Source organism: Spiroplasma endosymbiont of Dactylopius coccus (assembly GCF_977110965.1).
On sequence record NZ_OZ373019.1, the window covers coordinates 692060 to 749730 of the forward strand.

The following is a 57671-nucleotide window of genomic DNA, read 5'->3' on the forward strand; positions in this document are numbered from 1 at the left end:
ATATCAGAAATTAAATCACCAGAGCATCCTAAGGGACAAATGACAACACGAGTTGCTGATTTTAAGTATTATAAAACTACTGGTAATCTAGGTTTTACTCCTTATAAAAGCCCAATATCTGGTCAACCATATAACTTAAGTCATAATTATCACAGTTTTTTTAATTCATTAATTGAATCAGAAGCAAGAAATGAATTAAACTATGTTTGTATTTTATTAAAATATGATAATCATGCTCGAAGCAAGAAAAGACTTCGATATTTTGTTAATTCGTATAAAAAGTTTATTAAATCATTTCTTTTTAAATTTGAAAAATTTGAAATTAGAAAAACACGTGCTTTATTAAGAGCAGAAATATTAAAAGGACAAAAAAAGAAAAAAGTTAGCAAGCCCGCAAAACGAAACGTTATTAAACCTAATAATACTGAAACTGTTATTATTGAAGGTAATTTAAAAACTATTTTTGATCATAAAAATATGACTGTTAAAGTTATTAAAGAAACAGATAATATAGAAAAATCTACTTTAGTATCTAAAAATAAACTTAAAAATAGTAATCAAAAAAATAAAAAATAAATGTTGATAAACCTTCACTTAAAATTGTTAAAGAAGTGTTATAATTATTTATAAAAGAGAGGAAATATTTATTATGCTACTAAGTTTTATTTTATATACAACTTCATTTGAATCCGAGCACTTAGATTCTTTTTTATCAAAGATTTTTGTAAATAAAAAAACTAATTTTGAAGTTGTTGTTGTTGTTGATGGCATTAACAATGAAAATTTGGAGATATTTAGTAAATATTTTAAATTATATCCACAAAATTTAAAAATGATTACTAATTATCAAGTATCAGGTATTGCCATTAGTCGTAATCTTGGCCTTAAATATATTTCCGGACAATATGTAGTTATTTTAAATCCAACTGAAATTCTTAGCGTTAATTTTGTTGAAACAGTTAATAAAATTTTAGATAATAATAAGGATTTAGATTGTATTGAATATTGTGTTCGTTATGAATTTGATATAAATAATGTTTTTCATTCAACAATTAGAACTGAAGTTAATAAAATATATAATTTAAATACAACACAAGGAAAAATAGTCTTTGCTTTAACAACACCAGTTTTAACAACAAAAATCATGAAAGTTAGTATTATTAATGAATATAATTTACAATTTCGTAAAGAAATCCAATTTGATAGTTTATTTTTATACTCATTTTTAGCACATTGTAAAACATATTATGCAATTAATGAAACATTATTAACGTCTAAAAATAACACATTGGAAAATGATAATATTTTTGAACTAATGCACCAATGAATACATATTTTAAACTATTATAATAATTATAAAATTAAAAAAGTTTTATATGAAGAGTTGGAATATGCTTTTGTTAGATACTATCTATATACTCTTTTAAGATTTATTAGTATTTCTAAAAAACCTGCATTAATTGAAAAAACATATAATCGTGTCAAAGAAATTATTGAATTTAAATTTAAAAATTTTAAAAAAAATTCTTATTTTAATACTATTAATCCAAATGATAAATTTACCACTTATGCTCCTGATCTAAGTACTTATTTTAAGAAATATTTTAAAGATAATAATATTAGAGATGATTCAAAATATTGAGAGTAAAAAAATGAATATTAAAAAATTAGATACAACCGAAACATATATAATAGCTAAAACATGAAAACGTATTATTGCACGTATTTTTGACGTGATTTTTGTTAGTTTAATCCCATTAATAATTGGATTAGCAATTCATTATTTAGATAATAAAGGTAATCAAGAATCATGACAATTAATAATTATTTTTATTATTAATATAATTGTTGTCATTATATATTTTGTTATTATCCCATGAAAATGTAAGGGTCAAACTTTGGGAAAATTAATTTTTCAAATAAGATTAGTAAATGAAAAAAATCAAGATTTAAAGTTAAAACATTTTTTTTATCGTGAACTATTTTTAGTTTTTATTCCTCTATTATTAACCACTTCAATAATTCTTTTTATGAAATTGACTTTTAATGAAAACATTGCTACTATTAATAGTAATAATACTTTAAATTCTTGATTAAATATTCTTATTCGTTCTGTAGTTAGTTTTGATTTTGCTTGGTATTGTGGGATTATGATCGTCACTAAAATTGATAAATATCATCAGCTATTCTTTGATCGTTATCATAAAACTTTTGTCATTAACAAGAAACCACTTGCAACTAATAAAAGGAAGATATCAACTAACGTTAATGATCCACATATTCATTTAGTTTATTCTCAACCAGGAAATATTAATGATGACGAATTAGAAAATATAAATAGTCTTTAATAGTATATACTCTTACTAACTTAAGGATAAATAACATGGATAAAACAAAACTTTTAGAAAATCTAAATGAACAACAACTACAAGCAATTATTAATGTTGATGGCCCATGTCGTATTATTGCGGGGGCTGGAGTTGGAAAGACGCGGGTTATAACATATAAGATTGCTTACTTAATTAATGTAATTAAAATTGCTAGTGAAAAAATATTGGCATTAACTTTTACTAATAAAGCAGCACGTGAAATGAAAGAACGAATAATGCAACTTTTAAATGATACTAACATTAATGTTAATATTGTTACTTATCATGCATTATGTGCCAAAATATTAAGAAGAGATATTCATCATTTAAATATTAATAATAATTTTAATATTATTGATCAAGAAGATCAACGAAAAATATTAAAAGATATTTTTCAAAAAGAATTTTCACATAAAGCTGAATTGCAGGAGTTAAGATTATTAAGTTCTAATATTTCTAACTGAAAAAATAATTATCTTTCTCAAGATCAATTATTAGCTGATTATCAAAATCAAGATGAGTGAATTTTACGTATCAAAGTTTTTGAATCGTATAAAAAATATCAATTTATTAATTCATGTTTAGATTTTGATGATTTATTATTATTAGTTGAACGTCTATTTAAAGAATTTCCACATATTTTAACAAAATGAGAAAAGAAATTTGATTTTATTTTAGTTGATGAATTTCAAGACACTAATGATATTCAATATAATATTTTATTATCACTTGCTAAAAATCATAAAAATATTACTGTAGTTGGTGATCCTGATCAAACTATTTATAGTTGAAGAGGAGCAAATATTAATTTAATATTGAATTTTACTAAACAATTTCCTAATACACAAACATTTATTTTAAATCAAAATTATCGTTCAACAACTAAGATTTTAAATACAGCTAATAGTTTAATTAAAAATAATGTTCAACGTATTGAAAAAGAACTGTTTACTAAAAATGATCTTGGTAATGATATTGTTATGTATCATGCTAGTAGTAGTGATCAAGAAGCACATTGAGTTGCAACAACTGTTAAAAAAATTCATTTAAAATATCATTTAGATTTGAATAAAATTGCTATTCTTTATCGTAATAATTATTTATCAAAAGATTTAGAACAAGCTTTGATTAATAATAATATAAATTATAAAATTTTTGGTGGTTATAAATTTTTTGAACGTAAAGAGATTAAAGACATTTTGGCGTATTTAAAAATTATTGTTTGAAATGATAATATATCAATGATTAGAATTTTAAATGCAACACCTAAAATTGGACCAAAAGCTATTGATAACTTATTATTACTTGCTAATGAACAATCACTAACTTTAAATGAATACTTATTTAAATTTCAGTATGGATTACCAAAAAATTATCGTCAACATTTACAACCTTTAATTAATTTAATTAATGAGATGCAAACTAATATCAAAGATGTTACTTCTTTACATAACATGGTTGAAAATTTATTAAATAAAACTAATTATTTAAAAAAACTAGAAGATAATCTTGAAAAAGAAAGAATTGAAAATGTTCAACAATTATTAGAACAATTGCTTGAATATGATAGTAGTAATAATGAATTACAAGGCGAAGAATTATTAACGTCATTTTTACAAGAAGTAAGTTTATATACTGATTTAGATGAAAATAGTACTAATAAAGCCGTTAATTTAATGACAATTCACAGTGCTAAAGGTCTAGAATTTGATGTTGTTTTTATAGTTGGCATTAATGAAGGTATTTTACCTGGAATAGGTAAATTTAGTATAGAAAACTTAGATAAAATTGAAGAAGAACGACGACTTTTTTATGTTTCAATTACTAGGGCAAAAAAATGATTATTTTTATCTAGTGCAAGTGGATATTCATATATCTTGGATCGTATGAAACAACCATCTCGTTTCTTAAAAGATTTAGATCTTAAATATTTAAAAATCATTAATAACGAACACCAAGAAATGGCAGCAACTTATCAAAATCGTAATCATTCTAAATTTAATTACTATAAAGCTGATAATAAAGATAAGGTTGAAATAACTAATAATTGAAATGTTGGAGATATAATTATTCATGAAATTTTTGGAAAAGGTATTATTACTAAATTAATTGGTGATAAAATTCAAGTTGCTTTTCATAAAAATCATGGTGGTATTAGAATTATTAGTTCTAATCATATTGCTATTAAAAAATTTGTATAAATTTATTTTGGGAGCATACCGATGTTGTCAATAATATTCAAATTTGTCTTAAAGTTATAAAGTTAGACGAGAATAATTTTGACTTCAATAGAGGCTTTTTAGAAATCTGTGTATCTTTGTTTTACAAAGTACTAGTTAAGATTAATTCTATCTTCAAATTTTATCATAAAATGAGCAATTGCTGTATTTCAATTTTGAATGGGCATTGTTCATTTTTTTGTTATATTTTCAATTGCTAAATAAAATATTTTCAATTCTTCCATATCATTAGGAAAAACTTTTTTATTTCTGATAACTTTTCGTAATTGACTATTAACAGATTCAATAGCATTTGTGGTATAAATTACTCTTTTAATTTCTGTTGGATAACTAATAAAAACTATCAAATTTTCTCAATTTTTATATCAAGATTTAGCAATTTGAGGATATTGTTTATTTCACTTATTTTCAAATGTTTCTAAAGCCTGCATTGCTTGTTCTTCACTACATGCAGTATAAATTGGTTTTAAATCTGCAACTAGAGATTTTCTATGCTTATATGAGACATATTTCAAACTATTTCTAATTTGATGAACGATGCATAATTGATGTTCTGTTTTAGGATAAACTGATTGTATTGCTTCTGACATTCCTGTTAAATTATCACTACAAGCAATAAGAATATCATTTAAGCCTCGATTTTTCATTTCTGTGAAATTGGCTAATCAAAATTTAGAACCTTCATTTTCACTAATTCATAAGCCTAAAACATCTTTTTTACCTTCTAAATCAACTCCTAAAGCTATATACACAGATTTGTTAATAATGCGTTTATCTTGTCGTATTTTAACTACTATGCAATCAAAATAAACAATCGGATAAATACTATCTAATGGTCGATTTTGCCATGCTTTTACATCATCAATAACATCATCAGTAATTTGACTAATAACACTTTCACTAATATCAGCACCATGATATAACTCTTGTAATTGCATTCTAATATCTGATAATGTCATACCTTTTGCATATAAAGAAAGAACTTGTTGATCAAAACCATCAAATCTTCTTTGTCTTTTTGCAATTATTACAGGATTAAAATTACTATTGCGATCTCGTGGTACATCAATCTCAATTTTACCTTGTTGAGTTATTAATTTTTTTGAACTTATACCATTACGAGCATTGTCACTATTACTATGTTGATTCTTATCATATCCTAAATAATTTTGCATCTCAGAATTCAACATTTTTTCTACTAATCTTTTTGTTAATTCTTTATACAAACCTCCCTCTTTAAAAACTGTTGTTAAATCTTCAGTATTTTCTAATAATAAATCTACTGCTTTTGATATTGGATCATTATTATTAATATTTTGCTTTTTAGCCATCTGTAATTCACTCTTTCTAGGTTTATTATAGAATTAATTAAACATAGTTATTTTTGTAAGTTACACAAATTACTAAACATTACCGTATTATTAGGTAATAAATTATGGAATGGCAACACTTTTTAGGACTATTTTTTGGTAGACACTTGTTCTTGATATTTGATAGGAGTTAAGTAGTTTAAAGTGCTGTGGATTCTTATGTTGTTGTATCAATTGATATAATCAAATAATTCTAATTTTAATTGGATTAATGATGTAAAATTTTTATCATTAATAAATTCAGTTTTGAAAGTTTTAAAAGTTGCTTCAGCAACAGCATTATCATAAGGACAACCTTTTTTGCTTAAAGATCGAGTAATATTGAATGCTAATAAAAGATTATTAATAATTTTATTGTTAAATTCATTACCTCGATCACTATGAAATATTTGGATATCTTTTAAACAGCGATTTGATTGCATAAATGCTTGATATACTAGTAATGAATCTTTTTTAACTCCAACACTATGTCCAATAATTTCGCGGTTAAATAGGTCTATTAATAGGCAAATATAGTTTCATTTACCATTAACTTGAACGTAAGTTAAATCACTAACAATAACTTCATTTTTAACCCTATTATTAAAGTTTCTATTAACAAGATTGGTTATTTGACTATTATTGACTTTATTATGATGATTTTTGAATGATAATTTAGTGTATTTTGATATTAAATTATGCTTATTCATAATTTCTTTAATTTTTCTGCGTGATAAATAAATTTCTTGGTTTTCTAAAATTTTTTTTAATCTTCTAGTACCATAAACTTCTTTATTTTCTTTAAAAGCACTAATAATAGCTTCATCATACATATTATTTTTGATTTTATTTTCTTTTTTCTTTAAGTTAAAATAATATGTTGATTTAGATATTTTCAAAAAACGACACATTGTGCGAATTTTATATTTAACTTTATTTTTAGCAATAATTTCTACTTTCTGCCTATTATTAGTGCTGCTTGCTTTAAAATATCATTTTCCATTCTTAATTGTTTTAATTCTTTTCTTAATTTAATTAATTCATTTTCTTCAACAGAACGATTATCTTTAGTTTTAAAACTACCTGAATTAGTAAATTGCTTAATTCAATTATAAGTAGCTGCTCTTGTAACATTGTACTCTTTAGCAAGACAAGACACTGACTTACCGCTTTGATATAAAGCTACTATTTGTTTTTTAAATTCATCTGAATATGAGTTAATATTGGCCATAATTATACTTCCTTTCTTTTCACTAATTTGTTCACTTGTCTACGTAATTAGTGTCCAATAAAGTGTAACCCATCCAACTTTTTAGGACTATTTTTTGGTAGACACTTGTTCTTGATATTTGATAGGAGTTAAGTAGTTTAAAGTGCTGTGGATTCTTATGTTGTTGTATCAATTGATATAATCAAATAATTCTAATTTTAATTGGATTAATGATGTAAAATTTTTATCATTAATAAATTCTGTTTTGAAAGTTTTAAAAGTTGCTTCAGCAACAGCATTATCATAAGGACAACCTTTTTTGCTTAAAGATCGAGTAATATTGAATGCTAATAAAAGATTATTAATAATTTTATTGTTAAATTCATTACCTCGATCACTATGAAATATTTGGATATCTTTTAAACAGCGATTTGATTGCATAAATGCTTGATATACTAGTAATGCATCTTTTTTAACTCCAACACTATGTCCAATAATTTCGCGGTTAAATAGGTTTATTAATAGGCAAATATAGTTTCATTTACCATTAACTTGAACGTAAGTTAAATCACTAACAATAACTTCGTTTTTAACCCTATTATTAAAGTTTCTATTAACAAGATTGGTTATTTGACTATTATTGACTTTATTATGATGATTTTTGAATGATAATTTAGTGTATTTTGATATTAAATTATGCTTATTCATAATTTCTTTAATTTTTCTGCGTGACAAATAAATTTCTTGGTTTTCTAAAATTTTTTTTAATCTTCTAGTACCATAAACTTCTTTATTTTCTTTAAAAGCACTAATAACAGCTTCATCATACATATTATTTTTGATTTTATTTTCTTTTTTCTTTAAGTTAAAATAATATGTTGATTTAGATATTTTCAAAAAACGACACATTGTGCGAATTTTATATTTAACTTTATTTTTGACAATAATTTTTATTTTCTGCCTATTATTAGTGCTGCTTGCTTTAAAATATCATTTTCCATTCTTAATTGTTTTAATTCTTTTCTTAATTTAATTAATTCATTTTCTTCAACAGAACGATTATCTTTAGTTTTAAAACTACCTGAATTAGTAAATTGCTTAATTCAATTATAAGTAGCTGCTCTTGTAACATTGTACTCTTTAGCAAGACAAGACACTGACTTACCGCTTTGATATAAAGCTACTATTTGTTTTTTAAATTCATCTGAATATGAGTTAATATTGGCCATAATTATACTTCCTTTCTTTTCACTAATTTGTTCACTTGTCTACGTAATTAGTGTCCAATAAAGTGTAACCCATCCAAGCATTAGTTGAAAATATTGGTTGCTTTACTGAAACTAATATTAAACAAATTTTAAAACATATGATTGGTGATAGAACTTATAATATTGATATATATACAAAAATGGTTAATTTTAAATGCTATCAAATAAATACTGCCATCCAGTTATTATAAATTAAAATTAAAGATTTTAAAAAAACCAAAAATAAAATAAAACTTATTAAAGTAATTATTAATAAGAATTTTTGAATTATAAAAGTAAGTATTATTATGTCAATATCGAGTGAAAATTTCCCAAAAATATTTATCAAAAATTAAATTATTTTGGAAAGTTACACTGTTAAATAAACACAAATTCTAAGAACCTGTTTAGGATCTTTTTTAACTTATTTTTGATTAAATTAATATCATAAATGTTATTTTATAGTTGAAAAATAAATTTTTAATCGATAAGTTGTCAAATGATAAAATCTTTTTAACAAAAAAATGACAAAGAAAATAAAATGTTAATTAACTGTCAGGTTAGAAATAATTATTCCCTTTTTTAGTTTAATTATGTTTAAAAGATTCCAAACAGGTTCTAAATAACCCCTAAAAATTTAGTTCCTTGTTTTCATATAGGAACTTTTTTATTTACAAACCAATTTTTAATGAATATAATAAATATGAATTAAAAATAGTTTTAGAAACCTAATTGTTTTATTTTTAAACAATTAGGTTTCTAATTTTGAAAGGATTTTTAATATATGGATAAACAATTACAAGAAAGTCAAAATCAAATTTCTAAGTTAAGTAATGAATTTAGAAGTTTGGAGAAAAAGCTAGATAATGAAAAAAGAAAAGAAAAAGAAATAAATAAAAAAATATCTTGTTTAACAAATCAAGATATTAACAATAAAAATGAATTAAAAATAAGAAATGAAATAAGAAAATATGAAAATGAACATAGAATTATTTCTCAAAAAGTAAATTATTTTGAAATTAAATTTAATTCAATAAAAGAAGAATTAAAAAAAATATCAAATTTAAAAATGGAAATTTATAACAAAAATTTAGAAAAGTTAAAAATAAAAAAGTTTGATGAAGTTGAAATTAATAGCTTTGAAAATAAAAATTATAAGGGTTTTAAAATAAACTCACTAAAATTATAAAAAAGATATTGCAATTGCAATATCTTTATATATTTAAAATTAATTTTAAGGCACCAAATTTGCTCATATTCAAACGATTTAAAAATTTATATGGTTTATAGTATTCAAAAAATAAACAGCCCTTTTTAGGGCTGTTTTAAATCGAATTATTATTAATTATAAGTTATATAAATAACTTCACTTTTGGGAAATTATTACTCGATAACTAATAGGAAATTTTTACTAAATAATGACAAGTAAGTATTATTATTGACTAATATTTTACAAGTGTTAAGATTAACATACAATTGCATATTGAAGTCAAAATTATTATCGTCTAACTTTATAATTTTAAGACAAATTTGAATATTATTGACAACATCGGTATGCTCCCAAAAAATTAATAACTCAACAAGGTAAAATTGAGATTGATGTACCACGAGATCGCAATAGTAATTTTAATCCTGTAATAATTGCAAAAAGACAAAGAAGATTTGATGGTTTTGATCAACAAGTTCTTTCTTTATATGCAAAAGGTATGACATTATCAGATATTAGAATTCAATTACAAGAGTTATATCATGGTGCTGATATTAGTGAAAATGTTATTAGTCAAATTACTGATGATGTTATTGATGATGTAAAAGCATGGCAAAATCGACCATTAGATAGTATTTATCCGATTGTTTATTTTGATTGCATAGTAGTTAAAATACGACAAGATAAACGCATTATTAACAAATCTGTGTATATAGCTTTAGGATTTGATTTAGAAGGTAAAAAAGATGTTTTAGGCTTATGAATTAGTGAAAATGAAGGTTCTAAATTTTGATTAGCCAATTTCACAGAAATGAAAAATCGAGGCTTAAATGATATTCTTATTGCTTGTAGTGATAATTTAACAGGAATGTCAGAAGCAATACAATCAGTTTATCCTAAAACAGAACATCAATTATGCATCGTTCATCAAATTAGAAATAGTTTGAAATATGTCTCATATAAGCATAGAAAATCTCTAGTTGCAGATTTAAAACCAATTTATACTGCATGTAGTGAAGAACAAGCAATGCAGGCTTTAGAAACATTTGAAAATAAGTGAAATAAACAATATCCTCAAATTGCTAAATCTTGATATAAAAATTGAGAAAATTTGATAGTTTTTATTAGTTATCCAACAGAAATTAAAAGAGTAATTTATACCACAAATGCTATTGAATCTGTTAATAGTCAATTACGAAAAGTTATCAGAAATAAAAAAGTTTTTCCTAATGATATGGAAGAATTGAAAATATTTTATTTAGCAATTGAAAATATAACAAAAAAATGAACAATGCCCATTCAAAATTGAAATACAGCAATTGCTCATTTTATGATAAAATTTGAAGATAGAATTAATCTTAACTAGTACTTTGTAAAACAAAGATACACAGATTACATAAAAGCCTCATAGTTTTCAATCAATTTTTTTAATATTTCTTTAGAAACTTGTGGATTTGCTTGTCCTTTAGTTAGTTTCATTAATTGACCCATAAAAAATTTCATTGCTTTTTCTGGATTGACTTTATAAATAGTAATCATGTTTTCATTTGCTTTTAAAATTGTGATTAATATTTTTTCTAAATCATTACTATCACTTACTAAAGTAATACCTAATGTTCTAATAAGATCGGTAGGGCTTTTTTCACTATTAATCATAATTGCATTTAATAACTGTTTACTTTGTTTATCATTAATTTTTTGCTCATAAACTAGACTAACTAATTGTGATAGATTATTAGCAGTAAGTTCGCTGTTTTTAATAGTAGTGTTATTAGTATTACAATAAGCTTGCACAGGACCTACTAAATAATTAAAGGTAGGTAATGCTAAATTATTAATGGCAACTGTTTGTTCAAAAATAGTTAATATTTCTACTTTGTCAATTAATAAATTAATATCTTTTGTTGATAGATTGTATTGTTTTTTTAATCTTTCCATTATTTCTTTAGGCAATTCAGGAAGATTTTTAGCAATCATTTTGATTCATTTTTCGTCTAGTTGAATTGGAAAAATATTTGGTTCAGGAAAATATTTATAATCAATTTTATTTTCTTTGCTACGCATGCTAACGGTTTTATTAGTTTTTTCATCAAATCTTCTAGTTTCAAGATTAATTTTTTGTTTTTTATTTAAAATATTAGTTTGACGATTAATTTCATCATTTATTGCTAAAGTAATATTATGTGTAGAATTTAAGTTTTTAATTTCAACTTTGGTACCTAAAATATCACTACCATGTGGTTTTAACGATATATTAATATCACATCGTAATGAGCCTTCATTCATTTTAGCATCACTAACTTGTAAATGAATTAATAATTGACGTAGAGTATTAATATATGCTACTACTTGTTCACTTGTGTTAAAAATTGGTTTAGTAACAATTTCCAATAAGGGAATTCCCGCTCGATTATAGTCTAATAATGTTTTTTTATTATTATGAATTTGTTTTGCTGTATCTTCTTCAATATGTAAGCGTTCAAAACTAACAATAAATTCTTCATTATTTACAACTATTGGTAATTCACCATTTGTGCCAATTGGATGAAAAAATTGTGTGATTTGATAACCTTTAGGTAAATCGGGATAAAAATAACTTTTTCGATCAAAACGTAAGAGTGGATCAATATTCATTTTTAAAGCAGTACATGTTTGAATTGCCATTATAATAACAGCTTGATTAACTGTTGGTAATGTTCCTGGATATCCGCAATCAATGGCATTAATTTGAGTATTTGGTTTTTGACCAAAAGTATTGGCGGCGTTGGAAAAACATTTAGTTTTAGTTTTTAATTCACAGTGGATTTCAATACCCATTACAACATCATATTTATTATTCATGATCATCACCTAGTAGTTTATTATTAAAATTAATTTTTTTACTTAAAAATGAAGCAATATTCAATATAACTTGATCATTAAAAGGTGCACCATTAATATTAAAACCAATCGGTAAACTATTAACAGTAGTTAACGGAATATTAATGCTTGGTCCACCATTTAAATTAGAAAGTAGTAGTAAGTCTTCTAAATAATCATGTTCATTTTTAATAACTTTTTTCTGTTCTAATACATCTTTAATTTTCGGAGCTGGATTAATATTTGGCATAATAATGAAAGCATCATATTTTTTAAAGATAGTATTTAAATGTTCAACAATTAATCTTCTTACTTTTTTAGCTTTGTTAAATAATTCTTCTTGATGATTTTCAGATAAAGCATATGCACCAATAATGTATCTGCGTTTTACCATATCACCGAAACCAAATGTTCGTGAATTTGTCATAACTTCTTGATAATTTTTACCATTTTTACGAACACCAAAATTAATACCAGTTAGATTTGCGTGGCAACTAGTTGCTTCAGCAAAAGAAATAATCATATAGACTGGTAATAAAGATTGTAATAATTCTTTATTAAATTCAATTTGTTGAACTTTTGCACCACCATCAGTTAAATGCTTTATTGCTTCATCAAAACTAGATTTAACTATATCATTTCATTGATAATCATTATAATTTAAAATAGCAATATTTTTACCTTCTATATTTTGATTTAAGTTTTGAGTATAATCTTTTTCTTTACTTTGAACACTAGTAAAGTCTTGTTCATCAAATAAAGCAATACTATCCAAGACAATGGCAATATCTTCGACATGATTAGTAAATATACCAACTGTGTCTAAACTTGGAGCATAAGGAAAAACACCATTTCTTGAAATTAAACCATATGTTGGTTTAAAACCAACAATACCACAATAAGCGGCAGGTTTACGTATTGAATCACCAGTATCTGTTCCTAAAGCAAATGGTACAATTCCAGCAGCGACTAAAGCTGCACTGCCACTAGAACTACCACCAGTGATATGTTTTAAATTCCAAGGGTTTAAGACATGACCGGTAGCTGCATATAAACCATCTCCACCCATTCCTAGTTCATCAAGAGCAGTTTTAGCTATATTAATGGCTTTATTATTTGTTAATAACATATTAACAGTACTGTCATAATTAGGAATAAAATTAGCAAGAATTTTTGATGAACCTGTTGTTAAGAAATTAATAGTAGCAATATTATCTTTCATTACAAATGGAATTGCTGCTAATAAATTATCATTAATTTCTTGTTCAGTAATTGTTTTTGTTTGTTTAATGGCATTTTGTTCCAGTGAAGTAACAACAGCATTTAATTTTTTGAATTGTTCTAATCGTTTGTATACTAATTTAGTTAATTGATCTGGAGTAAGTATTTTTGTTTTTAATAGTTCATGAAGTTGACGAATTGAAAGTTGGTGGTAATTAATTTTCATGATTAATCACCTGATTAATACTAATGTAATTATTTTCAACTTCTGGAGCAATATTTAAAACAGCTTTAGATGTTAAATGAGTTCCAACATTATCGGAACGTAATAAATTATTAATAATAGGAAATGGGTAATTTAAAGGTTCAATATCATTTGTATTAATATTTGTCACAATTTCCATTTGTTTTTCAATAGCTTTAAATTCTAGTAAAAGATTTTCACATTGTTCTTCGCTTAAATTGAACATAAGTTCGTTAGCAAATTCATGTAGCATTTTTGTTGTCATTTTCTTTTCAATTTTATCCATTTTTTGCTACCTCTTTCAATAAATTTTGTAATTGCTCTTCATTAATAATTTTAACATTAAGTTTGCGTGCTTGTGCTAATTTATTTCCTGGATTTTCTCCAACAATTAAATAAGAAGTATTATTAGTAATAGTATTGGTAATTTTAGCACCATAGTTATTTAATAATTGAATGAATTCGTTACGACTTTTAGTTAAAGTTCCTGTTAAGACAAAAGTTTTACTATTCAATACTTGTGATTGGTTTTTTTGTAAATAATTAAAGTTAAGTTTAAAGTTTTGCAAGTTAGTAATTAGTTGTTGATTAGTAGGATTAAGGAAATAATCAATAACACTAGTAGCAATTGTTGGACCAATTTCATTAGTATTAGCTAGATCATCAAAGGTTGCTTCCATTAAGTTATTTAAAGTTAAATATTTTTTTGCAAGAATAATTGCTGTTTTTTGGCCAACATGACGAATTCCCAAACCGAATAAAAGTCTTTCTAAGGAATTTTGTTTTGATAGAATAATTGAATTAGCAAGATTAGTGAAAGATTTTTCACCAAAACGTGGTAATGATAGTATTTCTTTTCGTAAATTAACTAAATTGTAAATATCACTAATAGTTTTAATTCATTTTAAATCTAAAAAACGTAATAATATTTTTTCATTTAAACCAATAATATCCATAGCATTTCTTGAACAGAAGTGCATTAATGATTTAAGAATTCGTGATGGACAATCACTATTAATGCAAAATTGATCAACTTCTGGCGGAACTTGTTCCAATTTTGTTTTACACACTGGACAATGGATAGCTTTTTTAAAAATAATATTGTTTATTTGACGATTACTAATAATTGGGGCAATTACTTCTGGAATAATATCACCCGCTTTTTTAACACTTACTAAATCATTAATACGTAAATCACGATTAATAATATAATCACCATTATGAAGTGTGGCAAAAGTAACGGTAGTACCAGCAATTATCACTGGTTGTAATCTAGCATTATAGGTTATTTTTCCTGTTCTACCAACAGTTGGAAATATATCTAAAAGCTTAGTAACACTAGTAACAGCAGGAAATTTATAAGCTATTGCTCATTTTGGCACCTTATTAGTTCTTCCTAACATATCATAACTGGTTAGATCATTAATTTTAATGACAATACCATCAATTTCATATGGTAATGTATTTCTTAACTTTTCATATTTCTGAATATAAGTTCATACTTCTTCAATATTTTTACATAACTGTCATTGTTCATTAATTTTGAAACCATATTTTTGTAAGGTAAATAATGCTTGTTCATGGGTTTTAATATTATCATTAGTAGCATTAATATAATAGTAAAGAAAACCATCTAATTTTCTTGAATTAACAATATTAATATCAAGTTGGCGAATAGTACCGGCTGCAGCATTGCGAGGATTAGCAAAGAGTGGTAAGTTTTGTTGTTGTTGTTTTTCATTAATGCGATTAAATTCTTCTTTACTTAAATATATTTCTCCTCTTACTTCTAATTTAGAATTAATTGGTATTGTTTTTGGTATTGTTTTAATTGTCAAAATATTATTGGTAATGTCTTCACCAGCAATACCATCACCTCTGGTAGCAGCAGTTTTTATTTTTCCTTTTTCATAAGTTATAGAAATTGATAGACCATCAATTTTTAGCTCACAAACATATTCAATGTTATTTTCTGATAATGTTTTTTTAATTTGTTGATCAAATTTTAGTAAATCTTCATAGTTAAAGGCATTACCCAAACTTAGCATTGGTTGTTGGTGAAAAATTTTTGTTAAAGAATTAATTGGTTTATTACCAACAGTTTTAGTTGGAGAATCGTTACTATTAAATTGGGGATATTGTTCTTCTAATTTTATTAATCTATGATAGGCGCTATCATAAAGTTCGTCACTAACAGTAGGTTTATCTAAAACATGATATTCATAATTTCATTGTTTAATTTGGTTTCTTAATTGTATTATTTCATTTTTAATATCATTATTTTTGTTACTCATATTACTTTCTCCCCTAATTGGTTTGTTAATAAGACATAATTAATTATAAATGAATTATTACTTTAATTGTAATATTGTTTTATAAAAGTATAATTTAGTAATGTAAATAAAATAAATAAATAATAATATACATTTTTTTAAAAAAATGATTATAATAAAATTAGTATTAAAAAATAATGGCTAATTAAGTATTTAGTTTTTAAACTCCTGTTAAGTTTATTTTGAATTAAAGTTTTTTTATATATAACTAGACACATTTTTTAATATTAACCTTTGATAAGTTTTAAGTATAGTATTAAAACTAAAAATAATTACTTTAATTTTATATGAGTTAGGAGTAAGTTATGAAAGATACATATGCATCTGTTCGTTTAGCACAAAAGCCAGAAAATGCTTTTGCTTGTCATCGTTGTGGTAGGGTTATTTTAATTGCCGAATTTTTAGAAGCAAAAAATATTCAATTGAATTGTAATCGATGTGGTTTTAAAAAACATGTTGAAAAAATCAAAATAGAAAAAAAAGCAGAAATTAAAAAAACTAGAATTGCTGCTATTTCTTCCAAAAATTCTTCTAAAAAATAACTTAGCTTAGATTAATATTAATAATATTATAAAAAAAAGAACTCAACTGAGTTCTTTTTTACTTATTTTTTAGTTTTTTCATTTAAATACTCTTGATAATTGTTATTTACTTGTTCTCAATTGATAACTTTTAATAATGCTTGTAAGTATTTCTCTTGTTCGTTTTTATATTGTAGATAATGTGCATGTTCTCATACATCAATAGCGATCAATGGATACATATTCAAGAATCATGGATTGTCTTGATTAAAAGTTTTGTATAGTCTTAATGTACCATTATTGTCAATTACTAATCATGCTCAACCACTTCCAAAAATATCTATGGCAGTTTTTGTTAAAGCAGCTTCAAATTTTTCATAAGATTCAAAGCGATTAATTATTGCTTTACCAATAGCTGATTTTTCATTAAAACCTTTATTTTTCCCCAATAGTGAAAAGAAAAGATTATGATTAATTACTCCCCCACCAAATTGTCGAATGCTACTTTGTAATTTTTTTACATTACAAGTTTCTTTATCCTCACATATATCTTCTAATTTACAATAATTACTTAATAAACGATTTAGTTCCCCTTTAGTTTCAAGATTATAATCAGAAAAAACTTTCGGATGTTTATCCATCACTAATTTTAAAGAAGTTAAATATTTCTTATGAAGTTCTTCATAATGATGTTTCATTGTTTCTTGTGAAATATAAGGTTCTAAAGCATCATAATTATATGGTAAATCGATAATATTAATCTTGTATTTAGGCATTCTTTTCTATCCTCCTTTTCTTTTTAAACTCTTCACATATAAATATTGCATTACATTATAATAAATTAATGTAAAATTACAGTTTATTATATTACAAGATTTCTCACTATATGTTATACTAAAATTTAATATTAAATACTAATTTTACTAACAAAGGGTGAAAGTTTTCGTGCAGTACTTATACATGTTTAATAAAAAATCTAATCAAATTAATGTTTCTCACAACAATGATATCATACGTAGAATTAATGTAAACCAAACTGATAACATTAATAGTAATAATTTAGAAAAAAATGAACAAAAACAGTCATTTATTGATAAATTTACTTCAAAATCACTTAGTTGTGATGACACCAATAACTTTAATTTCAAAACAGCCAGTTGAACTCTAACAATAATTTATCTTATATCTTTTATTATAATTCCAATTCTTTATAGTTTAATCAAAACTTATGCTGTAAAAGATACTAGTCAAAGTTCATTTCTTAGTCTTTTTATTTTTAGTTTATTGCCAATTTTTGGGTTAGTTGTTTCACTTGGTATTGATTGAGAAACTATGATTAAAAAAGGTGGGTGGGCTGCTTATAGTCATAGTGTATTTGGTTTTATTAGTGTAGTATTTGTTCTTTTATTTTTTATTGCAACAAAAGTTATTAGTGGTAAAGATGATGATGTAACTTCGCTTGCTACTACATTTTTAATTCAACAATTATTTCAATTGTTAGGATCAATTTTAGTATTAATATTTTGTAGATCATTACGTGAGAGAATTATTACTACTTTAAAAGAAGCAAAATTAGATTTAATAACTTGAGTTACCATTTTTGCTGTTATTGGTACTATTTTAAATATTATTTTCAACATAATTCCTAAATTTAGTGAATTTAATATGTTAACAAGTAATAATACTTCAAAAAATCAAGATGTTTTAAACTTATTAATGAATAGTCCATATGGCATTTTTGTTTTAGTTCTTAGTACTATTTTTATTGCTCCAATTAATGAAGAAATATCATATCGTCATGGTACTTTTACCATTGTTCGTTATCGTTGGTTAGCATATGCTGCTTCATTAATTTATTTCCCATCAATGCATGTTATGGATAGTGGTGATTGAAATAATATTATTGGTTATTTAGGATTTAGTATTATATTACCCTTATTATTTATAATGACACGCGGTAATACTACATATACTATTGGTTTACATGCTTTTTCTAATCTAATTGCAACTATTTCTGGTTTTATTAATAAAAATTAAAAGGAGAAATTATGACTACCCTAACAATTACTGCCAATGATGCTGATCAAACTTTAATTAATTATTTAAAAAAAGTATTTAAAACACTACCACTGTCAAAAATTTATCGTTTATTTAGAACAAAAAAAATCAGAGTTAATAATAAAACTACTACTGATTTTAAATATCGCTTACAAGAAAATGATTTAGTAGTCATTTATGAAAGTAATTTAGTTGTTAACTATAAACCAGAAAAAATTACTAAAGAAGCACCAATTGAATTGTTTTATGAAGATGATAATTTTTTAATTGTTAATAAAGATCATAATATTGTTGTCCATCAACCATATGGTTCTTGCTTAGATAACATGGTAAAATATTATTTACAACAAAAATACCCGAAGAAGAAACGTGAGCAAACATTTAATATTAGTCATCAGTATCGTTTAGATAAACTAACTAAGGGTTTAATTATTTATCCGAAAAATAAAATGACACAAAATGCATTTCATAATGCTACCAAAAATGGTCAAATTATTAAAAAATATTTGGCTATTTGTTCTGGCCAATTAACTAAAAATTTAAATATTTCTGGTTATATTACTCATGATGAGTTAACAATGAAAATGAAATTTTCAATTGAACCAAGTGAACAAAGTAAAAGTTGTAGCACCATCTTTACACCAATATTTAATACTAAAGACTTTACTTTAGTTGAGTGTCAATTAGTTACTGGTAGAAAACATCAAATTCGTAGTACTTTACAATTTTTAAATTTACCAATTGTTGGTGACACTAAGTATGGGTCAACAATAGTTACTCCTAATAAAATTGCATTATTTGCTTATTATTTATCATTTAATGATTTAGAAGAACCATTTACTTATTTGAATGATCAAAATTTTATAATAAAAGATTTAAAAACAGATTTAATTAAACAGATTAAAAAAGAAAAATGATAAAATTAATCTATACTAATATATAGAATACATTTTTATTTTTTTGCTATTTTTTTTATTTTTAATAGTGATTAATAATATTGAACTTTTAATTTTGGGTTGTTAACATATTTAAGTAAAAAACAAAATTAGTTTTATTTATATAGATTGGGTGAAGTAATGACAACTAAAAAAGGTATTTTTAATACAATTGTTGGTGTTATCGTGACAATTGTTATCTCTATTTTACAGTTAACTTTTCTTTATGTTACTGGTTTAGCATACGGTGAAAAAATTAATGGTTTAATTCGTGTTATTATTTCTTTTTTGACTTACCTTAGTTTGACAGAAGGAGGACTTGGTTTAATTACCATTTTTTCTTTATATCGTCCTTTACAAAATGATGATTATGAAACCGTCAACGATATTATTAATACGACAAGAAAAAATTATCATCATTCAGGAAGAATATATTTAATTATTCTTGTCAGTGCTGGTTTTATTTTAGGATTAGCTAGTGTTCATTTACCAGAAATTGGTTTAGATATGGAAATTCCTTTTTGACAAGTAGCACTTATTATTATTTCTTTAGGATCACGTGAATTAATCTTTTTTTATTTTAGTGGTGCTTATCAAAATTTAATTCAAGCTGATCAAAAAGGTTATTTAAATCGTTTAATTTTTATTTTTTCAGAGATTATTATGTATATTTTACTAATGACGTTATTAGTTATTAGAAAATCTGATGGTAAACCAATAGATATGTATATTCCTTTTTTTGCTTATTTTGTTTGTGGTGTATTAAAAGCATTTGTTACTTTTATCGTTATTAAAATTGAATATCCATGATTACAACATAAAAAATGAACACAACAAAAAAGGATGCTAAAACAATCATGATGAGTAGCCCTGAATCGTTTACCTGACATGATTATTTCTAACATTGATATTATTTTAATTACTTTATTTTTATCACTGACAACAACATCAATTTACACTATTTATATTATTATTGCCACAACAATGCGCTCAATTGCTTTAATTTTAATTAGTTCTTTTCGCGAATTTTTTGGATATTGAATTGCCAAAAGTGGACGAATTAGATGAACTGTGTATACTAAATTTGAGTTATATGCTTATATGATTGCTGGTTTTTTATTTATTAATCAATTTATTATTACTCAATATTTAGTGTCTGCTTTAAGTATTACAAATATTAATAATTTTGATGGTAATTTTGATTCTTCAAAAAATCTTTTTATTAATTTATTTTTGTCACAACCATGATTTATTTTACTTTTATCTTTAAAAAATACAATTCAAGTGGCAACCGAACCAGGAAAAGTTATTGTAAATGCTACTGTAAAACACAAAGAAACAATTTGAGGTTCATATATTCAATCAATAATAAATCTTGTTTTAGGTGTTATTTTGGGTTGAATACTATCAAATTTAGGTTGAAAACATCAAAGTTATCAATATTTATCATTAAGTTTATATATGATTCTTTTATCAAGTTGTATTGGTTGGGTTTATCGTTTAATTTCAATCTGAGTTTATGTTTGAAAACATTTGACGTATAATAGTGATTTACGTTTTATTATTCAAAATACTTTAGTTTTAATTATTCCAATTTTAGCAGTAACATTATTTGGATGCCTTTATTTCTTTGACAAATATCCACCAACATATAATTTCACAGATTATAGTTTTGTATTACGAGTTATCGGTTATTCATTATTGTATTCATCAATTTTAATTTTTGGTTTAGCAATGACTATTAATTTTCGTCAGTTTTGATCAATTTTTAATTTTAAGAAATTCTTTACTAATTTATTTTCACGTAAACGTAAGCAAAAAGCATTTATGAATCAAGAAGTACAAGAATTTTTTAAAGATAGTAATAAACTCAAAAATAACTTTACTAATAAAACATTTGATTGAACTGCTACTTATCAAAGTACCAATATGAACGTTGATGACTTTATTGAACAAGAGTTGTTACGAAGAAAAAAAGAAGTAGATATTAAAAGTGAAACAAAAGAATCTGAAAATTCTTCTATTCGTGTTGGTATTTATAAAATTAGAGGTTAGTTTATTTAAGGAGTGAATTACATGTTATTAAATAAAGAATGATTTGCAGAAAATATTGTTGAAGAAAAATATTTAGAATTATTAAAGCGTAATTATCCTCAACATCAACTTAAAGATTTATTATTATTAAACATTGATTTACGTTTATTGTATTTAAAACATATTTTAATGATTGAAAATTCTTTAAAAAATGCTTTATTACATCAACTTTTTAATGATAATGTTCAAAATTTAGATAATGCTACTTTTCTTAATCCAGAACACCTAGCTCAAATGAAAACAGCTTTACGTTTGATTCGTGCTGGTTATAATAAATATAATAGAAGTGGTGTTTTAAAATCACGAACAATACGAAGTTTAATAGAAGTTATGTCATTTGAATGAACAATGAAATTATTACAAACTTTAAATGATAAAAGTATCGCTAAGATTGCTCATTATTTTGGTATCAAAGAATTTAATGATAGTAAAATTTTATTAGAACAGTTAGAGTATATTAAAGATGTTCGTAATTATTTATCACATAATTTTAAAGTATTAGCAATTCAATTTAAGTATAAAGAACGGTTCGCTTATTATGAACAAACTTTAAATGCCAATAATGATCATCATTATTTGCACTTATTAATTACTCGTTTTTCTAGTAAAAACCAATTACTAGTGCCATTTAATGTTGATTATGAAAATTTATTTGATAGTTATGATGTTAAAATTCATGATTGTGTTAAGGAAGATAATCAAAGTATAATCCATACTTAGTATAGAAAAATTATTAAATTTTAGTAGATTTAATTTAATAATAGTTTTGATTTAATAGAACCAGATTTAAAAACAATCGATTCTACTGGTAAAAAGGTTTTAAAAGTTGGTGATGTATTTTATGGGAATATATTATCAGACCAATTAGGTATTACTTATAGTGCAACTCCTGCAAATAATGCTTTTATTCAAGAACAAGCAATTAAAAATGTAATTATTAATATTCCAAATGAAAAAAAGAATTTTGATTTTATTAATAATATAAATTAGTAACATTGTTACTAATTTATATAAGTTATATATGATTCCAGAAATTAATAAAGTTATAAATATTAATAAATCAATTAAAGTTGATAGACAATGATATATTCTTGAAGTTGCAAGTAAAACTTATAATAATGAAAATAAAGAACTTGCTTATATTCAATGTACTTTTAGTAGTTTAAATGATAAATTAGCCACAAGTGGTTTAGCAATTAATCAATATGTGCAATTAGGTGCTGTTGGTGAACCAGTTGCAATACCTGCACTTGATTTAAGTAACAATATTATATTAGACCAAGATTACTTACTACCAAGACCAGTTACACATGCACAAATAACTTTTTATGGAACAGTTGGGAAAATAGGAATTGGATTATGGGGTAGAAATATTAATAAAAATGATAATAAGGAAATTACTATGAATCCAACACATTTAATTTTTCCTTTAAATTATCAAGCATCTACATATGAACCAGTTAGTTTTAGTGCTTTACCAGAAACAAATTATGTTTTAACCGTAGGAGCAAAATCAACGGTTGATACTTATCAACAATGACAAGAAGTAATAGCACCAATGTATGATGATGGTGCAAAAAAGACTTTTGAAGGTCATATATTAACTGATATTGAAAAAACAACAGCAACTAACAAAATTGATACTGAAACTGGTAAATATATTCCTTATTGAGATAGTAATTTTTAAATGGAGCAAATTTAGAAACTGATAAATTTTATACTATTGGTAATCCTTATTTTGTATATTTTAATAAAAATAATAAAAAATTAAGAGGTCAAGTTAATGGTTATATTATCAATAATTTAAAATTTAAAAATTTAAGAAATTTAAACGCTTTAATGTATTTCATTTATAATTCTATGAATGAAATACCCTTATCAATAAGAGAAACAGTTAAAATTCAATTAAATACTATACCAGTATTTGGTAGTTTCTTTAATGGATTTACTGGCGGAATGAATGTAATTGTTAATTAGATTAATGGGGTATTTACTGAGCCATAATAAGGCTATTCAAATTAATCTATAATTACATTAAGCGATACAGTGTAACATTTTAACTTGCTTAACATTAAATCCTCTTTTATTCTGATATAGAAGTATTTACATTTCGTACTCACTATTAGACTTCTACGACAGTTTTATTAAGTTTTAATCTTTTAACAAAAAAGAACGGTAGTTATATCGTTCTTTGTTATTTTCTGAAGTTATTAGTTAAATTGGGAGATTGTCAAAAATCCGGAATAAATTAAATCGTTGTAGTCTTATTATATTTTAGACAAGAAATAATTTGGATTTTTATCAAGTATATAGGGGCTTTGCCCCTAGTTGCTTCGCAACTCACCCCAGTGGCGTAAACGCCACGGCCAACCAACCAAGGTTCTGGTTGGCTCCGACCAATAATATAGGTTTACTCTATTTTAACATCTTTCTTATTTTTCTTAGAATATTTATTTCTATAATAACAAGTACGGCATACAGTATTTTCAGTTTCTTTCTTTTCAGTTTGTAATATATTATCCAACTTATCTAATCCTACTGCTCTAATATCATCAACAGTAAAATCTAATGCTTGTGATTGTTCATAGTCTTTAACAATACTTAATTCACTCTTTAACGAATGAATATAATTTAAAGCACGACTATTATATCTTTGTAAATAAGACCTAGGAAATCATAAACTAAAAGTCATAGTTTCACCACTATAACTAGGTGGTAATCCACCACGTTTAATTATTCGCTTTGTTTGTCTTTTAGATAATACAACTTTATTATAATCATCAACATTAGTATAAATATTTAGTTTAAACTTAACTAAAAATAACAAAATACGCATTCTTTTAACTTGAACAATATATTCCACTTTTTCACGTGCTTGCTTTGGTATTCTATCGGGGTGTTGCTCAATCATATACATAATTCCATTAAAATTATGACCTATTAACTTACAAAACATTCCTAAACTTTCTTGTGTTTCTTTAAATTCGGGTGATAAATCATTACTATTAATTTTCAAACCTAACTCATCTAAAACAACCATATCACACTCTTTAAAAGCATAATTACTATTTAATTGATTAAATTTAAAAACATCATCATAAGAACAACGATAACTATATTCATTACGAACTTTAATAGGAATAGGACTTACTACTCTACCTTTATGTTTTTGTGCTAAACAACAAGCAAGAGCGGATTTACCAGTACGTGGTGGTGCTGAAATAATATAACTACCTACACGTTGTAATATCTTTATATTTTTTCTAGTTATTAAAAATGGATAAAGTATTATTAATAATATAACTCCTAAAAGTAAATAACCATATCAAGGCATTATTTCAACTCCTAACCAACTAAAAATCCTACTGCTTTTAAAAACACTCATAAAGTTAAAACTTGCTCTAAACCACTAGTAAAATCAACATTTAAAACAGAACTAATAGTATCATCAAAAATACGTCTTAATAATCCGTCAAGTTTAGTAAAAAATTCTCTTAAAGGTTCAACTGGTAAAACTTTACCAACAACTCCATAAAGTACTCATCTAAAAGCATTACGTAAATGACCAAAAACATCATATCAACTTGGTCTTTCATATTCAGGATTAAAAGGACTATTTGGTGGCACTGGAGTTATATTTTCACTTGAAAAAATATTAACTTGACCAAAAAAAACATCTGGTGAAAAAGTTGGTCTAATTGATTGACCATGAATATCAAAAAATACTGTTAAATGTCTTAAATTTGGAACACGAATAGGCATAGTAACAAAATTATATAAATCTTGCTGATAAATATCATTATCAACTTTACCTTTAAAAACATATTTTGTATCACCAACATTATCTAAAAAACTAAAAGTAAAATGAGCAGAGAAAGTTTTAAAATCATGATAAGAAAAATAAAACATAAAACCTTGAATATAAAAACTTAAAGGTTTATCAATTTCAAAATTTAACTGTGTTTGAAAATTTATAATACTTTTACCAGTATTAAGAAAACCTAAATAATTAACATTATCATTTGAAACATAATTATGATTAAACATAATACGTGAAAAGTCATCTAATTGTTTTCTATTAAAAGTATAAACACCAGTTCCCATCCTTACCACTTGTGGTAAAACACCAACTGTATCACTAAAATAACGACATGTATAAATACCCTCACCATTTCCAATAAATTCACCACTTACTAATTTTAAATCTGGTTGGTCAATGTCAAAATAAGCAGAATTTCATGGTATTGTTGCTCAATCATCAAAATTATGATATTTAACATGTTTAACCATTTCTTTTGTAATATCATAATTAACAACATTAGGGTCATTTGAAGCAATTAAACTAGTTGGTGCTTGAACAGAAGTATTTACAACAAAAAATAATTTAGCAAACTTAAATCACATAATTATTTACCAAATAAACATTTTAAAATTCACCATGAACCATAAAACAAAATAAATCCAATAAAAAACTGTGTACCATAAACTACTAAATTTCATAAAATAGTAGTAAATTGGTCAACTGGACTACCTATAAACATAGTTCAATAATCAACTATACATTGATGTATTTTATTGTAAATTTCTAAAACACTCATAATTAACACCTACCCAAACAATGACCTAAAAACAAATTTAATACTACGATAAATAAAATTAAAAAATACACCTAATACCAACCAAAAAGTCAAATTAAACAAAATATAAACTTCATCAGTAATATTTGGTTGATTTAAAAATATTTGAATATCTTTACTAGAAAATATAAAAATAAAATGCAATATACTAAAAACAAAATTAGACATAATAACACCTACTTAATATACTTAGGATTATAATAATGTTGTTCATATCCACTAGTACGAGCAACAGCAGTACCTTTTTGTTTATAAGAATAAGTACCACCTTTATAACGTTGAACTGGTTTTACACCAGATTCTCCATTACGATAAGCATTTGCAATATCTTTACCAGCACCACCACCAATAGCAACAGCAGATTTACCAATAAATTTAACACCATAACCTAAACCTAATGTTGGTAACATTAATTCGGGTAAAATAACCCTAAATGCAAATCTAAGCAAAATCAAAAATATCATTAACGTACCTAAATTAAAACCTAAATCACCAAGTGGAAAACTAAAAAACTTCATAAAAATTGAAGCAAATAATTGCATAACAGTTGTAATAAAAGGTATAAACATAATTTCACATCCTAATGTCTTGTAAATCTAAATAATCCTAAAATTAAATAAAATACAAAACTAACATTTATTAAAGCAAGAATAGGCAAAGGTAAAGTGTATAAACTATCATAAAAGAACGACTTAATAAAAAGTGTCACAGTATGTAATCCAGCAAAAGAACTTAAATACTGCATATAAATAGTTTGCACCAAAGTATTAACAACTGGTAAAAGTCTACCCAATAAAGGTAAAACAAAAACCAAACTAAAAAATAACTTTACCATTTGCTTACTTCCTTTCTAATTACTAATGTGTTCCATGGATAATATGACCAACAAACTGCTTAATAAATACAAGAACCATAAATACAATTGAAATTAACACTGGTCAATTTGTAAGTGTTCCACCATCGCCAGTAGTAAATACTCAACCAAAAATATAAGTAAAAGCATTTAATAATTGTTGGCCAACACCACCAATCATATTTAATAATGCTGATAATCCAGCAGGCATATTAATCACCCCCTTTCTCTAATTCTTTTTGTTGTTTTTCCATTTCTAATTTACGTTTCTTCTTTTCAAAATCTTTACGACAAAAAATACAATCTGGGTCATTTTCTTTTTCCTTTACATGTTTTTTATGTTTGAATTTCTGTATACACTCATGTATTCAATTACGACAAAATCAAAGTATAAGGCAAAACCCACCAATATATAAAGCATATTTAACAATCTCCTTAAAATCCATTTTAAACACCACCTAACGTATAAGCATAAGAATAATCCCAATTTAAACTTGCTCTATCTAAATTAATCTCCAACATATTATCATCATTTAAATCAACATCAACCATACCGTCATCTGTACTTTGATAATCATTAACACTAGCATTAATTAATCTTGCTCTTTCATCAGTAAATACTTCTTGTAATTCTGTATTATTATGTGTATTTCCTAACGGTAACAATAAAGTATTTATAATCTCACTTGCTCCGGCAATAATCGTAGGAATAGCAAAATAATTATTAAAATTATTATTAATTCCCATAGCAACCCCACTACTAATCAAACAACCACCAGTTCCCATATTCGCTATTTTACGTATAGTTTCAAATCTATTAGGTATTAATTCAGTTAAACCACTAATAACATTCGCTATACCAAAACTATTTAAAGATATATAAGTATCTCAATCTACAAAAGGTTTATTAACTATTGGACTAGGTGTTGGTATTGGGGTAGGAATTGGTGGTGGTGTAGGACAAGGTGGTCAAAAACATGGTTCATCTCTTAATAAAAAAACCGACTTATCTACATAATTAACAAACTTAGCATAATTAATTAAACCAATTGTTCCTAATCCTAATAAGATTTTTTTAAAACTATTAATTACTTTAGTTTTAGTATTTGGTCTTTGATTAATATTCCATATATCAATTGCCAACTTCTTACTAAATAACAAAGAATTAATAGAACCTAAAATTGGGTCTTTCAAATATTGACCATAATAAGCACTAACTCCAACCATAGCACTTAATGGACTTAATCCAGTTCTTAAAATTTTAGTTAAAGTATAATTACTAGTTTGTTCTAACTCATTAGGCATGTTTACTGTCTCCTCTATTTTTCACTTAATCTTTTTAAAATCTCTTGCAAATGCTTATCTTCCTTAGCATCTCTAAACGCTTTATCAATTAACATATAGTCATATTTAAACTGTTTCCTTTTTTCCATAAATAAAACTCCTTACTTTTATTAATAATAAGGAGCATATTTATACTAATTAGAGTAAGGGGCAAAAATACACTAAAAAGTATATATATGCCCCTTATTTAGTTTTTATTTTTTTCTTTTATTTTCTTTTCTTATTCGTTCCATTTCATTAGCAACTCTGTAACACATTTCACAACCATATACTCTTTCATAAGTTCAATCACTACACTTATGTCTCATAATTTAACTTACTTTCTTGTTGTCTCATTGCTTTATTTAAAGCAATATCTAATATACAATTTGGACAATAATAATTTTTAGTATATAAGTTTTGTAAAACTCTTTTGGGACAAATAACTTGGTCACAAAGTTTACACATATAAATTGCTAAATGAAATGCTTGTTCACATGAACAATTATCATTTTTAGCCATAATTTAAAATTAACTCCTAACATATTAATAATTATTTAAAATTACCCTTTTAATAAATAACTATTTTCAATTAGAAAGTCTTTTAATATTACCGCTTAAATCAAGTTCAAGTGAATAAAAATTACCAACTTTTAAATCAACAGTAGATAAACAATTATTAAAATCACTAGCAAATTCTGGATTATATCATTTATCACGTGTTTGACCAGTTGGTACACTCGTTTGTTTGTTTATTTCTACAAATTTCAAAACATCAAACTTCAATGTTTGACCTTTATTATTTTTATCGGGAATAATACGCCCTTTTTCAATATTAACTAATTGAACTTTAAACATAAAAAAACTTAACCTCCAGACAAACGGCTATAAAAAGCCAGATTAAGATGTGGGTAAACCATCTTATTTATAAATATACATACATTTTTATAAAATTCAAGCAAAAACAAAAAAAATGCCAAAACAAAATAAAGTCTTGTCTGGTAACTTTAAATTATTTTGACATTAATCATTATATATATATATATATATATATACAAGTAAAATTATAGAAAAACTATCTTTTTTTTCTAATGTAAAACTCTTTTTTTAAAATCTATTTTTTCAACTTTATTACCAAAAACTTTCTCTACTCAAGTCAAAACATCTTTATCTCTTTGAATTAAATAACCAATTTCACTGGTTCGTAAATAATGCTTATACGATAAAGCACTTAAATATACATATCTTTCGTAATCTTCATATTCTTTAAAATAATCATTTACAACAGTACTTTCAATAATACCACCAATCATAACAGTATCACCATTAGTATCTCTTTGTGATTTAAAATAAAATACATTTGTTGCATTAAAACTTGCTTTAATTATATCTCCAATTGTTAATTTCTTAATACCACGAACTACAATAGGATTTTTACAATTACGACTAAAAGCATAAGCCTTTACACCTATATCTGCTTGATTTATAGATTTAACATCATCTAATGCTTTTGTAACATATTTGCCCAAATATTTAATCACAAATTCATTTGTACCTCTTTTAACTACTTTCAAATCATTAAAACCATAAGTTCATCATTCTGCCAACATACTTTTATGTATCTTTCTATTAAAAATAATATGAAAATGAATTGCTCCACGTTCTTGATATTCATAAACATAAAAATATTTTAATTCTCCCAAATGTTCAAAACGTTTAGGGTCATTTCATCATTTCTTTAATTTAATAAAAAATAAACCAATATCTTTTTTTGCTTTTTTAACATCTTGCATATTATCTTTATATGTTAAAGTAATAAAACTTAACATTTTACTATTATAAAAATTATGTAATGCCTTTTGAATTAAATTAGTTTTAGTACGAGAAGTATTATTTCTTAATTTTTGTTTATTACCAACATAACATTTACCTTTCTTATTTCCAATATTATTCAAAAAAGAAATAGGTAAAACTACATTTTTAACATAACAAGCATAAAAAATTTTTTTAACATAAAAATCTTGTTGAATATCCATATATAAAACTCCAGACAAACACTACTTTAAAGTAGCAAATTTTATATTTTAATAACAAACAAATCTTAACATAAAAAATTATGAAAACAAATAATAAAAGAAAAACGATACTTAATTAAATTGTACATTCATCTTACTATTTTTTAAAAGATAATACAACTAAAATACTTATAATTAAGTTTAGTAAGTGTTAAACTTATGAAGTAATATTTAAGGAGAATTTAAAGATGAAAATTAAAACACTGAAAAAATTACAGTTAATAACTGTATCACTATTTATTTTAACTATTTTAATTATAATTAATGGACTATTATTACTTGGTTTATTTCACGGAAAAGAAGTAGTAACTGTTAAAATAATTATTTATTTAAAAATACAAAACGTTTAATATATGAATATAATGGTTTTACTTTGTGAAGTAAATATAGTTGATATTACATATTAACCAATAATAATATTTCTTTTAAATATTTTGGAAATGAATATATTATTGATAATTATTATAGTTATCCTTTATTATGGTTAAAAATTGCAGTTATTTTTTCTACAATTGTAGTTCCGATTTTTGTCTCTATAATTTTGTCATTAACATTCTTAATTATTGGTTTAAAAAGAAAAATAAAAAATAATAATTTTTGAGATGCTATTGCAAATTGTGAAATAATAAGTAATTATTACATTCATTAAATTATGTTTCTAAATTTATTTTATTACATTTAAAAATAACCATTTTAATGTAAATACTAATATTATATGTTCTATTACCAAGCATTTCTTTTAAAACATGTCAAATATTAGTTTCAGTAAAGCAACCTATATTTCACTTTGCACCTTGATTTTCAATACCTTGTTTATTATTTTTAAAATACTGTTTTTTTAATTTTTTATGATTATCTAATTCTTTATATAAATAGTTAATTAATTCATCATATTGACCATTATTAATTAAATTTTTACAGTGATTATATTCTTTTAAATATTTTCCTTTATTTCCCGCCATTATTCCAAGATATAATGTTCTAATTAAATGAAATTTATTTAAAACAAACTGTGCACCTAAATAATCAGCAACTTCTTTAATTCATCCTGCACTATCACCACAAATAATAATTTTTGCTTGTTCAATATTTTCATAAAATTTTTGACAATGCTCTTTAACAAATTCAGCAGTCTTTTTAACTCCAATTACTGTTCTTGTTGGTCTTATAATTGCCTTTACTCTTTTATTTTGTACTTTGTGATTAATATTATCTGTATATGTTACTATTAATCGCATAGAGTGTTTTATACCTTTACGTTTAAAATTTCAAAATTTTCGATGACCATCATCAATTGCTACAAAAATAGGTTGATTTTTTTCTAATTTTACTTTTTCTGGATTTGCTTCAATTACTTCTAAATTTTTAAAAATTCTATGAACAGTACTAACACTAATACCTGCTTTTTTACAAATAGCACAAATATCATGATATCTTTTTCCATCAGCAAAATATTCAATAATAGTTTGTTCAACATCTTCACCAATTCTTTTATATTTAGGTAATTTTAGTCATTCATCAACTAAACAAACACGAACTCATTTTTGTAATTCTTCATTAAAATATTCATAAATTCTTCTTTTATAAGTTACCATTCCATATAATGTTTTTCTTGTTCGATATTGATAATCAACAATTTTATATTTCTTTTTATCTCTTGTTTTAAATATTCTTCAATCTCATTTTTCTAATTTATTTGTTATATGTTCTAAAACTAGTTTATCAATTTTGGCATATTGTTCTCTAAAATTTCATTTATAATTAAAATTCATATTATTCTCCTAACTATTTTTTAAAAATCTAAATTTATTGTAAATATTTTTAAAATATTAATTTACTTGTTTATTATATAAATATATAAGTGTAATTTAAAATTAAATAAAAATTATTTAAAAAACAACTTTCATATTTAACATATAATAAACAATTTCAATATAATTAATAGTATAGGTCTCATAAAATAAACGCCTTGCATTTAGGCGTTATTTTTCGTTTAAAAGCATACTTGTAAAAATAATCAAAAATAGTACAATTTAAAAGTAAAATCAAGGAAAAAAGGAGTAATTTAAGATGAAAACATGAATAAAAACAAATTTAAGTAAAATTACATTAGCATTAGCACTAACTGGTGCTACAACTGGAACAATAGGATTAATCATGGGGGGTGCTTACCCATAATATAGGTACTAATGTTAAATCTTATTTAGAACCCAATGGAGAAGTAGTATTAGGAACAACAACTATTTGATGAAATAAATGAGATAGTCCAAATAAAACTGAATTATATTTTTCTAAAATTAAACATCATGATGAAGTTGTAAAATGAAATGGTACTTATACAGATAATTATTTTCAATAATTAAATTTCAATATTTATATAAGAAATATTTTCATTATATTTATCAAATAAATTAATATTAGTTAAATTTATTTCTTGTTTATCTGTTATTAAAGTTAAATCATAATTTCCAGAACCAAATATGCCACTAATTTCTATCCGATTTAAGTTATTAATCGGATTTTCAATTTGTAATTCAAATTCACTAATATTATCAATTTTTGAAATTTCTTTATAAAATTCTAATTTAGAAAATAGTTGTGATTTATTAGAACCATATAAATTTAAAATATTTTCAATTTTATTATTACTAATAATTGCTCTTGTAAAATACTTACCATATTCACCATTACCTAATGTTCAATCTGCTGGAATTAATGATGGTATGTTATTACTTTCTAATTCGTTTGTAATAGATAATCAGTTGAATTGATTATCATCTAACTTAAATAATTCATTTTGACTAATATCATTGTTTTTTAATTTAATATTATTTATATCTGTAAAATCAAAATATGAAGACTTTAATATAACTTTTATATCTTTATATTCTCAAATTTTATTTTCATTTGGATGTATTGGCTTTGATTTTAATTCAAAATAATAAGGCAATAAAATTTTATTATCATCATTTAAACCTTTATTAATAGACATACTTGAATAAATATATTTTGATAACATCACAAATATTTGTTTAAATATTTTTACTTGTTCTAAATTTATATAATTTGGATAATCTAATTCTCATTGTTTAAATAAATTAGTAATTACATCTTCTGGTTTTTGTCCTTCAAATTTTGCTCTTAGTTTTGCAATATCATTATCGGGTTTACCAGTTTTATCATTATATTTAGCACCTTCAAAATTCCGATTATAGTTATATGTATAAGATAGCATATCTAATAATAGTTGCTGTAAACTATCAATTGGTGGTTTATCATTTATTTCAATTTCAATTGAATTAAAGTTCTGTGATAATTCAATAGCAATATATTTACTAGGATATGGTGGGGTTGGTTCTCTATGACTATATAATATATATTGTTCATTCTTTTTCATTTCAAAATCAGCTAATTTTTTAGGTACTGGTGCTGGTCCATCATATTTACCAATTTTAGCATATGTTATTTTTGCATTATTAATAATTTCTTTTCTTGTTTCAGTTCCGCCACCAATAGCAATTAAATCTAAAACTGATTTTTCTTGTCCTATAAATTGTTTTGCTAAATTTCAAGGTAATATTTGTTCGCTAAATCATTGTTGTAAAATTCTAACTTTTGGTTGAGTTTCAATAGGCATTGATACTAAGGGAAATGCTATCTTATCTTTAACAAATAACTTTGGGTATACTTCCATATTGTCAACTTCACCAAGTACCTTTATATTGCCGAAAATCATGCTTCTAGGGGCTTTAATTTTTAAACCAATTACTTTGGTATCTTTATCTAATGGTTTTTGTAATTTAATAATGATTGGATAACCATCTCTTGTTTTAAAATCTTTAATTTTGATAATAGTTATACTTTTAGTACTTCTTGTTTTTGGATTTTGATAAGGTTGTGAATAATTATTAATGATATATAAATTATCAATATTATTTTCAGTTAATGGTTCATTTATACTAACTGCATATAACTTAAATTGATTTAATAAATTTATTTCTTGAAATATTAAATTTTTAATATCAGTCATACTATATTCAATAGTATTATCATTAATATTTGTACTTGCTCTTTGATTTAATTGCATAGTAAAATCTGATGTTTCAACAGCAGTAGTTTTTAATACTTTATCAATATCAATAAAACCTATTTTAATAGTATTTGCTGAAAATTTTAAACTATTATTTTCATTATTTTTAAATAAACGTTCAATTTCATAAATATAAATTGTTCTTTTTTTAAATTCATCGTATGCTCTATTAATATCAGGGTCACTAGTAGCACCCATCATATTTGTAAAATCATAAGGAATATTATCAATTAAATAATCATTTTCTATTTCTGCTTGATTAAGTTTAGTTTGCTTCTGTGGAAACTTCGTTTGTGGTTTGTTGTTGTTTTCCATTGTTTTCTCCTATTAATTGGTTATTTTCGGGATTAAATAATTTTAATTTAACTGTTAAATTATTAATTTCTTGTTCATCATTAATGTTAAATGTTTTACTATTTAATAAATCTTTATCTAAACGTACTAATATTTGAATAAATTTAAGAATATCAATATTAAATTGTCATAACTTTTGTTCAATATAATTAATAGTTGAAATATTTACAGCTGTACTTTCTGGTACTGATTGTTGTGCAGATTTCTTTTGACTTGGAATATGAATGCCACAACGTTTAAATATTTCATTAACATTTCAATCGTATATATCAGTCAAATTTTTACCTTTAAAATTACTACTTGTCATATTGATATTTTCATTTTGTTCGTTATTATCTCCGCCACTTTTAAAAATATAATTTTTAGTAACTAATATTCTTACAGCATCTTCTAATAAATCTTTTACATTACCATAAGTTGAATTAAAAATAAACTTTGGTGAGTTTAAAATTGTATTTAAAACAATTTGTTCATAAATAACATCTAATGCTTTAATTTTATCCATTACTTTATTACAATCTGCTAATTCATTTGCTTTATTTCGCATAATTGCTATTGGTATATAGTTAATATTTAGTATTTGTTCTTGTGCTAAATTAGGGTTATTAATGAACGATTTAAAATCTAGTGAAAATTGTTTTTTGCTATCATTAACACTATAAATTGCACAATTAATAGTTACTTGTTCATTATTTAATGTATAAACTTCAAATAATCTTACAATTTGTGCATTTTGTTCATAACTATCATAAAAAATAGTACATTGAATTAATTTACCAGTAATATCATAAACTCTTTGTTGTATATCAACTACTTGAAAATATAAGTCATCATTTGCAATAAAAATTAAATAACCACTAATTCCCAATTTACTTAATTTAAAAATAGAATTTCAATTTTTTCTATAAAATTCTTGTTGAATTAAATACTGCTTAATAGTTTCATTGTTAATATCTAGTGGAGCATTATATAAATTAGCATTATTTTCTGCTACAAAATCAGTAAAATATGTTTCATGATTAAAATCATTAAAACCAAAATAACTTAAAATAGAAGCATGTGTACTTTTACCTTTTAAAAAAGTTAATTTAGTTTTTTCTTCATTATTAGTGCTTTTATCTCTTCTTAAAAATCTACCTAACATAATATTCACCACCTTTTTTTAAAATATTTGATTAATTTTTAATACAATTTTTACTATAATAAATATAATTAAACCAGCAACAGCAGAAGATAATAAAACTCCTATTAAACCTAAAATAATTTTTATTATTTTAAAAAACATAATATTATTCCTGCAATTCTTGTAATTTTCATAAATTACCACCACTAATATTCATGTCTTCTCATTTAAAAACATCAATATTTTCATTTCTTGAACATAATAATTGTAATCTTCCACCCTCTTTTATATAAGTACTATATACTGTTACAGTTTGTGGAATACCAGAACCTAACGAATAAACAAATTCAGTAAATGTATAAATATCTGGTAATATTATTTTTTGTTGTCTTGGATTTAAATTAAATCATATACGATATAATTTATTTTCTTTACAATCATATCTAATTTCTTGGTTTTTTATACCAGTAGTACTAATATTAAAGGCTACATCTTTTCATTGTGGAATACTTGGTGTTGGTGTATTTTTTAATTCAATATCAAAAGTATTTTCTGCTAATTCTTTAATATTTAAAGTTTTTGAATTAATTTTTAAAGGTTTAGTTATATCTATTTTTTCACTTTTTGTAATATTTAATGTATTTGAAGTAATTTCATAAGTATTTTCTGTAATTTCTTCTTCTAATTTTAACAATTGACCAACTTTTTTTGAAATTGGAATTGTATTCATAAATATAGAATTTATATTTAATTGTAAAAATGTATTTGAATTATCACTATATAAAAAATTTTCTAAAACTTGATTATTATTCCCATTATGTATAAATTCTTTACATATTCATGAAAAATTATTTATGTTACTATCAGTTAATTCAAAATTATAATAAATACGATATCTTTTATTTTTAATAAAATTATAATTAATAGTTTTATTATCTTGTTTAATACCAACTTCTTTTCATTTACCAATTTTTAAATCTTTTATTTTTTTAATTAATTCATTAATAGCACCAGCAATAGTTTTATCACTAGTTTCTAAATTAGCAATTTCAGTACCAAAAGTATTGAGAACAAAAGCATATTGAAATTGTGTTTTATCTATTTTATCTTCTAATTCTTTATCTACTTCTTCTTTTTTATAATAATCAGTTAAATCTGGGATATTTTTATTTAATGTTCTTAAATTAACAGCATCTTGTGGTTGTGTAGGGTCTGCTATATAAACAATTCTAGTATTATTTGAAGTAATAATTCTTTTTTCTTTAGGTTGAATAATATTAGGCGAATTAGGGTCTATTAATCATAATGATTCACCACTACCGCCAGTAGCACTAATAGTATTAGTTTTTTCATCAATCTTAATATTTTCACCAGCAGTTAATTTATTTTGTTTTTTATCTAATAAATTATTAGTTTCTAGTTTTGTATAATAATCACGTTCAGTACTTTCTTCTGCTATAAATTCAGTTGGTGTTCCAGTTCCTTGATATTGATATATTTTAGAAATAAATCCTGAATAATATGTCCCGGGTGTAGCAATAGCGCGAATTTTATAATTACTGCAAGTTAAATATAATCTAATATTATTAGTTTTATCTGAATAAAAAGTATCTAATAGAGTATATGATTTTATTGCATATTCTTCATTTAATTTAAATATAGATTTTCTAGTATATTTATATTTATAAATATCACTCTCATAAATATAACCTCATATTACTAATATTTCTTTATTTAAATTATCAGTTGAAAGTTCATTAGAACCTGTTTGGAATCTTTTAAACATAATTAAACTAAAAAAGGGAATAATTATTTCTAACCTGACAGTTAATTAACATTTTATTTTCTTTGTCATTTTTTTGTTAAAAAGATTTTATCATTTGACAACTTATCGATTAAAAATTTATTTTTCAACTATAAAATAACATTTATGATATTAATTTAATCAAAAATAAGTTAAAAAAGATCCTAAACAGGTTCTTAGATATCTCTTTTCATAATGGACTAGTTTCAATATTAAATCAGTTATTTTTAATATCATCAATATTTTGTTTATTAATCTCAATTTTATTTTCTATTGATTTGATATTATTATCAACTTTAGTTTCTAATAATTTAATATTATTTTCATTAGTAGTAATTCGTTTTTGTTGTTTAGCCGAAAAATCACAAGTTGGTGCATGAGTAAAATCACCAATTTGTGGATTATTTTGTAATGCTTCGGGTGGTAATGTACCAATTTCATCAGGTCAATCTAAAATCATTGTTTCAGTTTCTTTATCATAATCAGTTGCAACATAACCTTTATTAACAAATTTACTAACAGGACCTCTATATATTTCATTTTCATTATCATCAACTAAATCATCATATAATTTAATTTGTTTTGATAATGTAAATTCTTTTTGCTGTTCAATTAATTCATCAACTTGATTTCTAGTATAAAATGCTTTTAAATCAATTTTTTCAACATCTATTTCATCATCATTATAATTTGATAATATTTGTTTTAATTCTGTTAGTCTTGCCAATATTTTCATTCTACTTGGTGCTAAATCTCAAACATTAATTGTAGGAATACTATTTGCACTAAATTGACTACCATTATTAAACTGAATAGTAGCATCAACATTAAATTCAATTGGTGTACGATTAAATACTCAATGTTCAGCGGTTACAAAAACCATATCTCTTAATGTTTCTTTAATTAATTCATCTTTAAAACTATCAAAAGGAAATTTAGATAAAATAAAACCAAGATAAGCATTAATATCATTTTGAGCACGAATAGCAAAAGTTTTAAATCAATCATTAACATTTGGTCATGTTTGTATATATTGCTGTGGTGTTTCTGTAATTTTTCCAGTTAATGGATATCAGTTATTATAATTTTCTAGACTGACACCAGTTCAAAGTTTATTAATCATAATTTATCATTCCTTAAAAAATGCTTTTTTATAATGATGAGTATGTTTTTTTTGTTTTTTTATGTGTTATATGTTCAATTTCTTTTTGTATTTTATTTTTACCTTTTTTTAATTTTTTCTTACTTTTTGCTACAACTTGACTATATGCAAATTTTTCTAAATGATGTAATAATCCTGTACCAAATAAAGTATTAACTGAAAATTTTAAACTAATATTTTTAAATGATTTATTAATATTTTTCATGGGATTATTAATAACATTAACAACTTTATAATAAGTTCTTGTAGTTCTTAATATTATTCTATATGTCTTAAAACTATCTCTAATTACTTGTTGAATAATTGGGGGAGCAAATGCTATTGATTTTAATCATTTATTTTGATTAACTCCATAACCAATGTATCAACCACTATATCAACGATATCAATGGAATGGATGTATTTGAGTAACAAAAGTTTCTGCTTTAAGAATACTATCAACAACTACAATAGGCTTATATTTAGAATTACGATGATAAATAGTAATTGCACATTTATCTAATGACAAAGGTTGAATTTTACAACCCATAAATACAGGTGAATTTAATGGAATTAATTGTGCATGTTTAATGGCTCTTTTTTCTGCACTAGTAAATAAATCAGTTACTTTTTCTTTTAATTTATTAATTTTTTCAAATGCTTGTTTTTCTAACTTTTCAAATTTTTCTTGTAATTTATATATACTTTCTCGTAATTTTTCAAAATATGGAGTATCTTTTCAAAATTTATTTAAACCTTTTTTTAAATAAAATCTAATATCAAAATACTTAAAAATTTTATTTAATCTTACAATATTTTTATGAATTAGGTCATTTTGAATTCAATTAAATTTATGAGCATTAGCACGAATTTTTTGTAAATCTAAAATTAAAGTTTTTCCATATCTATTTTCTGTGTGTATTGTATGAACTAAATTTAATCAATCATGTTGATTCATTTCTAATGCTTTTTTAAATCAGTATTATATTTTTTTAAAAAGTTATTTGCTTTTTCAATATCTTTGATTTTAAATTTAGGAGTTAATTGTGGACTTAATTTTATTAATGTATTTTGTAATAATAAATAATCTTTTAATTCTTGTGCTTCTAATTTTTGAAAATTATTTTTATATTGTCTTTCAGCAACATAACCTAAATCTCGTAATACTGTTTCACGATTAGGAGTAAAACTATAATTCATTAAATAACGTTTATTACCAATAATTTTATCTGTTAAAATTTCTTTTCCACTTACTTGACTTATAATTTCTTGTAAGTTTTTTGCTTCTTTAATTCCAACTTGTTCTAATGTTTTAGTTTTTTCTGCTAATTTAATAAATTTAGTATTACGATAACCACGACTAATTTTATTAAGTCCAGCAAATGCAGGAAGTATATTAAAGAAAGTATTTAATTTTGTTACATTTCCTTTTAAATAATCATAAACTTGATTAATAGTAAAATCAGTTAAAAACTCTACACCAATAGCACTAATACTAGCAACTAAATCACTTGCACCTAATCCAAGGACTACACTTTCACTTAATCCACCAGTAAAAGGAGCAAGTGCTACTGCTATGACCTGTACACCAATCATTTCTAAAATTTCTCATCAAAAACTTTTATTTTCTTGTTGGTTACTTGTTCTAGTATGTTTTGGTTTATTTATGTTTAAAAGTATTGCTGTACTAGTTGTACCGATTGGCATGGTATTAATTTCCTTTATTTAAGAGTTATTTTAATTGGATTTGTTGTTCCTTTATAATTTAAGTCATTAACATTTGCAGTAATAGTTATATATAAGTCACCTGCTTTTTGTTTTTGATTACTTACATTAGTTTTTCCTTGTGCGTCACTAAAATATTTAATAGTTGGATTTGTTAAATTTGGATTTAATGATTTAAGTTCATTAGTACTTTTTATTTGTGTATTTAATTCACTATTATTGTTATTAACATTTGCAGTAATATCAGTTGTTAAATTTGTAATTTTAGTTTTTAAATCAGTTTTATCAGTATTAATAATTCCACATGCCATTCAACGTGATGTTGTTTCATTATTAGAAATATATAAGCATAGAAAATCTCTAGTTGCAGATTTAAAACCAATTTATACTGCATGTAGTGAAGAACAAGCAATGCAGGCTTTAGAAACATTTGAAAATAAGTGAAATAAACAATATCCTCAAATTGCTAAATCTTGATATAAAAATTGAGAAAATTTGATAGTTTTTATTAGTTATCCAACAGAAATTAAAAGAGTAATTTATACCACAAATGCTATTGAATCTGTTAATAGTCAATTACGAAAAGTTATCAGAAATAAAAAAGTTTTTCCTAATGATATGGAAGAATTGAAAATATTTTATTTAGCAATTGAAAATATAACAAAAAAATGAACAATGCCCATTCAAAATTGAAATACAGCAATTGCTCATTTTATGATAAAATTTGAAGATAGAATGGACGTATTTCAAATGTGGATATAATTTAATTTTCTCTAAATAAAAGATAAAATAAATTATTAATTGTTATAACAATTATAACACATTAATTAAAAAAAATAAAGTATTTTGTGTCACATTTTTATTAATATAATTTAAAAATTCCTAACTATTTAGGTTTAGATTTATTAAATTTTATAAATTTAAACAAACACTTTTAATTTATTAATTCTTGCTTGTTTTAATTTTAATAAATTAAAAAATGCTTCTTTTGAATAAATTTTTGCATTATTATTAGATATAGATTTTATTAAATGATAAACATCACTTTCAGCACTACAACCTATATTTCAAATAGCATTTTGATTTCTAATACCTTCTTTATTATTTTTAAAATATTCATATATTTTTTCATCAGCATTATTTTCTTTTAAATAATCTAATAATTTATAATAACAACCATTTAAAAATAATTCATAATAAGCATAATTTAATTTTTTATTATTTTCTTTTGTTCTTTTACCTTTTCCTACAATAAATACTTGTTTTAATTTTTGTAATGGATGTCATTTATCTACAGCATAATCAATTTTTAAATAATTAGCAGTAGATTTAAGATAAGTTGCACCATCACCAGTTAATTTTAAATTTTCATTAGTATAACCAATAAAAATATTATCTAAATTAGTTATTATTGATTTACCAAATTCTTTTTTAGTAATTCTTTGACCTTTTCTAGTTGAAATAACAAAAATATATTTATTTTCTAAAACATGTCTATTATCAGTAGATTTATTTAAATCAAAACCTAAACTAATACTTACCGTTCTGTGTCTAAATTTTCTTTTTTGCTTATTATCAATTAAATTATTATATGATTCATCTGATTGTATATAAATATAATCAGTTGGTAATATTTGTCTTTTTTTTTGGTAATTCTTGAACAAATATAATAGTTTCTTTTAATCTTCTACAAATAGTTGATAAAGATATATTTATTTTTAAATTATGTTTAATTATAGGATATGTAATATTATTTAAATCTGCATTAATTATTATTAATTTATTAACTCAATTTGTATAATTTTTATATTTATCAATATCAATATATGTTCTTGTTGGAGTTATAATTTCATTTGTTAATTTATTTTTATATGTTCTTAATGGTAAATAAGATATTCCAAATTCACTTTTTATTAAATGTTTTCTACGTTTTATTAATTTATATTTATTTCTATCATATTCATTTAAAAATCAATAATTATCATATTTTAATATTTTATTGTCATAATCTAATAACATTTGTTTTTCATGATTAATTTTATGTTGATAGTTGTCAAGTTTTTCAGATAGTAAAATCATAATGCTTTTGCCTTTCTAAATACATGACTTTGAGTATAACAATAATTAACTGGTGAATGTTGTAATATACTTTAGTTAAAATGTTATAATTAGTATATAAATATTGAATATAGGTGATATAATATGCCAGCAAAAAGAAAAGAATTAGGTAATTATGATGTTACAATTAGTAATTATTTAAGAACTAAAAATAAAACATTAACACCACAAGGATTAAATAATGCACTTGGAATTGATAGAAAATTTATATTTGATTGCCGACGCAGAAGCAGTCCATGACAACGTAATTTTTTAAAAAGTTATGATAAAGCACGTAGTATTATTTCAACTCATATGTTAGAAAAAGCATTAGTAAAACCAGAATTAATTTATCAACATTGATTAAAATCTCATCCTAATGAATTTGATATTAATGAAGATGATAATACTACTCAAAGTAATATAATTATTAATATTTGTGAACCCAGAAAAATAGAAAATAATGATTAAAAACCTATAATAAATATAGGTTTTTTTCTTTATTTTAAAGGGAAAAAATGATATAATATATTAAAGTGAATATGTTAAATTAACATATATAAAAGTGACCTATTAACCAAGTGAATTATTAAAATTTAATAAAAGGGAGATTAAAAGTATGAGTGATTTTACTTTTGATGAAAAAGAGAATTATAGTTTAGATGATGTTAAAAATTTACTAAAACAACATAGAAATGTAGTATATGCTGAAAGTAAAAAAAATATTGAACCTAAATTAAGTGAATATGAAACAAAAATAAAAGAATATGAAAATAAAATTAATAGTTTTGAAGAGCAACAATTATTTTCAAATATTAAAGATACTAAAAAAGTAAATTTAATTAAAAATTTAATGAGTACTGATAATTATAAATCTTTATCTAAACAAGAAGCATTTAATAAAATAAATGAAGATTATAAAGATTTTTTAATTGATAAAACAGAAGTTATTAAACAAGAAAATAAACAACAAGATAATTCAATTAATCCTACTGATTTAATTTTAAAATTACATAATAATTCATTAGACCATTTTAAAATTGCTCAAGATTTAAAAAATAAAGCAACGACACAAGGAATGACTAATAAAAAAGAATTAGAAGATTTAGTTGAAATTACTAGAAATGAAGCTTTTCAATCTATTAGTAAATAGAAAGAGGTTTTATTATGGGAGCAATAAAAATACCTGAAGCATTTTTTATTAAAGGTAATAATCCAACAGAAAATGCTATTTTAAGTGTACTTGAAGCACAAGTACGTGGTGAATTAACAAGTGAAAAATCAACAATGTTTATGCGTGGAACTTGTAGTGCTTCTCAAATTGGTGAAATGGCTGGTGTTGCTATAGCAATATATAGAGCAACAGTACGTGTATTATGAGGTTCAACATGAACATGAGATAAAGGTACTAAAAGACAAAAAGGTGATGTTTATACAACTAAATTAGAAATTAATAAATATTTAACAATTGATTTTGAAATTCCAGAATTTGATATTGAAAGATTTATGAAAGCACCAAAAGATATTGCAGTACAAATTGTTTCAAATTGAACAGCTTCATTTATGAGAAATTTAGGTGAAAACTTAGAATTAATATTTTTAAATGGTATTCAAGATTATGCTATTGCTAAATCATTAGTATTACCTTTAGATTTAATTAATATGAATGCAGAACAAGCAAAAGAAGCTTATTATACAATTTGAGCAAGAAATAATAAATTAATTAAATTAGTAAATTATATTACTGTAGGAACTAATAGAGAAGATTTAATGGGAGCAACTGGTATTGATAGTAATTTAGGATTATCAAAAGCATTTACGGTTTTAAATTATAGTCAAATTTCAGCAGATACATTAGCGTATGGTAGAAGATATACAAGTTTAATTGCTGGTATGGAATTTTGAGAAAGTTTTTATTTAGAACAAGAATTTATTCATGATACTGAAAAAGCAATGCATTTAGAAAAAGATTATAGTTTAAAAAATACACATGGATTTGTAGTTAATAGATATATGTGAGGTATGCCTATTTCATTTACTAAAATAAGACAAAAATTAGATAATGATACAGATAATATTAAAATTATTGGTAAATGTTTATTTGCTTTACCAAGTGCTATTAGACCTAATTTAATGTATTTAATTAGACCAACTATGCCTACACTTGCAGAAATTAAAGAAGCAAGAGCAAAAGATTTTTTAACTAATCCTAAAAATGAAAATGCAACTTATCAATCAACTTTATATGATGATATTAATAAATTAAATTTAGAAGATGTTATTTATTATAGAAATTTAGGAAAAATAACTATGGCTGGTGCAAGTCCTACTAATGGTGAATTAGAAGAAGCAATAATAAATGCTGGTAATGTTGGCTATGAAAAAGGTAAAGCAATATTTAGTGATATTAAATCAACAAGTGTTACTATGACTGGTAATAATACTGAATATTATGGAGTAGTAAATTTAAAATTTTCTAAAAAATAATTATGGAATATATTTATAAATATTTTGATGAAAAAGCAAATATTACTATTTATTCACCAAAGCCAGCAGATTTAACTACAAGTAATGATATTAGAGCAATTTTATTAGATGAATATCCTAAATTAAGAAATGATTATTTTATAGTAAGTGATGTACATGATACTTATGCTATATGTGTAGGAGATAATATTCATTGTGAAGGTAAAGTAATTATTAAAATAGAAAAACAACCTAATTTATTAAAAGGAGTAAATGAAAATGCCAATTTCTGAAACTATACAATCAAATAATTATACTTTATTAAAGATAATTCGTTCTTCAATTAGTCCATTAGCAGCAATGATTGGTACAAGTGCTTATTATGGTCAAGTAATTGCAAATCCAGTATTAGGTTCAATTAATAGTTTATTATTTGGTAAAAAATTAGGTTTAGATATTTGAAATTTAAATCAAAGACCAAATACTAAAACTAAATTAATTAATAGTAGTAAAAAAATCTTATTAGGTTTAGGAACAATTGGTTTAGTTAATTATGCTAAATTTACTAATATAAATATTAATCCTAATCCAACTCCTAATCCATTTCCAAGTACAACACCAATTAATCCTTTTCCAGATGATTTATTATTAATGAAAAATAATACTAATAATTTAATGGATTGAGATACATATTTTAGTTTAAATGCTTATGGTATTTCAAATCTAATTGGTGGATTAAGCGAATTAATACCTAATAGATTTGAAACTATACGTAAAATAGCAAATATGGCAACTGGTGGTTGTTTAATATCAAGTGGTGTTGCTATGGGTATTAATAATGATTTTAATAATGCTTATGCAGTGCCAACAATAGTTGCTGGTGCAAGTGAAATTATTCATAATTTATTACCTATGGAAACTACAAATCATATTGAAGAAATGCAAGAAACACCATTTAATAATGAAACTGCAAATCTTATTAATGATAGTATAAGTCAATATGGTGCTATTAGTGAAATTAGTGAATCAAATTTAAGATGAGATTATAGTCATATGAGTTTATAATGTTACCTTTAATTATTGAATGAATATATTATGCATTAGCAAGTAATGATATTAAATTAGCATTAATAAATGCTTTAAAAACTTATTATAAAAATCAATCATTAAAAGCAGTATTTGATAGTGAAAATATTAGTGAAAAAGAAATACATCAACCATATAGTGTTTTTAATCCAAATATACTTAAAAAATTAACAAGTATATTAAAACCAAGTGAATTATCTATATTACAAAATGAAATTAATAAATTTAAAAATCCAATAAATAGTTTTAAAAATTCTATTATACCAACAGAAATTAGAACTGTTAAAAATTATGTAAATAAATTTAATAATTTATTTAAAGAAAATGAAGAAGAAATACCAGAAAATGCATGAGAAGTATTATCAAGTTCATGATTTAAAAAAGGAAGATTTATTGTTGATAATAAAAATTTAAAAATTGGAACTTTAACAACATTATTTCAAAGTGATAATGATAAAAAACAAATATGATATGGTCCTTATACTTATCCAACATTTCCACAAGAAATATGAATATTAATGACACAAGCTAAAGGTAAAAATGGTACTGGTGCTGGAACTATATTTTGAAAATTTTGAAATAGAAAATGATTACCAAGTCAATTAAGAAAATATGTTAAAAGTGAATTAGCTAAAAAAGGTAAGTATTACGGGTCTCAAGATACAAATGTGGATGGGTTACACTTTATTGGACACTAATTACGTAGACAAGTGAACAAATTAGTGAAAAGAAAGGAAGTATAATTATGGCCAATATTAACTCATATTCAGATGAATTTAAAAAACAAATAGTAGCTTTATATCAAAGCGGTAAGTCAGTGTCTTGTCTTGCTAAAGAGTACAATGTTACAAGAGCAGCTACTTATAATTGAATTAAGCAATTTACTAATTCAGGTAGTTTTAAAACTAAAGATAATCGTTCTGTTGAAGAAAATGAATTAATTAAATTAAGAAAAGAATTAAAACAATTAAGAATGGAAAATGATATTTTAAAGCAAGCAGCACTAATAATAGGCAGAAAGTAGAAATTATTGCTAAAAATAAAGTTAAATAACCAATCTTGTTAATAGAAACTTTAATAATAGGGTTAAAAATGAAGTTATTGTTAGTGATTTAACTTACGTTCAAGTTAATGGTAAATGAAACTATATTTGCCTATTAATAGACCTATTTAACCGCGAAATTATTGGACATAGTTGTTGGAGTTAAAAAAGATGCATTACTAGTATATCAAGCATTTATGCAATCAAATCGCTGTTTAAAAGATATCCAAATATTTCATAGTGATCGAGGTAATGAATTTAACAATAAAATTATTAATAATCTTTTATTAGCATTCAATATTACTCGATCTTTAAGCAAAAAAGGTTGTCCTTATGATAATGCTGTTGCTGAAGCAACTTTTAAAACTTTCAAAACTGAATTTATTAATGATAAAAATTTTACATCATTAATCCAATTAAAATTAGAATTATTTGATTATATCAATTGATACAACAACATAAGAATCCACAGCACTTTAAACTACTTAACTCCTATCAAATATCAAGAACAAGTGTCTACCAAAAAATAGTCCTAAAAAGTGTTGCCATTCCAACTGATTTTTCAATTGTTCTACCTAAATCTTGAATTCAAATTTTTACTCATTGAAAATAAAAAACCAGCTTCAAAATACTTCATAACTCATAAGTTTAAATATTCATTTGCATTAATATAATTACTACTTGGATCATTAATTTTATTAATAGTAAACTCAATAAAATATGTTCGCAATGTTAAGGCCATGTATATTTGCATTGATTGTGAATGAATAATTTTATTATTAATATAATCATTAATATCTGCTGTTGGTATACCAATTTCATCATAGCCAGGTTTACCAGCATTTTTACTTGCTGAATCACGGTATTTATCAAATTCAGCAAGATAAAAATTATTAAAACCATTAACAATATTATCATTAGTTTTACCTACTTTATCAATAGCATCTTGATATAAAAATTGTCAAACATTTAATTGATTTCTATCTTTTTTTGGTCAACCACGTGTTGGATAAAGAATATCATTTATACTATTTGTTTGATCAAAACTATTATTTACTAAAAATGTAATAACATTGCTAATTGGTGTTATAAAAATAAACATTATAAATAAAATCTATAAATATTTCTTCATATTTCCTCTTTAATATTAGTTATATATTAGTTATAAAAGTAAGGATATCATAAATAAGAATTTTATTCATTATTTTATGATACTTTTTATGATTTCTTCAGCAAGAAAATTTTCACCAAAAATTTCGTTAATATTAGCATTTTCAATGATATTAGTAATAGTTGCTACATTATATTTTTGTTTTTCTAGTTTTTTTTCTAAACTAGTAGTACCTGCTGACCCTAGGAAATCACCATATATTTTAATATTTTCAATAATTCCTGCCTTAACATTCATTCAAACGTGAATAGTTCCTTTACTAGGAAAAAGTGTTTTATGTTTTAAATCAAAATCTGGAGATTTACCATAAACTCAATCTCAAGTTCGATATTTAGTATTTGCTAATGATTCAATATCAGCAATCATTTTTTCAGAAAATTCCATAATCTTTGTATTTTTTGTACTTTTTAATTGTTCAATAATTAAATTTTGAAATTCTTCAATTGTTATTGGTGGATTTAATAATGGTAAAATATTTGTTACTCGTGCTTGTACTGATTTAATACCTTTTGATTTTAATTTATCCAAATCAGGTTTTAATACTTTTGGTAACATTTGCATATCAACATTAAAAAGAATAGTACCATGATGTAAAATTCGATTTTTATATGTATATTGGGCATTACCCGATATTTTTTTATCATCAACTAAAATATCATTTTTACCACTAAATTGAGCATTTAAACCTAGATTTTGTAAAACATTAACTATTGGTTTTGTAAAAAGACCATAATTACGAGCATTATCTTTATTTTTATCAAGAATAAAAGTAAAATTTAAATTTCCTAAATCTTGATAAACAGCTCCACCACCAGATAATCTTCGTACAACATTAACTTTTTTTGTTCTCACATATTCATTATTAATTTCTTCAATTGTATTTTGGTTTCTACCAACAACAATAGTATTATTATTTTGTCATAATAATAAGATTTCATCATTTATATAAGGATTAGTAATCAAATATTCTTCGGCTGCTAAATTAAAATATGGGTCTTTGCTATTATTAATATAATAAATCATTATTAATTTAATCTCCTTTATCTTCGGTTTTAAAATTTGTTCATTTATTAACAAATTTTAAAGTAGTTTTGCAATATGTATCATAATCGGTAATGACGGCTCTTATATGTTTAGCAGATGGCATAATTAATAATTCACTTATTGTTTCTTCTTCATAATTTATTTTCTCTTCATACATTTTTTGTGCCATTGTTGCTGGTACAGTTTCATCATCATTACCATGAATAAATAATACAGGAATTGAAGAACAATATTTTAATTTATTAATAGGATCAATACTATTAATATTAAATTTATCTTTTAACCTAAAGAAAAATTTAACACCATAATAAAATCAAAATCAATGAAGGTTAAAGTATTGTTTACCCATAATTTTAATAATATGACTAAAACTATCAAATCCACAATCAGAAATTGCACATTTAACACCAAATATTTACCAGCATCAAATCGAGATATTGTTTCCAAAACAGTACTGGTACCCATACTATTACCAATTAAAGTAATATTAGGAGGTTGTTTAAAATCTGTTTCTGCTAAATAATTATTAAGACTTAAAATAACAGCATATAAATCATCTGCTTCTTTATTACCAAAAGTAATTGCATCATGGATATTATTACTACCATGACCTCTTGTATCATAAGTAACAATACTATATCCCTATTCATAAAAATGTTTAACTAAATATAAAATGCTATAGCGATTTTGTTGTCAACCATGAGTTGCAATTATTCATTTATGATTTTTATTAGATTGATGATTATTAATGAAAAAAGCTGATAACAAGCGATTATCATAAGTAGTTATCGTCATATCTTGTGCTTCCATCATATCCCAATTACTATCATCAATCATTAGTTGTAGAGAATTTTGTAATTCCATATCTCGATTATAAAAACTCAAAGTATTGAGATCAATTTTAGCAAAATTTGGATTAGTACTTCGTCCAATTCGTTGAAAATTTTCCATAACATTTCGCATCATCAAACCAATAAAAAATTAGTAATTAAAAAAGGAATAATCCATAACGGAAAAGTAAATATCAAAATAATTTTTAATCATCAAGCAATTTTATATTTACTTTCTGGGAGGTTCCCAAAAAAGTAGGAAGATGAATTACTATAAAAATAAATTCTTTTCAAAATTACCATTTTAAAATGATGATAGACAAATTAAATTCTCTTTTACCCTTAAATTTATATTCGACGTATTTTAAAAAATATAGATTTTATAAGATAAAATAAAAATTATTATCAAAGGAAAAAGACAATAAATAATCTTGTCTTTTTTTGTAATTGTAAAATTTTAAAATTTTTAATAACCCTCTTTAATACTATTATCAACACGTGTTAAGGAACTAAAAAAGTGAACTACAACACAGTTGTTAAAAATAGTAGCTAGCATGTGGACTTGCATGGATAAATAAAAAGTGGAGTGATACCTAATAAAATATACTAACCATTAATGGTAATTCTTGGGGTGGGAGCGAATTGGAAACTAGTATATATAGACCTGTTGTAGGGACCTATTATATTAATTCTATTCTTTATTTAACCAACCTTGCCACTCCCCAGTGAGCAAGTGTTGGTTTTATTTTTTATTTTTTTTGAAAAATTTTTTTGGGCGAGAAAATAAATTTCAAACTTGTAAAAAAAATTGAGCGGTGCCGGTTCAATTAAAATATTAATTTGTTTAACACAAATTAAATAAATATTGAATCGAATGCCTCGATGTTTTTTAAAATTTCACAATTTATTTTTGAGCCCAGAATTGATGGAATCAATAAAACGAATAGTAGTATTATTAATAATCTAAAAATCAAATTATATGTCCTTTATGCTAGGAAGCAACAGGACATATTTAGGAAAGGATTATTATGCAAATAGAATTTAAAAAAGAACAAATTGTTAAAGATAAACCACAATCTATTCTTATTGATTATGTTGAATATAGATTATCACTGCCAAAATGAATGATTAAAAATAATTCTTTTATTGTTGACAACAGTTACACGTATTGAGTTTTTAATTTAGAAAATATTAAAAGAGAATTAAGTGGTAATGAATTAATAAAATTATTAGAACCATATATTAAAGACCAAAAAATAATTGTTAATAAACCAATTGCTCCAAAAGAATATTATCTTAATGATATAAAACTTGAACCATTAACATTTTATGAACAGCATAATAGTTGATTTATGGGTGAAATAACTGATAACAAAACTAAAATTACTAATCCTTGTTTTAAATATAACATTACGTGAGAAGAAAACAGAAAAGGTTTTAAAATAAATAATCCATATAAATATGATGATTTACCAATTAATTATATAGTTACTTCTTATAAGGAACTTTCAACTCATAATGAAAAAGTATTTTTGTTGAACATGTAAACAACATAAATTTGATTATTTATTCTTTAATACTAATGATATAAAAACAAGAAAATATTTTTTAAGAGATAAAAATAGTAAAGCAATTTGTTATGACTGTATTTTAAATATTAGGTTAAGTAGGAGGTATAAATATGGATAAAGAAAAATTAATTAGTTGATTAAATTTAATTTTAGATAGTGATATAGAACAATATAATAAAGAAAAAGACATATATTATTTAAATAAATTAAAAGGTTCAATTGATATTATTAAAATTTTAATTAATAAAATACAATGCAGAGAATTTGATTAATAATGAAATATGACTTAATTATTGGAATTGACCCTGATGGTATTGGTAATAATGGAATTGTTATATATTCAAATGAAACTAATAATATTATTTTTAATGAAACATTCAATACATTAACTGTTTTATGAACCAAAAATATTTATAAAGAAAAATTTCAATTAATTAAAGAAAAATTTATTAATAAAAAAATATTAGTTATTGTAGAAAATTTCTTTTTAAGTTCAAAACAATTATTAACTAATCCATTAGCAACCCCTAAAATTATTGGTGCATTAATGGTATTAGTACAAGATGTTATGAATTGAGATTATCTAGAAAACCAACCAAAAAATAAAAATAAAATAACAAATTATAAAGGAAATATAAAATTAACAAAACATGAACAAGATGCATATAAGCATATTCAATATTATTTAAAAAATCATAAAAAAATATTAATTTTTGACAATTATTTAAGGAAATTATAAAAATGAAAAATAAAGAAAATTATGTCAAATTAACAGTAAAACTGAGTAACACTATTGAAGCAAAATATTACGAAAAAGGTAATAAAGAATTATATTATAGTGTTCGAAGTCAATGAAATGGATTAAACTATGTTACTTTAATTTTTAATAAACCAAAACTTTATAGACGCTGTATTTTATTAAACAAAAACGATGAAATTATAGTAACTGGTGAAATCTTTAATACTTTAAATATTTCTAAAAATCGTGCATTTTGTTCAATTAATGTTAAATGATTTAAAAAATGAAAAGAGTAAAAAATGATATTATGAAAAATTTTATTAATAGTACCAATATTAATAACATCTATAACACTAATAATATTTTTAATATTTATTATTAAAGAATTAAAAAATGAATATAAAGTATTAAAAATATTAAGTGAAATTGCTAATCAAATTAAAAATAAGGAGAAATAATTAATGATAATATTACCTACTTTGTTTGAAAATAAAGATGAAATTGAAATATTATCACCATTTCCAAAAGCAATTCATACAAGTAATGATATTAGAGTAATTATTTTAAGACAATATCCAAATGATTTAATCAAAACACATAATTGTTTCTGACCCCGAAAGTAATGTTGCATTAATAGTTGGTGATAATGATGTTTATCAAGGTTGAATTAAAGTAACAGTTAAAAAATTAGAAATTAAAGGAGAATAAAATGCCAAACGAAAATACACAATCAAATTATACTTTAACTAAATTAATTAGAACTGGAATAAGTCCAATTTGTGCAATGATTGGTACAAGTGCTTATTATGGTCAAGTAATAGGTAATCCAGTATTAGGTTCAATTAATAGTTTATTATTTGGTAAAAAATTAGGTTTAGATATATGAAATTTAAATCAAAGACCAAATACTAAAACTAAATTAATTAATAGTTCTAAAAAAATATTACCAGGTTTAGGAACAATTGGATTAGCCAATTATAGTAAATGAACAGAAAATAATATTACTCCAATTATTCCAACAACACCAACTCCAATAACTACTACAACTACAACTGAGGGTCCACCATGATTATTATTAGATAAACAAGATAATCAGTCATTAATGGATTGAGATACATATATTAGTTTAAATGCTTATGGTATATCAAATCTTATTAATGGAATTACTGATTAATTCCTAATAGATTTGAAACTATACGTAAAATAGCAAATATGGGGCTACTGGTGGATGTTTAATATCAAGTGGTGTAGCAATGGGTATAAATAATGATTTTAATAATGCTTATGCTGTTCCTACTATTGTTGCTGGTGCAAGTGAAATTATTCATAATTTATTACCTATGGAAACTACACATCATATTGAAGAAATGCAAGAAACACCATTTAATAATGAAACCTCACGTTTAATTAGATAATAGATTCACAATTAATAGTGAAACAATCAGTCAATACGGTAGTGATAATATGAGCGAAGTACCATTAAATAATGATAATGCTTCATTAAATTGAGATTACAATCACATGAGTTTATAAAGGGAGTGAAAAGTAATGAATAAAGAAAAATTGATTGAATATTATAATAATGAAATTCAGACATATAAAGAAAGAATGGAAGAATTAAATAAAGAAATATCTGTATTGGTAAAAATTATAAGTAATTCACAGTCAATGATTGAAAGAATTAATGGCGGTCAATTTGATGAATAATTAAAAATTAAAAATAAATAGTTGAAAGGAAAATATTGAAATGAAAGAATTTTTACATGAATTAATAATTATTGGAACAAGTGTTGGAACATTAATTTGCAGAGAAATTATTGTTTTATTAAAAAGATTTATCACAACTCCAAAACATGTTAGAGCAAATAACAAAATTATAAAACACCAAAAAAAATTAGCAAAATTAAACGAAAAAATTAATAAAGGAGAATAAATAATATGACAAAAATTGAATTTAATGAAAAATATAGAAAAAATAATATCAAAATTGATAGAGATTTTGATTTAGATATAGGAAATTGTTTTAAATTTTCTGATATTGATATATTAGAAAATGCTGTTAATGATTATAAAAAACTAATAAGTGAAATGCCACAATTAGTTAAAGATTGATTATTGGGATAAGATTAGGAGAATGTTAAATGTTAGAAAATGAAAATAATGTTCAACAAACAACTGAACCTGTAACTGAAAATGATGCTTCTTCACAAGAAATAGAAAATAAAGTTAATGAAGCAGAAAATAAGTTAAATAAACTTAATCAAGAAATTAAAGAAAAAGAAATTATTAATATATTTAAAAAATATCAAGTTAAAACTGAATTTTATGATTTTTTAAAATTTAAAACTAATAATTTAGAAAATTCAAAAATTGAAGAAACTATTAAAAAAATGATTAAAGAACAACCAGTATTTAAAGAAATACTTAATACAGGTGGTAAACAACAAACAATAATAACAAATCAACCAAATTCAATAAAATGCACTTTATTGGATTATAAAAAGAAAAATAATTTATAACAGAAAGGAAAATAAAAAATGGCAGTACCATTCAATAAAAATTTAGATAATACTGAAAAATTAGTAGAAGCACCAGAATTTATAGAATTTTATAAACAATCAAATTCACCATGAGCAAGTTTTTTTCCCATTGAAATGGTTAATTCTACAAAAATTGAATTTATAATTAAAAAACCAAAAAATCCAGAAATGAAAATACTGAAATGAAATGATAAAAGCAAAGGATTAGATGTTAGTTATGCTGAAACTATTAAAATTTTAAAAGAAATTAAAGAAGAAGCAGTTGCAGGTGAAATAATTGCTAATGTTGATTTAAATTCTGAAAATGGACAAAATTTATTAAATACAATGCAATATGAAGTTGCTAATGATTTAGCAGATTATTTAGCAAATAATGATACAAATGTAATTGCAAAATATGCAACTAAAGTAGAAATTACTGATAAGTCACCAGTAGGATATTTAAAATCAATGTTAGATGCTTGAAATACTTTATTTCAATTAAGAAATAGTAATAATTGTCGTTTTTTTATTACTAATAATCTTTATGATAGTATTGTTTATTTAGCTAATAATAAAGGTTTAATTACTGATAATAAGATTGCACAACAATTAAGATTAAATGGAAATGACTTATATATTAAAGGTGTGCTGTGTCAAATTGTAATGGATGATTATATGATTTTTACTGATAATAATGAATGGATGGGTTACACTTTATTGGACACTAATTACGTAGACAAGTGAACAAATTAGTGAAAAGAAAGGAAGTATAATTATGGCCAATATTAACTCATATTCAGATGAATTTAAAAAACAAATAGTAGCTTTATATCAAAGCGGTAAGTCAGTGTCTTGTCTTGCTAAAGAGTACAATGTTACAAGAGCAGCTACTTATAATTGAATTAAGCAATTTACTAATTCAGGTAGTTTTAAAACTAAAGATAATCGTTCTGTTGAAGAAAATGAATTAATTAAATTAAGAAAAGAATTAAAACAATTAAGAATGGAAAATGATATTTTAAAGCAAGCAGCACTAATAATAGGCAGAAAGTAGAAATTATTGCTAAAAATAAAGTTAAATATAAAATTCGCACAATGTGTCTGTCGTTTTTTGAAAACATCTAAATCAACATATTATTTTAACTTAAAGAAAAAAGAAAATAAAATCAAAAATAATATGTATGATGAAGCTGTTATTAGTGCTTTTAAAGAAAATAAAGAAGTTTATGGTACTAGAACATTAAAAAAAATTTTAGAAAACCAAGAAATTTATTTATCACGCAGAAAAATTAAAGAAATTATGAATAAGCATAATTTAATATCAAAATACACTAAATTATCATTCAAAAATCATCATAATAAAGTCAATAATAGTCAAATAACCAATCTTGTTAATAGAAACTTTAATAATAGGGTTAAAAACGAAGTTATTGTTAGTGATTTAACTTACGTTCAAGTTAATGGTAAATGAAACTATATTTGCCTATTAATAGACCTATTTAACCGAGAAATTATTGGACATAGTGTTGGAGTTAAAAAAGATGCATTACTAGTATATCAAGCATTTATGCAATCAAATCGCTGTTTAAAAGATATCCAAATATTTCATAGTGATCGAGGTAATGAATTTAACAATAAAATTATTAATAATCTTTTATTAGCATTCAATATTACTCGATCTTTAAGCAAAAAAGGTTGTCCTTATGATAATGCTGTTGCTGAAGCAACTTTTAAAACTTTCAAAACTGAATTTATTAATGATAAAAATTTTACATCATTAATCCAATTAAAATTAGAATTATTTGATTATATCAATTGATACAACAACATAAGAATCCACAGCACTTTAAACTACTTAACTCCTATCAAATATCAAGAACAAGTGTCTACCAAAAAATAGTCCTAAAAAGTGTTGCCATTCCACAATCGGATAAATACTATCTAATGGTCGATTTTGCCATGCTTTTACATCATCAATAACATCATCAGTAATTTGACTAATAACATTTTCACTAATATCAGCACCATGATATAACTCTTGTAATTGCATTCTAATATCTGATAATGTCATACCTTTTGCATATAAAGAAA

General features: G+C 23.6%; 66 protein-coding genes and 5 pseudogenes (2 of these 71 running past the window's edge). 36 read left to right on the plus strand and 35 right to left on the minus strand.

Annotated elements, in window-relative coordinates:
* From ACXUB0_RS04350 to ACXUB0_RS04365, 4 genes are all read left to right on the plus strand, one after another.
* Positions 1 to 576 carry the 3' portion of a hypothetical protein gene (locus ACXUB0_RS04350; protein ID WP_252320214.1) on the plus strand. The gene continues 240 nt to the left of window position 1, outside the view, so only the last 576 of its 816 coding nucleotides appear in the window; its start codon lies off the left edge, out of view; its stop codon occupies positions 574 to 576.
* Positions 577 to 649: 73 nt separating this feature from the next.
* Complete coding sequence (locus ACXUB0_RS04355) at positions 650 to 1648, plus strand: glycosyltransferase family A protein (protein WP_458257878.1); 999 nt, start codon at positions 650 to 652, stop codon at positions 1646 to 1648.
* Positions 1649 to 1652: 4 nt separating this feature from the next.
* Positions 1653 to 2348, plus strand: a complete 696-nt coding sequence (locus ACXUB0_RS04360; protein ID WP_458257879.1) for an RDD family protein — start codon at positions 1653 to 1655, stop codon at positions 2346 to 2348.
* A gap of 35 nt (positions 2349 to 2383) precedes the next feature.
* On the plus strand, positions 2384 to 4570 hold the full coding sequence (locus ACXUB0_RS04365; protein ID WP_458257880.1) for an ATP-dependent helicase: 2187 nt from the start codon (positions 2384 to 2386) through the stop codon (positions 4568 to 4570).
* Between the two features lie 131 nt (positions 4571 to 4701).
* Here ACXUB0_RS04365 and ACXUB0_RS04370 read toward each other — a convergent pair whose 3' ends face one another.
* From ACXUB0_RS04370 to ACXUB0_RS04380, 3 genes are all read right to left on the minus strand, one after another.
* On the minus strand, positions 4702 to 5940 hold the full coding sequence (locus ACXUB0_RS04370; RefSeq protein ID WP_458257881.1) for an IS256 family transposase: 1239 nt from the start codon (positions 5938 to 5940) through the stop codon (positions 4702 to 4704).
* A 128-nt stretch (positions 5941 to 6068) separates the two neighbouring features.
* Positions 6069 to 7189, minus strand: a protein-coding gene (locus ACXUB0_RS04375; protein WP_458257882.1) for an IS3 family transposase whose coding sequence is annotated in 2 segments (ribosomal slippage) — positions 6069 to 6919 and positions 6919 to 7189 — 1122 coding nt in all. Because the reading frame shifts where the segments join, the coding sequence is not laid out codon by codon here.
* A gap of 87 nt (positions 7190 to 7276) precedes the next feature.
* A protein-coding gene (locus ACXUB0_RS04380) for an IS3 family transposase (RefSeq protein WP_458257883.1) occupies positions 7277 to 8397 on the minus strand; the annotation gives its coding sequence in 2 pieces (ribosomal slippage) (positions 7277 to 8121 and positions 8121 to 8397; 1122 coding nt in all).
* An 802-nt stretch (positions 8398 to 9199) separates the two neighbouring features.
* Here ACXUB0_RS04380 and ACXUB0_RS04385 point away from each other — a divergent pair.
* Together ACXUB0_RS04385 and ACXUB0_RS04390 are read left to right on the plus strand one after the other, a co-directional pair.
* Positions 9200 to 9604: a hypothetical protein gene (locus ACXUB0_RS04385; RefSeq protein ID WP_458257569.1), complete on the plus strand. Its 405-nt coding sequence runs from the start codon at positions 9200 to 9202 to the stop codon at positions 9602 to 9604.
* A 373-nt stretch (positions 9605 to 9977) separates the two neighbouring features.
* Positions 9978 to 10988: pseudogene (locus tag ACXUB0_RS04390) on the plus strand (IS256 family transposase); the annotation flags it as partial.
* Positions 10989 to 11014: 26 nt separating this feature from the next.
* Here ACXUB0_RS04390 and gatB read toward each other — a convergent pair.
* The 4 genes from gatB to ligA are packed head-to-tail and all read right to left on the minus strand — an operon-like array spanning position 11015 to position 16240.
* Positions 11015 to 12463, minus strand: coding sequence for an Asp-tRNA(Asn)/Glu-tRNA(Gln) amidotransferase subunit GatB (gatB, locus tag ACXUB0_RS04395; RefSeq protein WP_458257884.1), 1449 nt, complete (start codon positions 12461 to 12463; stop codon positions 11015 to 11017).
* A complete protein-coding gene (locus tag ACXUB0_RS04400) occupies positions 12456 to 13928 on the minus strand; it encodes an amidase family protein (RefSeq protein WP_458257885.1) in 1473 nt (490 codons plus the stop codon). Before ACXUB0_RS04400 ends, gatB begins: the two co-directional genes overlap by 8 nt.
* Positions 13918 to 14232: an Asp-tRNA(Asn)/Glu-tRNA(Gln) amidotransferase subunit GatC gene (gatC, locus tag ACXUB0_RS04405; protein ID WP_458257886.1), complete on the minus strand. Its 315-nt coding sequence runs from the start codon at positions 14230 to 14232 to the stop codon at positions 13918 to 13920. The genes ACXUB0_RS04400 and gatC overlap by 11 nt, the downstream gene beginning before the upstream one ends.
* On the minus strand, positions 14225 to 16240 hold the full coding sequence (gene ligA / locus ACXUB0_RS04410; RefSeq protein WP_458257887.1) for an NAD-dependent DNA ligase LigA: 2016 nt from the start codon (positions 16238 to 16240) through the stop codon (positions 14225 to 14227). The genes gatC and ligA overlap by 8 nt, the downstream gene beginning before the upstream one ends.
* A gap of 344 nt (positions 16241 to 16584) precedes the next feature.
* On the opposite strand from ligA, the gene ACXUB0_RS04415 reads away from it, so the two are divergent.
* Positions 16585 to 16821: a hypothetical protein gene (locus tag ACXUB0_RS04415; RefSeq protein WP_286640752.1), complete on the plus strand. Its 237-nt coding sequence runs from the start codon at positions 16585 to 16587 to the stop codon at positions 16819 to 16821.
* A gap of 62 nt (positions 16822 to 16883) precedes the next feature.
* Here the strand turns inward: ACXUB0_RS04415 and ACXUB0_RS04420 are convergent, their stop codons facing one another.
* The gene (locus ACXUB0_RS04420; RefSeq protein WP_338959788.1) at positions 16884 to 17576 is read right to left on the minus strand and encodes a superoxide dismutase; all 693 of its coding nucleotides are present in this window, start codon (positions 17574 to 17576) and stop codon (positions 16884 to 16886) included.
* A 184-nt stretch (positions 17577 to 17760) separates the two neighbouring features.
* Here ACXUB0_RS04420 and ACXUB0_RS04425 point away from each other — a divergent pair, with 184 nt between their 5' ends.
* The 5 genes from ACXUB0_RS04425 (at position 17761) to ACXUB0_RS04445 (ending at position 23574) form a co-directional block, all read left to right on the plus strand.
* On the plus strand, positions 17761 to 18837 hold the full coding sequence (locus ACXUB0_RS04425; RefSeq protein ID WP_174480467.1) for a CPBP family intramembrane glutamic endopeptidase: 1077 nt from the start codon (positions 17761 to 17763) through the stop codon (positions 18835 to 18837).
* Between the two features lie 11 nt (positions 18838 to 18848).
* Positions 18849 to 19778, plus strand: a complete 930-nt coding sequence (locus tag ACXUB0_RS04430) for an RluA family pseudouridine synthase (protein ID WP_252319191.1) — start codon at positions 18849 to 18851, stop codon at positions 19776 to 19778.
* 156 nt (positions 19779 to 19934) lie between these two features.
* Entirely contained in the window at positions 19935 to 21848 is a 1914-nt protein-coding gene (locus ACXUB0_RS04435) for a hypothetical protein (RefSeq protein ID WP_458257888.1), read from the plus strand.
* A 21-nt stretch (positions 21849 to 21869) separates the two neighbouring features.
* Positions 21870 to 22607 (plus strand): Abi family protein, encoded by a 738-nt coding sequence (locus ACXUB0_RS04440; RefSeq protein WP_458257889.1) that lies wholly within the window; start codon positions 21870 to 21872, stop codon positions 22605 to 22607.
* A gap of 301 nt (positions 22608 to 22908) precedes the next feature.
* On the plus strand, positions 22909 to 23574 hold the full coding sequence (locus ACXUB0_RS04445; protein WP_458257890.1) for a hypothetical protein: 666 nt from the start codon (positions 22909 to 22911) through the stop codon (positions 23572 to 23574).
* A 723-nt stretch (positions 23575 to 24297) separates the two neighbouring features.
* Here ACXUB0_RS04445 and ACXUB0_RS04450 read toward each other — a convergent pair.
* From ACXUB0_RS04450 to ACXUB0_RS04500, 11 genes are all read right to left on the minus strand, one after another.
* A complete protein-coding gene (locus tag ACXUB0_RS04450; protein WP_458257601.1) occupies positions 24298 to 25221 on the minus strand; it encodes a hypothetical protein in 924 nt (307 codons plus the stop codon).
* Positions 25222 to 25232: 11 nt separating this feature from the next.
* Positions 25233 to 26291, minus strand: coding sequence for a hypothetical protein (locus tag ACXUB0_RS04455; protein WP_458257600.1), 1059 nt, complete (start codon positions 26289 to 26291; stop codon positions 25233 to 25235).
* A 2-nt stretch (positions 26292 to 26293) separates the two neighbouring features.
* Positions 26294 to 26485, minus strand: a complete 192-nt coding sequence (locus ACXUB0_RS04460; protein ID WP_458257599.1) for a hypothetical protein — start codon at positions 26483 to 26485, stop codon at positions 26294 to 26296.
* A 215-nt stretch (positions 26486 to 26700) separates the two neighbouring features.
* A complete protein-coding gene (locus ACXUB0_RS04465) occupies positions 26701 to 27093 on the minus strand; it encodes a hypothetical protein (protein ID WP_458257598.1) in 393 nt (130 codons plus the stop codon).
* An 11-nt stretch (positions 27094 to 27104) separates the two neighbouring features.
* Complete coding sequence (locus ACXUB0_RS04470) at positions 27105 to 27359, minus strand: hypothetical protein (RefSeq protein WP_174480864.1); 255 nt, start codon at positions 27357 to 27359, stop codon at positions 27105 to 27107.
* A gap of 22 nt (positions 27360 to 27381) precedes the next feature.
* Entirely contained in the window at positions 27382 to 27588 is a 207-nt protein-coding gene (locus ACXUB0_RS04475; RefSeq protein WP_174480363.1) for a hypothetical protein, read from the minus strand.
* 1 nt (position 27589) lies between these two features.
* Positions 27590 to 27823 (minus strand): hypothetical protein, encoded by a 234-nt coding sequence (locus ACXUB0_RS04480; RefSeq protein WP_458257597.1) that lies wholly within the window; start codon positions 27821 to 27823, stop codon positions 27590 to 27592.
* 1 nt (position 27824) lies between these two features.
* Positions 27825 to 28682: a hypothetical protein gene (locus ACXUB0_RS04485; RefSeq protein WP_458257891.1), complete on the minus strand. Its 858-nt coding sequence runs from the start codon at positions 28680 to 28682 to the stop codon at positions 27825 to 27827.
* 336 nt (positions 28683 to 29018) lie between these two features.
* Entirely contained in the window at positions 29019 to 29222 is a 204-nt protein-coding gene (locus tag ACXUB0_RS04490) for a hypothetical protein (protein ID WP_458257735.1), read from the minus strand.
* A 60-nt stretch (positions 29223 to 29282) separates the two neighbouring features.
* Positions 29283 to 29558, minus strand: a complete 276-nt coding sequence (locus ACXUB0_RS04495; RefSeq protein WP_458257892.1) for a hypothetical protein — start codon at positions 29556 to 29558, stop codon at positions 29283 to 29285.
* 230 nt (positions 29559 to 29788) lie between these two features.
* On the minus strand, positions 29789 to 30736 hold the full coding sequence (locus ACXUB0_RS04500) for a rolling circle replication-associated protein (protein WP_458257893.1): 948 nt from the start codon (positions 30734 to 30736) through the stop codon (positions 29789 to 29791).
* A gap of 227 nt (positions 30737 to 30963) precedes the next feature.
* Here ACXUB0_RS04500 and ACXUB0_RS04505 point away from each other — a divergent pair, with 227 nt between their 5' ends.
* Positions 30964 to 31125 (plus strand): hypothetical protein, encoded by a 162-nt coding sequence (locus ACXUB0_RS04505; protein ID WP_458257894.1) that lies wholly within the window; start codon positions 30964 to 30966, stop codon positions 31123 to 31125.
* 300 nt (positions 31126 to 31425) lie between these two features.
* Here ACXUB0_RS04505 and ACXUB0_RS04510 read toward each other — a convergent pair whose 3' ends face one another.
* A complete protein-coding gene (locus tag ACXUB0_RS04510) occupies positions 31426 to 32547 on the minus strand; it encodes an Mbov_0401 family ICE element transposase-like protein (RefSeq protein ID WP_458257895.1) in 1122 nt (373 codons plus the stop codon).
* Between the two features lie 392 nt (positions 32548 to 32939).
* On the opposite strand from ACXUB0_RS04510, the gene ACXUB0_RS04515 reads away from it, so the two are divergent.
* Positions 32940 to 33134 (plus strand): hypothetical protein, encoded by a 195-nt coding sequence (locus ACXUB0_RS04515; RefSeq protein WP_458257896.1) that lies wholly within the window; start codon positions 32940 to 32942, stop codon positions 33132 to 33134.
* Here ACXUB0_RS04515 and ACXUB0_RS04520 read toward each other — a convergent pair whose 3' ends face one another.
* The 8 genes from ACXUB0_RS04520 to ACXUB0_RS04555 form a co-directional block, all read right to left on the minus strand.
* Positions 33135 to 35180, minus strand: a complete 2046-nt coding sequence (locus ACXUB0_RS04520) for a hypothetical protein (protein ID WP_458257897.1) — start codon at positions 35178 to 35180, stop codon at positions 33135 to 33137.
* Positions 35131 to 36363, minus strand: coding sequence for a hypothetical protein (locus tag ACXUB0_RS04525; RefSeq protein WP_458257898.1), 1233 nt, complete (start codon positions 36361 to 36363; stop codon positions 35131 to 35133). Before ACXUB0_RS04525 ends, ACXUB0_RS04520 begins: the two co-directional genes overlap by 50 nt.
* An 18-nt stretch (positions 36364 to 36381) precedes the next feature.
* Positions 36382 to 36504 carry a hypothetical protein gene (locus tag ACXUB0_RS04530; RefSeq protein ID WP_255495889.1) on the minus strand — a complete coding sequence of 41 codons (123 nt, stop codon included), beginning with the start codon at positions 36502 to 36504 and terminating at the stop codon, positions 36382 to 36384.
* Between the two features lie 4 nt (positions 36505 to 36508).
* A complete protein-coding gene (locus tag ACXUB0_RS04535) occupies positions 36509 to 38128 on the minus strand; it encodes a hypothetical protein (protein WP_458257899.1) in 1620 nt (539 codons plus the stop codon).
* A gap of 142 nt (positions 38129 to 38270) precedes the next feature.
* Complete coding sequence (locus tag ACXUB0_RS04540; protein WP_458257900.1) at positions 38271 to 39269, minus strand: hypothetical protein; 999 nt, start codon at positions 39267 to 39269, stop codon at positions 38271 to 38273.
* 28 nt (positions 39270 to 39297) lie between these two features.
* Positions 39298 to 40245: a hypothetical protein gene (locus tag ACXUB0_RS04545; RefSeq protein ID WP_458257901.1), complete on the minus strand. Its 948-nt coding sequence runs from the start codon at positions 40243 to 40245 to the stop codon at positions 39298 to 39300.
* A 2-nt stretch (positions 40246 to 40247) separates the two neighbouring features.
* On the minus strand, positions 40248 to 40994 hold the full coding sequence (locus ACXUB0_RS04550; protein WP_458257902.1) for a hypothetical protein: 747 nt from the start codon (positions 40992 to 40994) through the stop codon (positions 40248 to 40250).
* A 14-nt stretch (positions 40995 to 41008) separates the two neighbouring features.
* The gene (locus ACXUB0_RS04555) at positions 41009 to 41323 is read right to left on the minus strand and encodes a hypothetical protein (protein WP_458257903.1); all 315 of its coding nucleotides are present in this window, start codon (positions 41321 to 41323) and stop codon (positions 41009 to 41011) included.
* 31 nt (positions 41324 to 41354) lie between these two features.
* Here ACXUB0_RS04555 and ACXUB0_RS04560 point away from each other — a divergent pair.
* A pseudogene (locus tag ACXUB0_RS04560) lies at positions 41355 to 41774 on the plus strand (transposase); the annotation flags it as partial.
* Between the two features lie 158 nt (positions 41775 to 41932).
* Here ACXUB0_RS04560 and ACXUB0_RS04565 read toward each other — a convergent pair.
* Together ACXUB0_RS04565 and ACXUB0_RS04570 are read right to left on the minus strand one after the other, a co-directional pair.
* On the minus strand, positions 41933 to 42676 hold the full coding sequence (locus ACXUB0_RS04565) for a hypothetical protein (RefSeq protein ID WP_458257904.1): 744 nt from the start codon (positions 42674 to 42676) through the stop codon (positions 41933 to 41935).
* Positions 42600 to 43091 carry a hypothetical protein gene (locus ACXUB0_RS04570; protein ID WP_458257905.1) on the minus strand — a complete coding sequence of 164 codons (492 nt, stop codon included), beginning with the start codon at positions 43089 to 43091 and terminating at the stop codon, positions 42600 to 42602. Before ACXUB0_RS04570 ends, ACXUB0_RS04565 begins: the two co-directional genes overlap by 77 nt.
* A 123-nt stretch (positions 43092 to 43214) precedes the next feature.
* On the opposite strand from ACXUB0_RS04570, the gene ACXUB0_RS04575 reads away from it, so the two are divergent.
* From ACXUB0_RS04575 to ACXUB0_RS04605, 7 genes and pseudogenes are all read left to right on the plus strand, one after another.
* A complete protein-coding gene (locus ACXUB0_RS04575) occupies positions 43215 to 43580 on the plus strand; it encodes a hypothetical protein (protein WP_458257906.1) in 366 nt (121 codons plus the stop codon).
* Positions 43581 to 43728: 148 nt separating this feature from the next.
* On the plus strand, positions 43729 to 44262 hold the full coding sequence (locus ACXUB0_RS04580; protein WP_458257907.1) for a hypothetical protein: 534 nt from the start codon (positions 43729 to 43731) through the stop codon (positions 44260 to 44262).
* Positions 44263 to 44276: 14 nt separating this feature from the next.
* A complete protein-coding gene (locus tag ACXUB0_RS04585) occupies positions 44277 to 45596 on the plus strand; it encodes a hypothetical protein (protein WP_458257908.1) in 1320 nt (439 codons plus the stop codon).
* 2 nt (positions 45597 to 45598) lie between these two features.
* Positions 45599 to 45886: a hypothetical protein gene (locus ACXUB0_RS04590; RefSeq protein ID WP_458257610.1), complete on the plus strand. Its 288-nt coding sequence runs from the start codon at positions 45599 to 45601 to the stop codon at positions 45884 to 45886.
* Positions 45855 to 46640, plus strand: coding sequence for a hypothetical protein (locus ACXUB0_RS04595; protein ID WP_458257909.1), 786 nt, complete (start codon positions 45855 to 45857; stop codon positions 46638 to 46640). Before ACXUB0_RS04590 ends, ACXUB0_RS04595 begins: the two co-directional genes overlap by 32 nt.
* A complete protein-coding gene (locus ACXUB0_RS04600; protein WP_458257910.1) occupies positions 46640 to 47359 on the plus strand; it encodes a hypothetical protein in 720 nt (239 codons plus the stop codon). Before ACXUB0_RS04595 ends, ACXUB0_RS04600 begins: the two co-directional genes overlap by 1 nt.
* Before the next feature lie 47 nt (positions 47360 to 47406).
* Positions 47407 to 48233, plus strand: a pseudogene (locus ACXUB0_RS04605) (IS3 family transposase).
* 41 nt (positions 48234 to 48274) lie between these two features.
* Here ACXUB0_RS04605 and ACXUB0_RS04610 read toward each other — a convergent pair.
* From ACXUB0_RS04610 to ACXUB0_RS04625, 4 genes are all read right to left on the minus strand, one after another.
* Positions 48275 to 48805 carry a hypothetical protein gene (locus ACXUB0_RS04610; RefSeq protein WP_458257911.1) on the minus strand — a complete coding sequence of 177 codons (531 nt, stop codon included), beginning with the start codon at positions 48803 to 48805 and terminating at the stop codon, positions 48275 to 48277.
* 99 nt (positions 48806 to 48904) lie between these two features.
* Positions 48905 to 49897 carry a lipoate--protein ligase gene (locus tag ACXUB0_RS04615; protein WP_252320808.1) on the minus strand — a complete coding sequence of 331 codons (993 nt, stop codon included), beginning with the start codon at positions 49895 to 49897 and terminating at the stop codon, positions 48905 to 48907.
* 7 nt (positions 49898 to 49904) lie between these two features.
* Positions 49905 to 50267 (minus strand): prolyl oligopeptidase family serine peptidase, encoded by a 363-nt coding sequence (locus tag ACXUB0_RS04620; protein WP_458257912.1) that lies wholly within the window; start codon positions 50265 to 50267, stop codon positions 49905 to 49907.
* Positions 50268 to 50560: 293 nt separating this feature from the next.
* Positions 50561 to 50884, minus strand: a complete 324-nt coding sequence (locus ACXUB0_RS04625; protein WP_458257913.1) for a hypothetical protein — start codon at positions 50882 to 50884, stop codon at positions 50561 to 50563.
* A gap of 892 nt (positions 50885 to 51776) precedes the next feature.
* Between ACXUB0_RS04625 and ACXUB0_RS04630 the strand changes: the two genes are divergently transcribed.
* The 14 genes and pseudogenes from ACXUB0_RS04630 to ACXUB0_RS04695 all read left to right on the plus strand — a co-directional run bounded on the left by ACXUB0_RS04630 (position 51777) and on the right by ACXUB0_RS04695 (position 57480).
* Positions 51777 to 52295, plus strand: coding sequence for a hypothetical protein (locus ACXUB0_RS04630; RefSeq protein WP_458257873.1), 519 nt, complete (start codon positions 51777 to 51779; stop codon positions 52293 to 52295).
* Between the two features lie 134 nt (positions 52296 to 52429).
* Entirely contained in the window at positions 52430 to 52591 is a 162-nt protein-coding gene (locus tag ACXUB0_RS04635) for a hypothetical protein (RefSeq protein ID WP_338960339.1), read from the plus strand.
* Between the two features lie 2 nt (positions 52592 to 52593).
* Positions 52594 to 53058: a hypothetical protein gene (locus ACXUB0_RS04640; protein ID WP_458257914.1), complete on the plus strand. Its 465-nt coding sequence runs from the start codon at positions 52594 to 52596 to the stop codon at positions 53056 to 53058.
* Positions 53059 to 53060: 2 nt separating this feature from the next.
* On the plus strand, positions 53061 to 53354 hold the full coding sequence (locus tag ACXUB0_RS04645) for a hypothetical protein (RefSeq protein ID WP_458257915.1): 294 nt from the start codon (positions 53061 to 53063) through the stop codon (positions 53352 to 53354).
* 3 nt (positions 53355 to 53357) lie between these two features.
* The gene (locus tag ACXUB0_RS04650) at positions 53358 to 53516 is read left to right on the plus strand and encodes a hypothetical protein (RefSeq protein WP_174480107.1); all 159 of its coding nucleotides are present in this window, start codon (positions 53358 to 53360) and stop codon (positions 53514 to 53516) included.
* Positions 53517 to 53519: 3 nt separating this feature from the next.
* Complete coding sequence (locus tag ACXUB0_RS04655; RefSeq protein WP_458257916.1) at positions 53520 to 53681, plus strand: hypothetical protein; 162 nt, start codon at positions 53520 to 53522, stop codon at positions 53679 to 53681.
* Positions 53682 to 53767: 86 nt separating this feature from the next.
* Entirely contained in the window at positions 53768 to 54232 is a 465-nt protein-coding gene (locus tag ACXUB0_RS04660) for a hypothetical protein (protein ID WP_458257917.1), read from the plus strand.
* Between the two features lie 79 nt (positions 54233 to 54311).
* Positions 54312 to 54473, plus strand: coding sequence for a hypothetical protein (locus ACXUB0_RS04665; protein ID WP_458257918.1), 162 nt, complete (start codon positions 54312 to 54314; stop codon positions 54471 to 54473).
* A gap of 133 nt (positions 54474 to 54606) precedes the next feature.
* Complete coding sequence (locus tag ACXUB0_RS04670) at positions 54607 to 54765, plus strand: hypothetical protein (RefSeq protein WP_458257919.1); 159 nt, start codon at positions 54607 to 54609, stop codon at positions 54763 to 54765.
* A 40-nt stretch (positions 54766 to 54805) separates the two neighbouring features.
* Positions 54806 to 54991, plus strand: coding sequence for a hypothetical protein (locus tag ACXUB0_RS04675; RefSeq protein WP_458257920.1), 186 nt, complete (start codon positions 54806 to 54808; stop codon positions 54989 to 54991).
* A gap of 5 nt (positions 54992 to 54996) precedes the next feature.
* Entirely contained in the window at positions 54997 to 55182 is a 186-nt protein-coding gene (locus ACXUB0_RS04680; RefSeq protein WP_458257413.1) for a hypothetical protein, read from the plus strand.
* Between the two features lie 17 nt (positions 55183 to 55199).
* The gene (locus tag ACXUB0_RS04685) at positions 55200 to 55577 is read left to right on the plus strand and encodes a hypothetical protein (protein ID WP_458257921.1); all 378 of its coding nucleotides are present in this window, start codon (positions 55200 to 55202) and stop codon (positions 55575 to 55577) included.
* Between the two features lie 18 nt (positions 55578 to 55595).
* On the plus strand, positions 55596 to 56333 hold the full coding sequence (locus ACXUB0_RS04690) for a hypothetical protein (RefSeq protein WP_458257922.1): 738 nt from the start codon (positions 55596 to 55598) through the stop codon (positions 56331 to 56333).
* A 22-nt stretch (positions 56334 to 56355) separates the two neighbouring features.
* A pseudogene (locus ACXUB0_RS04695) lies at positions 56356 to 57480 on the plus strand (IS3 family transposase).
* Positions 57481 to 57501: 21 nt separating this feature from the next.
* Here ACXUB0_RS04695 and ACXUB0_RS04700 read toward each other — a convergent pair.
* Positions 57502 to 57671, minus strand: a pseudogene (locus ACXUB0_RS04700) (transposase) (its annotated part continues 328 nt past the right edge of the window); the annotation flags it as partial.